This window comes from Pseudomonas sp. CFBP 13602, from assembly GCF_014842725.1.
In the GTDB taxonomy this organism is placed as follows: Bacteria; Pseudomonadota; Gammaproteobacteria; order Pseudomonadales; family Pseudomonadaceae; genus Aquipseudomonas; species Aquipseudomonas baltica.
Genome location: NZ_JACYVT010000006.1, coordinates 113,116 through 168,324 on the forward strand (window position 1 = coordinate 113,116; position 55,209 = coordinate 168,324).

Consider the following 55,209-nt stretch of genomic DNA (forward strand, 5'->3'; position numbering starts at 1 on the left):
GAAATGGGCGCCGATATGGGTATCAGGCGCGCCAGTGGCTAAACCAATACCCAAAATAAACGTTTGCCGGTGCACGGACAGCCGTCATCGCTGCGCAGGTCGCAGGCAAGGATGCAGGGCTGAAGGTGTTGTGCGACATTGATAGTCTCCGGTGGATGGCTGGAGCTTACTTCAGCCATGGCGAAGGATTCAAGCTCATTCTTGACGTGGGGAGGATGCAATGACTTTGTACCTGCGGGCGGCTGTCGATCAGGATCTGCGTTTCGCCCGAGACCTTACTCGGCGAGCGATGCTGCCTTACTACGGCCGTCACGATCTGTTGTGGCTGGACGAGGGTTTCGATCAGGCCTGGCATTGGCGCGACAACCGATTGATCTGTCGCGACGCCGTGCCGCTGGGCTACATCAGTCTGTCCAGGGATGCCCATGCACTGTTCATCCGCGAGGTGCATCTGTTGCCGGTGCATCGTGGTCAGGGCGTGGGCCACTGGGTGCTCGAGCAGGTGATGCAGCAAGCACGTAGTGAACGCTTGCCGCGGGTGCGTCTGATGGTGTTCAAGGACAACCCCGCGCAGCGGCTCTATGGCCGCCACGGTTTCGAGGTGGTGGGGGAGCAGGACAGTTTCCTGCGCATGGAGTACGTGCTGCCCAGCCCCGCCCGTTGACCATGTGCGGTCAGCGCTGGCCGTTCTCCAGTGCAGCGCTGATGGTGCCCAGTTTCATGCCCAGCAATACGGCGACCCGGTGCGCCTCGCCACGCCGCCCCTTCTTGCGTCCTGCCAACACCTGATAGGTGGTGGCAGGGTCCACGCCGTGCTCGCGCGCAAACTCTTGTACCGATTTCCCTTGCTGATCGAGCCAGGCTCTGGCTTGTGCGGCAGTCCGTATACCATGCATAGTTCAAGTCCGTTTTAGAGGGTTCAAAGTAGTTTTATTTCGCACCGTTTCGGGTGTTTCGATAAAGGATTATACATTCAAATGACTGGAATCGGTCCCCGACTAAGGGAAGAGCGCGAGCGTTTGGAGCTCACGCAACGAGAGTTTGGCCAGGTGGGTGGTGTCGAACCCAATGCGCAGGGCAAATACGAAAACGGCGAAAGATCACCACGGGCCGATTACTTGGCTGCCGTTTCGACGATAGGCGTCGACGTTCTCTACGTCGTGCTGGGCCGCCGGACGCCATTGGCCGAGCAGGCTCTCAGCGGCCGAGAAGAAAAAGTCCTAGAGACATATCGGACGCTTCCTACTTCCGGCCAAGCCGTCTTGAGCAATCTGGCCAGCAGCCTGGCCGAGATGGCGGCGAACTATTCAACGCGCAGTACGGTCCAGAAAAAAACACGGGCGAGAAATACCCCGGACTGATCTTCCGCACCGACGCCCCACGCCATATTCATGACGCTTTGAGCTAGGTCCGAGGCGGCAATGTTTGGTAATGTGGCAGCATTCCCCGAGACCACTATTACGAGGTGTCCGTTTGATTCGGGTTCTAGTAGTCGACGATCACGACCTGGTCCGTACCGGTATTACCCGCATGCTGGCCGATATCGACGACCTGCAGGTCGTGGGACAGGCAGAGTCGGGCGAGGGGGCGTTGCAGTATGCTCGCGATCTCAAGCCGGACGTGGTGCTGATGGACGTCAAGATGCCCGGTATCGGTGGTCTCGAGGCGACTCGCAAATTGCTGCGCAGCCATCCCGACATAAAGGTGGTGGCCGTCACTGTCTGCGAGGAAGACCCATTTCCGACGCGCCTGCTGCAAGCCGGTGCCGCCGGTTACCTGACCAAGGGGGCAGGGCTGGCCGAAATGGTCCAGGCGATTCGCCTGGTGTTCGCCGGCCAGCGTTACATCAGTCCGCAGATTGCCCAGCAATTGGCCCTCAAGTCGTTCCAGCCGCAGACCAGTAATTCGCCGTTCGATCTGCTGTCCGAACGGGAAATCCAGATTGCCCTGATGATCGTCGGCTGCCAGAAAGTCCAGATCATCTCAGACAAGCTGTGCCTGTCGCCAAAAACGGTCAACACCTACCGCTACCGGATCTTCGAGAAGCTCTCCGTGACCAGCGATGTGGAATTGACCCTGCTGGCGGTGCGGCATGGCATGGTAGACACCAACCTTTGACCATGACTGCTGCATTCGATCCCAGTGCCTTTCTTGCCACCTGCAGCGGACGTCCGGGCGTGTACCGGATGTTCGACGACGCCATGCGCCTGCTTTACGTGGGCAAGGCCAAGAACCTCAAGAAACGCCTGGCGAGCTATTTTCGAAAAACCGGCCAGGCGCCCAAGACCGCTGCCCTGGTGGGCAAGATCCAGCAGATCGAAACCACCATCACGGCCAACGAAACCGAGGCGTTGCTGCTCGAGCAGACCCTGATCAAGGAGTGGCGGCCGCCCTATAACATCCTGCTGCGCGATGACAAATCCTATCCGTACGTGTTTCTTTCCGACGGCGAGTTTCCGCGACTGAGCATCCATCGCGGCGCCAAGAAGGCCAAGGGTCGCTACTTTGGTCCCTATCCGAGCGCAGGCGCCATTCGCGAGAGCTTGAGCCTGTTGCAGAAGACCTTCTTCGTTCGCCAGTGCGAGGACAGCTACTTCAGAAACCGCACGCGCCCGTGCCTGCAACACCAGATCAAGCGCTGCAAGGCGCCGTGCGTGAGGCTCGTGGAGGCGCCTGAATATGCCGAGGACGTGCGCCATTCGGTGATGTTCCTGGAAGGGCGCAGCAACCAGTTGACCAACGAGCTTTCTGCCAGCATGGAGAAGGCGGCGATGGACCTGCAGTTCGAAGAGGCCGCGCAACTGCGCGACCAGATCGGCCTGCTGCGGCGCGTCCAGGACCAGCAGAGCATGGAAGGCGGCAGCGGCGACGTCGACGTCATCGCTGCCTTCGTCAACCCGGGCGGCGCGTGCGTACACCTGATCACCGTGCGCAGCGGCCGGGTGCTGGGCAGCAAGAATTTCTTCCCGCAGGTGGGTATCGAAGAAGAAGTCGCCGAAGTCATGTCGGCGTTTCTCTCGCAATACTACCTGGGCAGCTCCGAGCGCGACTTGCCGAGCGAGTTGATCGTCAACGTCATTCCCGAAGACCACGAAGCGTTGCTCGATGCCCTCGATACTTTGCGTGGCCGTGAATTGAGCCTCAGCCATCGCGTGCGCGGCACCCGCGCACGCTGGCAGCAGCTGGCCGTGACCAACGCCGAGCAGGCGCTGGGTGCACGGCTCGCCAATCGCCAGCACGTGGCCGCGCGGTTCGACGCGCTGGCCGAGGTGCTGAACCTGGACGAGCCACCGCAGCGGCTGGAATGCTACGACATCAGTCACTCCAGCGGCGAAGCCACCGTGGCGTCGTGCGTGGTGTTCGGGCCCGAAGGGCCGATCAAGTCGGATTACCGCCGCTACAACATCGAAGGCGTCACCGCAGGCGATGACTATGCGGCCATGCACCAGGCCCTGATGCGCCGCTTCAGCAAGATCAAGGCAGGCGAGGGCAAGCTGCCCGACGTGCTGCTGGTGGACGGCGGCAAGGGCCAGTTGAACATGGCCCGTGAAGTGCTGAACGAACTGGCCATCCCCGACCTCATCCTGCTCGGCGTGGCCAAGGGCACGACCCGCAAGGCCGGCTTCGAAACGCTGTACCTTAACGATGTAGCCCACGAATTCACCCTCAAGGGCGACTCGCCGGCGCTGCACCTGATCCAGCAGATTCGTGACGAAGCCCACCGTTTTGCGATTACCGGTCACCGCGCGCGACGTGGCAAGACACGTCGCACCTCGACCCTGGAAGGGGTTGCAGGCGTGGGCCCCAAGCGTCGCCGCGAGTTGCTCAAGCATTTCGGCGGGCTGCAGGAAATCGCCCGCGCCAGTGTCGAGGAAATCGCCAAGGCACCGGGAATCAGTAAAAAGCTGGCAGAGTCGATTTATGCAAACCTGCACAGCGAGTAGAATGCCATCTCACCTTGCAGCCAGTTGTGCCGATGAATATCCCTAACTTGCTTACCGTACTGCGCGTCCTGCTGATACCGTTCTTCATATTGCTGTTCTATCTGCCCTACCATTGGAGCTACATGGCAGCCAGCACCGTGTTCGCTATAGCGGCGGCAACCGACTGGCTGGACGGCTACCTGGCCCGCCGTTGGGAGCAGAGCACACCATTCGGTGCGTTCCTCGATCCGGTGGCCGACAAGCTCATGGTGGCGGTGGCCCTGGTGCTGCTGGTGCAGGAACATGCCAACTTCTGGCTGACCCTGCCGGCGGCGATCATCATCGGTCGCGAAATCGTCGTCTCCGCGCTGCGCGAATGGATGGCCGAGATCGGCGCACGTGCCCAGGTCGCAGTGTCCAACATGGGCAAATGGAAGACCGCCGCGCAGATGCTGGCTTTGGTCATCCTGCTGGCCAACCCCAAGGCGGCCACCTTCTGGGTCATCCTGGGCTACGCCCTTTTGCTGGTCGCCGCCGCACTGACCTTGTGGTCCATGCTGCAATACCTGCGCGCCGCCTGGCCGCACTTGCGCATCACAGCCGAGAAGAAATAAAACTATTTTTGAATCAAGGGCTTGACGGGTGTCGCCGATTAGATAGAATGGCGCCCGTCAACACGATGCGGGAATAGCTCAGTTGGTAGAGCACGACCTTGCCAAGGTCGGGGTCGCGAGTTCGAGTCTCGTTTCCCGCTCCAGTTTGTTTGCGTGCAGCAGTTTCTTGCTTCACGTTTGGGGCCGAGTAGCAAAGTGGTTATGCTGCGGATTGCAAATCCGCCTACGCCGGTTCGATTCCGACCTCGGCCTCCATCATCGAGAACCCCGCAGATTAACGTCTGCGGGGTTTTTCTTTGGGCGGTCGAAAAGGCATGTGTTCCAGAACTTCTGGGGATGTGTTCCAGAACCATTCTTCGACAGCTCCGCGATTGCGTTGACTCGTCGGTAGATCTTCTTGGCGATTTCGCGCCGCTGAGACATAGCCTCAAGCATCGAATTCAAATCATTGCTGGCGCTCAAGAATCTTTATCCGATCCAGCGGTCAGTTACTCCCGACGTACACTGTGTGTTGCCATTTACGGCAGCCCGACTGATAAAACTAATGGGGAGCTGCTGAGGCGTGAGTGAATTAAGTATCTGGCTGGAAGCCATTATTCTGGGGTTGGTCCAGGGACTGACCGAATTCTTGCCGGTATCCTCCAGCGCGCATTTGCGCATTATCGGACCATTGTTACCCTCTGGCGGCGACCCAGGCGCTGCGTTTACCGCCATCACCCAGCTGGGCACCGAAGCAGCAGTGCTGCTGTACTTTCGCAAGGACATCCTGCGCATTGCCATGGCTTGGATCAAGTCGCTGGCTGACGCCTCTTACCGCAGCCATCCGGACGCCAGAATGGGCTGGCTGATCATCATCGGCACCTTGCCGATCTCGATCCTTGGACTGCTGTTCAAGGACTATATCGAAGGAAGCCTGCGCAATCTTTACCTCACGGCAACCATGCTCATCGTGTTCGCGCTGATCTTGGCCGCAGCGGACAAGATGGGGCGCAAGGAGCGCAAGCTCGATCAACTGACCTGGACCCATGGCCTGGTTTTCGGCTTTGCCCAGGCGCTGGCCCTGATTCCGGGCGTATCACGCTCAGGCGGCACCATCACCGCCGGGCTGATAATGGGCTACACACGTGAGGCTGCAGCGCGTTATTCATTCCTGCTGGCGGTGCCGGCGGTGATCGCTTCGGGCTTCTACCAGCTGTACCGCAGTTGGGGTGAATCCAGCACTTTCTCCGGCGGCCCAACATTGCTGGCAACGATCATTGCGTTCGTCGTCGGCTACGGGGTGATCGTGGTCTTCCTCAAGCTGGTTTCGACCAAGAGCTACATGCCATTCGTGTACTACCGCATCGCGCTTGGCCTGGGCGTCATCGGGCTTCTGAGCATGGGCGCGCTCAGCGCTGTGTGACTTGTTGCGACGCGCAGGATGCGCCCTCGCTTCAAGCTGGCAAAGCTATGTGGTTCAATGGAAATAAATCAGGAGGATCCGTTATGGGCAAGAATGCCAACAAGCCTTTCTACATCGCCGCTGTCCCTTTGCTTGCAGTCGGTTGCGTCTTTGCCGCGCTTGGCGCATCGGGTCAGGAAGCGTTCGGATGGACAGCAATCGGGCTGCTCGTGCCCGGCATCGTCATGCTGATCACAGGCGCCATGCGTAGGCGTCGAGCTGCCTGACAGTTCATCGGACAGCCCGTGCAGTCAGAACGGCGTGGGCTGTCGTCAGAAGTCCCATCGGGTGGTGATCATCACGTTCCTGGGCTCGCCATAGACGGCCGAGTTATAGAAGCCGATGTTGGTGTAGTAGTACTTGTCGAACAGGTTGTTGAGGTTGACCGTGGTCGATAACGTCGGGGTGATCTGGTACTTGGCCATGAGGTCCACCACCCAGTATTGCTTCTGGGCGAAGGTTTCGTAGGTATCGCGTGGCGAATTCCAGATCTCTTGCCACGCCTTGCTCTGCCAGCGTCCACCGCCGCCCACTGTCCACTGGTCGAGCGTACCGGGCAGATTGTAGGTAGTGAACAAGGTGAACTGGTTTTCCGGCTCGAACGTCGAGATTTTCACGCCGCTGTCGTCGCGTACCACTTTGTGGGTAAAGCCGGCCTGCATTTGCCAGCCTTGCGCCAGCTCCCCGGAGACTTCGAGTTCAAAGCCCTTGGTTTGCGCATCGGTACCCTTGAACGCGTAGTTGGAAGGCGTGGGCGTAAGGTTGTTGTAGTCGTCATCGGGCACTGACCGATTGCTTTCCTTGACTTCAAAGTAGGCCAGGCTGGCATTCAGCCGGCCTTCGAAAAATTCGCCCTTGATCCCTACTTCGTAGTTCTCGCCTTCGTCGGGCTCGAGCAACTTGCGGTTTCGATCCAAGTTGTAGGAATCCTGTGCAATGAAGATGTCGGTGTAGCTGGCATACACCGACAACTGCTCGTTCAGGTCGTAGACCGTGCCGGCATAGGGGATCAGCCGACCGCTTTCACGATAGGTGTCGTTATTGCCTGTCACGGTGTAGTTGACCAGGCGCCCACCGAGGATGAAATGCAGATCGTCGGTCGCGTTCAAGCGCGTGGTCAGGTAGACGCCGGTCTGCCGAACGACATCGTCGCTAATCTGCTGCGCGGTACCCCAGGCCGGTTTGTCGACGTTGCCGTGCCAGTTGAAGAAGTCGAGCTGGTTGCCGTTGGGATAGGTCACATCCCAGAAGCCCTTGCCTTGCCAATGCGACTTGCTGATCGAACCGCCCAGAACCACCTCGTGTTCGCGGCCCAGGAACTGGAAAGGACCGCTGACATAGGCATCGGCTGAATCGCTGCTGGTTTCGCCACGGTAGCGCTGGCCATTGAGCCGGGCCGTGCCGTCGACGGCTGGGGTATCGCCCTGGATCGAGCCCAGTTGTGCGTCATAGCCGTTGATCTTGTGGTCCAGTTGCAACTTGGTTACCCAACCATCGCCGAACTGGTGCTCCAACGTCGCGAATACCGTGCGCGTGTATTGCTTCCAGCTGCTCCAGTCGGCGGCATTGCTGAAGGAGCGCTTGACGTCGTTGCGCTCGCCGGCGGCGTTGAGCAAAGGAAAACTGCCAGACCAGGTCGAGCCGCGCGGGTCATTGTTCTGGTAGTCGCCGCCCACGGTCAGCAAGGTATCCGGGGAAAGATCGAACTCGAGAATGCCGTAGTACACCTCGGCCTGGCTGCCGTAGCGGTCCATGAAGGAATTCTTGTCCTGATAGGCCGCCACGGCACGCCCGCGTACGTTGCCGGTCGGCGTCAGCGATCCGCTGACGTCGACTTCGCTGCGGTAGTTGTCCCACGAGCCCGCGCCCAGGCTCAGATGCCCCTGGAAATCGGTGGTGGGCTTCTTGCGGATCAAATTGATCGTGGCACCCAGCGAGCCTGCACCCACCAGCAGGCCGGGTGACCCCTTGAGCACTTCGATGCGGTCGTAGACCGCCATGTCGCTGAGCGAGTTACCGGCCGAATAGCCGACATTGCGTACCGCAGATGGAATGCCATCGTACTGAAAGTTGTTGATCGAGAAACCGCGAGCGTAGTAGTTGGAGCGATCACTGTCATAGGCCGAGACGGTAATGCCTGGGGTGTGCCGCATCACGTCGTCGACATTGTCCAGCGCGAAGTCATCCATGTGCTGACGGGTGACGACGGTGACCGACTGCGGTGTCTGCCTGGGGCTCAGTACCAGCCGGGTGGCCGTGGCGATCAGGCCGGGTGTGTAGGAGCCGGTGCCTTCGGTGATATTGCCCAGTTGGTTGCCGGTGATCTGGGTTGGCGCCAGGTCGAGCCCGACACCGGCGGTCGTCAGGGCAATCAGGACGAAACCATCGCCCTGTTTCACGGCGCCGATTCCGCTGGCGCCCAGCAGCTCATCCAAGGCCTGGTCGGTACTGAATCGACCGTGCAATCCTGGGCTGCGCTTGCTGTCCAGCAGTTGCGGATCGAACACGATGGTCACACCGGTGCTGCGGCTGAGCTCGGTCAGGGCGCTGTCCAGGCTGCCCGGCTGGATATCGATCTGTTGCAGGTCGGCTGCCTGCACCGCAGAGGCGGCGATACCGGCAAGGCTCCAGCAGATCACGGCAGGGAAGACGGTTCGACCTAACAGGTGAGGGTGGAGGCGAGGCGAGGGGCGCTGGGTCACTTTGAGGATCTCGAACGGATTGAGTGAGGCATTCACTGAGCTATGCCGTCCCAGACTCGAAATCCCATCACTGCACCACGTTTTTTCACGCAGCCGAGCCGACGCGGGACCAATAGCGAGTAATCGCTCGTACGTGCAGGCCATGGGCGCGGGCGATCAGCGCCACCGACTGATCGGGGTGCAAGGTACTGAAGTTACCGCTGACAGGCAGCGTGGCAATGCGTTGTTCCCAGTTCAGGTAACCGGCCCGGTAGCGTGACAGCTCGCCGAGCACCTGTGCCAATGGCAGGTTTCGAACGATCAGCATGCCGTTGCGCCAAGCACCGTGGTCGGGGGCAGGCCCGGGTGTGCGCCGCAGCGCTGAGTGACTGACGAGCCACTGCTCTCCTGGGTGCATCTCGAGCGCTGCGTGCCCGGCACTCGCCTCCAGCTTGACGGTGCCCTCGGCGATTGTCAGGCACGTGTGGTCCCCGAACAGCCTGGCTTCGAAGCGTGCATGAAGCGCATCCACCCGGCAGTGCGGCGTTGTCAGCTGCAGGGGCAAACCACTGCCGGCTGTTGTCACACCCATCTCGCCGCGCAACAGGGTGACGCGTTGCACGCCTTCGAGGTCGGCTTTCACCGCGCTGTCGGTGTTGAGTTCGAGCAAGGTGCCACTGGGAAGTGTCCAGCGACGGAATTCCCCCGTGCGGGTGCTGTAGTCGGCGAGCAGGCGTTGCCAGGGCGCGTACCGTTGGGTGCCACAGCCAATCGCGGCGGTGCCTGAACCCAGCACCAGCAGCTTAAGCAGTTGCCGCCGCTGCAGGCGTCCGGTGGGTAGTCGGTTCAGGGCGCTCATCGCGGCACTGGCGGGCAGCCGCGCAAAGGGCTCATTCAAGCCTTGCAGGCGTTGCCAGGCCAGGGCATGCCGGGCATCGGCCGCCAGCCAGTGCTGGAAGGCGTCGTGGGTCGCCGCGTCGGCTGTGTTGAAGCTGATCTTGAGCGACCAGTCGATGGCCGCATCGAGTATCTGCGGCGACACCAGGGTACATGGCGTGCTCACTGCGTTTCCTGCGCGAAGGTTGCGGTGTAGCAAGCGCGCAGTGCCTGGGCGAGGTAACGCTCAACGCTTGGCACGGATACCCCAAGCTCCCTGGCGATGGCGGGACACTTCAATCCTTCGAGCTGGGCGAGCAGGAAAGCCCGGCGCACGATGGGGCGCAGGCTGTCCAGCAGGCAGTCGATGGCCACCAGCGCCTCGATCACCAGAAGTCCCGTTTCAGGAGAGGGGGCCTGTTCGCAGGGCAGTTCCGCCAGCGTTTCCAGCCAGGCCCTTTCGATATCCCGACGCCGCCACAGGTCGATGACCAGACCCCGGGCCACCGTTCGCAGGTAGGCACGCGGCTGCTCCATGGTTTGCACGGTACGACGCTGCAGCAAGCGCACAAAGGTATCCTGCGCCAGGTCGGCGGCGTCGGCGGTATTGCGCAATCGGCCATACAACCACGCCCGGAGCCAAGAATGGTGATCCTGATAGAGTCTTTCCAAGCCTGGGCCGGTGTGCGAAAGGTGCATGCAGGATCTCGCGGAGCATCAGATGATAAAGTCTCGCATTATCATCTGACGACCCGCAGTTTGAAACCTGCGATTTGAATCTTCGGCTCTTCGCCGGCAGATCCAGGAAAACTGATCCCTGACCAGAACAGCGGACGCAGTGAAAGACCGCACGCGCCCGACCGCTGGTGCAACCCGACGACCGTTCATTCCATTGGCGCCAAACTAATGCCCCACAATAATGGCACTAAGATATCATGGGGCAGTCTAGTAAAATTCTGAATCATATTTTCCGGTGCCCCATGCAAGCCGTTCAAGCTCAACCGGCTCATTCCCCCGAACCGCACACCATGGCACTGGTCGAAGAGGCCATCGCAAGCGGCGTGGGTGGTCTGACGTTCGACCGTGAACTGGAGCGTCGCTACGAGGCCGATACCCAGCGCCAGCGCCTGCAGTTCCTGACGTCCACCGGTATCTGCGGTGCAGTGATCTACAACCTGTTCCTGATCAGCGACTGGTTGGCCCTCGAAGATGTGTTCGCCTATGTGGCTGTAGGGCGCCTGCTGCTGATCACCCCAATGATCATTGCCATCCTGCTGCTGGCCCAACGCCTGACCTCACGTCGAGCGCTGGAGACGGTGTCGGCGCTGGCCACGGTATTGTCCTCGTTGATGCCGCTGGTGGTGATGATCTACAGCGACAGTCCCTATCGCCTGCACTATCAGTTAGGCATGCTGTTGCTGATGGTGTATTGCACGATGATTCAACAGTTACCGTTTCGCTTCGCGGTGGCTGCCATGGCCAGCATGCTCGGCATCCAGTTGCTGACCACTCACATCGCGGGATTCATGGACCCGGTGACGTGGCGCGCCAATGCCTTCTTGTACGGCTCAACAGTGGTGCTGTTGCTGATGGCTTCGTATTTCCTCGAGCGTGCGAGCCGACTCAGCTATCTGTTTGCCTTGCGCGGGCGCCTGCTGGAAGTGCAACTGACCGAAATGGCCCGCACCGACCCACTGACTCAACTGTTCAACCGTCGGCACCAGGGCGATGTCACCGCCCAGCTGTGGCAGGCAGCAGGGACTGAAGCGACCTGCGTGACGGCGATCCTCATCGACATCGATCACTTCAAGCTCTACAACGACAGCTATGGCCACCTGCAAGGGGACAGCTGTCTCAAGCAGGTCAGTGCAACCATCAAGGAGTTGGCCCGGCAATCCAATGCCATGCCGTTCCGTTTCGGTGGCGAGGAGATGCTGGTGTTGCTGGTGGGGGCCGATAGCCAGCAGGCCAGGCAGTTGGGGCAGGACCTGTGCACGGCGGTCGCGGACCTGGGGCTTGCCCATCCCGCTCTGGGCGCCGGGGCACGCGTGACCATCAGCGTGGGAATAGCGATGGGCATCGCGCCCTACGTCACGGCGCACAACCTGATAGGTGCTGCCGACAAGGCCCTGTACGCCGCCAAGAACGCCGGGCGCAACTGCCTGCGGCAGGCTCCTTTCGAAGGCAGCGCGGCGGCTTGAACGGCAACCTGAACGGTCACTTCTGCAACGCCTGCAGGCGTGCCTCCTTGGCGTCGTCGAAAATCATGTACAGCGCCTCGATATCGGCCGGCTTGAGTTTGCGCGACTGTTCGAGTCCCAGGATCAGGGCAATTTCAAGCGCGCCTTCGCGCTCTACATCCGCTTTGGTGCTGGCGGCATTCAACGCGCGGACCAGGCCATTGACCGAGCCTCGTACGTCCTTGGGCAGTTTCAGTAGATCCAGTCGTTCCTGCGGCATGTGACGCTCTCCAGCAAAATAGGGGTGGTCGGTGGTCATTCCACCTGTGCTCAGCGCGTCAATTCGTGGCCGTACGGTACGCGGAAGCCCGACGCATTGCGATGACCGCCACCGCCGAACTGTTTGGCGACTTCCGACACGTCCATGCCTTCATCGGTGCTGCGCAACGAAAACGAGCGACCCTTGGGGCCATCCGAGTAGCACGCGGCAAACGGCTCGCCCTGGGTCATGATGTTGCCGGCATCGCTGGCGAACAATGAGGGTATGTTGGCCACCGGCACGTCGTGACCGCCGATCGACATTCGCCGCGCGGTGGCGCGCAGCAGATCGGCCACGGTTTTCTGTCGCTGCCGTTCGATCGCAATGCCGTCCGCCAACAGCGTCTCGACGGGCGCAGCCATCAGCGCATCCCACACGGCAAACTCCTGCGGATAACTGAACAGATTGGACAGCACTTCGCGCGTGCCCGGCAGGTTGAACCGCCACAGGTCGCGGTCCTCGATGTGATCGATCAGGGCAGGGCGCGGCTGGCCGGCGAAGAAGTAGTCCCAGGCCAGGCCGGCACCCGAGCGGCTCATGTCAAACAGGGCGTGCACGTTGCCGCCTTCTGCCTGTTCACCAAAGGCTGCGGCCGGCGGCACCTGGAGCAGGTCGGCCTGGGCGGTCTTGTGGTGATCGAGCACGAGGATCGAAAGGGCTTGGGCGGCCATCGCCATGAGCGTCTGGTAATCGTAGGCGAAGTCGACGATGAACACATGCCTGCCGGTGACATCGGGTGGCGGCTGGCCGTGTCCTGCGGCATGAAATTCGACATCGGGCCCGAGCGCCTTGCGCACTACCCAGGCTGCGCCGAAGCCGTCGGCACAGTTTCCGTGGTAGATGCAAACCGTGGTTGTAGGGGCTGCGATCATGTAAGGCTCCGGAAATCGACGGGTATTGCAGGCGGGCATTCTAAGCGATTGCGGGGCCCTGCGCGTGACTGCCAGCGCCGAACCGTTCAATGTCCGGCGACCGTCCATCGCCACAGCGAAGTATTTCGCCGGCCCCGGCAGTCATTGTCATTTCAAGCAGTGCATTTCACACAGGCACTTTATCGTGGAAAAAAATATGTCGATTTCAACGTCCAGCCCGGATCAGCGTCACCATGCGATGCAGGCGTTGCTCGAGGAATTTTCGTTGCGCGGGGTCGACATGCAAGCGGTTGCCGAAGCGGCGAAGCTCAGGCTCCTGGGCAGCCCGCAGTTGTGCCTGCTGCCTGCCGACTATCGCGTCCAGTGCGCCAAGGCGGTTGACGAGCTGATGGACCAGGCTACCCCCTCGCAATCCTGAACCTGCGCTTTTGCTCGGCCGTGTGGCCTCCCGCTAACTCGAGGTAATTGCAGCCATGGTCGAACTCGCCGATGACCTTTACCAGCAGATGGCGCAGGCCCCTTATCTGGTACTGACCGGGGCAGGCATCAGTACCGCGTCCGGCATTCCCGATTATCGCGATAGCGACGGGGTCAGGCGGGGCAGCGCACCGATCATGCATCAGGATTTCATTGCCAGCCCCGCCACGCGCAAGCGCTACTGGGCCCGGGCGATGGTGGGCTGGCGTGGTGTGCACCAGGCCACGCCCAACCCGGCTCACCAGGCGCTGGCAGCACTGCAGGGGCAGGGCCTGATCAGCGGGGTGATCACCCAGAATGTCGACGGGCTGCACGATGTGGCTGGCAGCCGCAACGTCGTCGAACTCCATGGCAACCTGCACCGAGTGGTCTGTCTGGATTGCGGCATGCGACTGCGGCGCGACGATGTGCAGTTGCTGCTCGAAGAGCAGAATCCTTACCTGCAGGACGTGCATGCGGTACTCGCGCCTGATGGTGATGCACAACTGGCAGCGCGCTTTCTCGAGGCATTCCGCATGCCCCATTGTCCTTGCTGTGGCAGCGATCTGCTCAAGCCTGACGTGGTGTTCTTTGGCGGAGGCGTCGAACCGGAGCAGGCTCGGGCCGCGTGGAAGGCAGTGGAAGCGGCGCCTGGCATGCTGATCGTCGGCACATCACTGATGGCCTATTCGAGCTTTCGCCTGTGTCAGGAGATGTCTCGCCAAGGCAAACGCCTGCTGGCGATCAACATGGGCCGCACTCGCGCCGATGGACTGCTCAGCATCAAGGTCACGCAGCCGTGCGAGCAGGTTCTGCCCCAGATAGCGCAAAGGCTGGTCCAGGGCAGCCAGTCGTCAACCTAACGCGGTATCCATGAACATCATTACCGCGAACCCCAGCATCAGGCCCAGCGTTGCCGGGGTCTGGTGACCATTGCGGTGGGTTTCAGGAATCACTTCGTGAGACACCACGAAAATCATGGCACCAGCGGCCAGTCCCATGCTGATCGGGTAAGACAGCGCGAACCCGCTCGACAGCCCAAGGCCCACCATCGCACCCAGCGGTTCCATCAGGCCAGAGCCCATCGCCACCAAGGCAGCCTTGCCCGCGCTGAGCCCCGTCGCCCGCAATGACATGGCCACGGCCAGGCCTTCGGGAATGTCTTGCAACAGGATTGCGCTGGTCAGAGGGATGCCGACCGCAAGGTTGCCGTCGGACAGGCTCACGCCGATGGCCATGCCTTCAGGCAGGTTGTGCAAGGTAATGGCCAGAACGAACAGCCACACCCGGTGAATTCGTTCGGAGTTCGGGCCGTGTCTGCCCGCGTTTTCATGCTCGTGGGGAATGACCTTGTCCAGCGCCAGCATCAAGCCCACGCCAAGCCCCAGGCCGAGGATCACCACCAAGGCGGCGACGGCGGGGCTGTCTGTATGGGTATTGGCGGCTGCCAGGCCTGGCAGCAACAGCGAGAAGGTACTGGCCGCCAGCATCATGCCGCCGGCGAAGCCAAGCATCACGTCCTGTACCTTGGAGGATATTTCCCTCAGTGCCAGGGCGATCAATGCGCCCAGGGCAGTCGCTGCAAAGCCACCGGTGCCACCCAGCAGTGCATACCAGGCATGTTGACGGTCGGCGTGCAGCAGGGCATTGACGATGCTCCATACCACCACCACCGCACTGACGGCCAGAAGCAGGCCGGTGAGGGTCCATAACCAGGGTTTGTCGCGAAAACGCTGTGGCCAGCTGTCGTTGGTGGCGGTGTTGGAAGGCATAGGTCTCTCTGGAAATTGCTGCGGGCTTAAGCATGGACCCGAATAAGCGACAGGGGTTGCGCTGCATGTGAATGGGCATTGTAGGAAAAATCTTTTTTTAACTGCATCCAAATGCCCCGCTGATGAGTAGTACCTACAGCAGCTACACAAGGCGCTGCCGGTTCGATCACTCTTATGGAGCTTACGACATGAACAGCACACACCGTTTCTGCCTGGCCAACGTCCTCTTTGCCGCCACCTTCGCCCTGGCCACCACTGCCCACGCGCAGATGGATCTGCCTGCTCCGGTTCAGGTTCCGGCTGGCAACAAGGTCGCGATGGAAACCGTCGGCATGGGCGAAATCACTTATGAATGCCGTGACAAGGCCAATGCCGCTGGCCAGACAGAGTGGACGTTCGTTGGTCCCAAGGCCGTTCTCAATGATCGCTCCGGCAAGCAAGTAGGCACCTATTTCGGCCCGCCCGCCACCTGGCAGTCGGCAGACGGCTCCAAGGTGACCGGCACTCAGGTTGCTGTCGCACCGGCCGGTGACGGCAATCTGCCTTACCAGTTGGTCAAAGCCAATCCGGTCGAAGGCAAGGGCGCCATGCAGGGCGTGACCTACATCCAGCGCACCGCACTCAAGGGCGGCGTTGCCCCGACCAGCGCGTGTACCACCGCGCAGAAGGGTCAGAAAGAAATCGTCAAATACCAGGCCGACTACATTTTCTGGTCCGCCAAGTAAAAGTCGTATAGACACAGCGCGCGGAACGGCAAGTCCGCGCGCCTGGTCTACACTGCCGAGCGAGCTTCATTCTCCCACTTGCCATGGCGGTCTTTCTTGTCCTTGCCGGAAAATCCATTCGATTACGAAGTTGCCCTGCAGAACTGTGCCCGTGGCGATCGCCAGGCACTGCACGGCTTGTATCAGCGCGAAGGCGGGCGCCTGTTGGCCGTGGCTCTGCGCATTGTCGGCGATCGAGCGTTGGCCGAAGATATCGTCCACGATGCGTTCCTGCGGATCTGGACGCAAGCCGCCAGTTTCGACGCGCAGCGAGGTTCGGCGCGGGGGTGGATGTTCACCATTACCCGGCACCTTGCGCTCAACCACATTCGCAGCAACGCGCGGTTGCGCGGGCTGAACGAGGACGATCTGCAGTCGTTGTTCACCGACGAAGCCGCAGATGCGGCACTGGGCAGTGCGCGGATCGACGGGTGCCTGGAGCAACTGGAGCCGCAGCGACGCCAGTGCCTGTACCACGCTTATCTGGATGGCTACACCCATGCCGAGATCGCCCAGCGGCTGGAAACGCCGCTGGGCACGGTCAAGGCGTGGATCAAGCGCAGCCTGGCATCACTGCGTGAGTGCATGGGATGAGCGAACGAAGCGAGACGGTAGAGCCCATGAATACTGAAGAACTGGCCAGCGAGTATGTGCTGGGAACGCTCGATGCAGCGCGGCGGGCAGAAGTCGAACGGCGACTGCCCACTGACCTAGAACTGCGCGCGGCCGTCGATGCATGGGAAGCGCGCCTGTTGCCACTGGCTGAACGCGTCACGCCTGTGCAGACGCCGGCGACGCTGTGGCCACGGATCCAGCGCAGCCTCGACGGCGCAGGCGCGCAGCCGATCCCGATTTGGTGGAATCGCCTGGGTGTCTGGCGCGGGTTGGCGGGCGCCGGGCTGGCGGCGACGCTGGTGCTGGGCGCGTTGTTGTTCAACGTTCGCGCGCCGGTGCCGGGTCCAGCCTATGTCGTCGTGCTCATCGCGCCGCAGGACAAGGCGCCAGGTTGGGTGGTGCAGGCCAGTGACTCGAGGGAGGTCCAGCTGATTCCGTTGAACGATACGGCGGTGCCGGCTGACCGCGCCCTGCAGTTCTGGACCAAGGCCGACAGCTGGCAAGGTCCTGTCTCGCTGGGTCTGGTGGAACCGGGGCAGAGCGTACACGTAGCCCTGGACAAGCTTCCGCCGCTGGAGAACAACCAGTTGTTCGAGCTGACCCTGGAGCCCAAGTCAGGCTCGACGACAGGCAGGCCAACCGGCCCAATCCAGTTCATCGGTCGTGCGGTCAAGGTGATATGACCCGTAACCGGGCTGCTTAAGGGCGCATGCGCTCTTCTTGGCAGTCCGGCCCGCCCATGTCGAACTCGCGACAGATCAACGGGCGATTCAGGTAGATACTGCAGCTCATGGAGCGTCGGTCCAATGCGGCACACCACCCATCGTCCAGGCGCGACATGGTTTCCGAACCCCATTCGTCCACTTCAATGAAGCGCTCCGGTACGCCGGTGTCGGTGATCAGCATGACTTCCAGGCGACAGCACTTGGCGGCGCAGCGGTCACAGCTGATGGAGGGGTCGATGTCGCTGGTCACAGCGATGTCATGCAGCGCAATCAAGGGCAGTGCCTGGCAGGAAATGATCGGCGCAGCGTACCGGTAGTTGCGCCATTTCACAAAGCAAGCCGTGCACCTTCAGGCTCAAGGCGACGGATTGCAGGTCAGGCTGCCTTTGAAGACTTGCGCTTGCGCTTGTTTTTCCACGGCGTCGCGCCTTTTGGCGCAGGACCGCTGATGACCATGCGCAACCCGGCGCAACGCTCCACCAGCTTGCTCATCCAGGCCGATTGTTTGGCGACGAAGGTTTCCAGCGACATCTCACCGCTCTGCACCATGTCCAGCGCCTGCTCCCAGATGGCAGTGGTGCCCGGGTCGGCGATGGCTCGAGGTACCGCGTCGATCAGACTGAAGGCGGCGGGTGCCGCCGCCAGTGCCTTGCCCTGCTTGGTCAGGTAGCCGCGATCCAGCAGGCCCTGGATGATGCCGGCGCGGGTGGCCTCGGTGCCGATCCCGGTGGTGTCCTTGAGTTTCTGCTTCAGGCGCGGGTCTTCGACCAGCTTGGCGACGTTTTTCATCGCCTTGATCAAATCACCTTCCGTGAAGGGTTTCGGGGGTTGGGTCCACAGGTCCTTGAGCTTCACGTCACGTACCACGCAGCGCTGGCCCTCGATCAGCCGCGGCAATGGCTGTGGAGCCGGCGCTTCGCGACCCTTGGCAGCGCCGAGCGCCTGCGGTATGGCGCGCTTCCAGCCGGGTTCGACCACCTGCTTGCCGACCGCGCGCAACGCCTGACCGCTGCAGTCGAAGTCGGCCTGGGTGCGGTCGTATTCGTGATTGGGCAGAAACTGCGCCAGGTAGCGGGCGCGGATCAGGGTATACACCGCGCGGTACTTGCCCTGCAGCTTGTCGGGCGTTGCCGCGACCGCGGTTGGAATGATGCCGTGGTGGGCGCCGACCTTGGCGTCGTTCCAGGCGCGTGAGCGCCGCTGCGCATCGAGGTGGGGGAGCAACGCTGCCAGCTCGGGGTCGGCGCGGCCCAGGGCTGCAATGATCGCTCTGGCATCACCGTGCTGGCTGACCGGCAGGTAGCCGCAGTCGCTGCGTGGATAGGTGATGACCTTGTGGGTTTCATACAGTGCCTGCGACACGTCCAGGGTTTCCTGTGCCCCCAGCCCGAGCTTCTTCGAGCAGACCTCCTGCAAGGTGCCCAGGTCGAAGGGCAGGGGGGCGGCCTCCTTGACGCGCTCGGTACGCAGTTTGCGCAGCGTTGCGTGGCTTGCCTGGCTGAGCGCTGCAGCGGCCTGCTGCGCCAGCGCCTGGTTGAGGCAGCGTCCTTGATCGTCGCAACGGTCTGCTGGCGGTATCCACTGCGCCGTGAACTCGGTCTGTTCGCCGAGCAGTTGCACATCGATGGCCCAATAGGCGGCGGGGACGAAATCGGCGATGCTTCGGTCGCGGTCCACCACCAGGCGCAGGGTCGGGGTTTGTACCCGCCCCACGGGCAACACGCCCTGGTACCCCGCCTGACGGCCGAGCAGGGTGAACAGCCGGCTCATGTTCATGCCGATCAACCAGTCGGCCCGCGAGCGCCCCAGGGCGCTGTGATACAGGGAGAACGTCTCGGCGCCCGGCTTGAGAGCCGCCAGCGCCTTGCGAATCGAGGCGTCGTCCAGGGCCGACAGCCACAGCCGCTGCACCGGCCCGCGGTAGCGACAGTGATCGACGAGCTCGCGGGCGATCATTTCGCCTTCGCGGTCCGCGTCCGTTGCGATCACCAGCGCCTGGGCTTCACTCAACAAGCGCTTGACCGCCTTGAACTGGCTGGCCGTCTTGCGTTTCACCTGCATTTTCCATTGCTGCGGGATGATCGGCAGATCGGCCAGCACCCAGCGCTTGTAGCGCGCGTCGTAGGCGTCGGGCGGCGCGGTTTCCAGCAGGTGCCCGATGCACCAGGTCACCGTGACGGCATTGCCGATCCAACAGCCATCACCGCGGCGCGTGGCGCCCAGCACCTTGGCGATGTCTTTAGCCTGGGAAGGTTTTTCGCAGAGAAACAGCCGCATAGGTACCTTGATGAAGAAGCCGTGCAGAGCCGTAGCATGCCAGACGTATCAAGACAGGCAAGCTTTATGTGTATGGATGTACAGTTTATGATGTTGCTTCATATGAGCTCGGCCTGCAGCCGCCGCGCCTACTTTCCTCGTTAAAGGCCCGCCGCCGTGACCCCACAACAGGGTTTCATCCTGACGCGACATTGGCGCGACACCGCCGAAGGCACCCAGGTCGAACTGTGGCTGGCGACCGATGCCGGGCCGCGGCTGGTACGCCTGCCGCTCCAGCCTTCGGTCGCCTTCCTGCCGAGACTGCAGCAGGAACACGCGCGGCGTCTGCTCGAAGGCGAGGTCGGTGTGGAGCTCAAACCGCTGGCGCTGCGCGATTTCGACCAGCAACCTGTCTCAGGCCTGTATTGCCGGCAGTACGGCCAGTTGCAACGTCTGGAAACCATGCTCAGGCAAGCCGGCATAGCAGTGTACGAGGCTGACATTCGTCCACCGGAGCGTTACCTGATGGAGCGCTTCATTACGGCGGCCGTGGGCTTCGATGGACAACTGCAAGCCGACGGCCAATACCACGAGGCCAGGCTCAAGCCGGCGTCGGCCTACCGTCCACAGCTACGGCTGGCGTCGCTGGACATAGAAACCACCGCCCAGGGTGAGTTGTACTGCATCGGCATCGAAGGCTGTGGCCAACGTGATGTGTTCATGTTGGGACCGCCCAACGGCGATGCGCGCACGCTGGATTTTGCCCTGCATTACCGGCAGAGCCGGGTGGAACTGCTGCAAAGCCTGAATGCCTGGTTCGCCGAACACGACCCGGACGTGATCATCGGCTGGAACGTCGTGCAGTTCGACTTGCGCGTCCTGCACGAACACGCCAGACGCCTCAACGTACCCTTGTTGCTGGGCCGCGGTGGCGCGGAGATGACCTGGCGCGAACACGGCAGCGGCAGCGACCACTATTTCGCTGGCGCGCCGGGCCGGCTGATCATCGACGGGGTCGAAGCGCTGCGTTCGGCGACCTGGACCTTTCCCTCGTTCAGTCTCGAAAACGTGTCGCGGACTCTGTTGGGCGAGGGCAAGGACATTTCCACGCCGTACCAGCGCATGGACGAAATAAACCGCATGTTCGCCGAGGACAAACCGGCCCTGGCGCGCTACAACATCAAGGATTGCGTGCTGGTCACGCGGATCTTCGCCAAGACGCAACTGCTCACCTTCCTGCTCGAACGCGCCAGCGTCACCGGCTTGCCAGCGGACCGCAGCGGTGGCTCGATCGCCGCCTTCACCCATCTGTATCTGCCGGCGATGCATCGCCAGGGGTTCGTAGCGCCCAATATCGGCCAACGCCCACCCGAGGCCAGCCCAGGCGGTTTCGTCATGGAGTCACGGCCCGGCCTGTACGAGTCGGTGCTGGTGCTGGACTACAAGAGCCTGTATCCATCGATCATTCGCACGTTCCTGATCGACCCGGTAGGTCTGGCGGAAGGTCTGGCCAACCCAGACGATCAACACTCGGTTCCAGGCTTTCGCGGCGCGCGCTTTTCACGTACGCGGCATTGCCTGCCCGCCATTGTCGCCAGCGTCTGGAAGGGGCGCGAGACGGCCAAGGCGCAGGGCAACGCGCCGCTGTCGCAGGCGCTGAAGATCATCATGAACGCGTTCTACGGTGTTCTGGGGTCCAGTGGCTGTCGCTTTTTCGACACACGCCTGGCGTCGTCGATCACCCTGCGCGGCCACGAGATCATGCGCCGTACCCGCGAGCTGATCGAGGCACGCGGTTACCAGGTGATCTACGGCGACACCGACTCCACGTTCGTCTGGCTCAACAGCGCCCACGACGAAGTCGAGGCCAGCCGCGTCGGCAAGGAGCTGGTGGCCGAGGTCAACCTTTGGTGGGGGCAGCATCTTCAGCGTGAATATGGATTGAACAGCGCTTTGGAACTGCAGTTCGAAACCCATTTTCGGCGGTTCCTGATGCCGACCATCCGGGGTGCGGAAGAAGGCAGCAAGAAGCGCTATGCAGGATTGGTCAGACGCGCCGACGGCCAGGACGAGATGGTCTACAAAGGACTGGAAAGCGTTCGCACCGATTGGTCGCCGCTGGCCCGTGAGTTCCAGAAGTCGCTGTACTCGAGAATTTTCCACTATCAGGGTTATCAGTCGTATGTTCGCGATTACGTGAAACGAACCCTGGCAGGTGAGCTGGACGATTTGCTGGTCTACCGCAAGCGACTGCGCAGGCCCTTGCACGACTATCAGCGTAACGTGCCGCCTCACGTTCGAGCGGCGCGCATCGCCGATGAACACAACCGCTCTACGGGGCGGCCCCTGCAGTATCAGCGCGGCGGCTGGATCAGCTACGTCATGACGGTGGCGGGGCCCGAACCTCTGGAAGTACGAGATTCAGCCATTGACTACGACCATTACCTGACCCGGCAGCTGCAACCCATTGCCGATGCGATCCTGCCGTTCGTCGACGACGACTTCAACACGCTGATCGGTGGCCAGCTGGGTCTGTTTCAGTAGGCTCAGAGGCTCTGGCTGATGAGCTCCATGGCCAGCGCCAGGGCCAGGCCTGCTGTCACCCAGCCCCGCAGCCCCAGCCCCTGGCGTGCCTTGTGGTGCCAGCGGTCGTGGCCCAGCAGCGTGGCTGGCGCGAGCAGCTGGCGCCATTGCAGCTCGGTGGCATGGAAAGCGGACGGATGAGCGCCGTCGCTGTCCAGCCAGCGCCGGAAGTCGATGCGCTCGCTGGCGGTGGTCAATGGGCTTTGCAGCTTGACGTACCAGTGGATGGCCATGTTCTGGCCGGCAAGGAGAGGTGTACAGCAGGCACGCAGCGCGGCCTGCATCCTGGCTTCGACGTCGCCGACTGTCGTATGCAAGCGCTGGGCGATGTCCAGGTAGGGAAGTTCGTCGAGGCGGCTGTAGAGCAGGACTTGTCGAGTCCGCCTTGGCAGATCCAGCAATTGTCGATGAAGACGGTCCGGGTGTGGCTGGTCGTGAATGAGGTCTGACAGATCGTGCGAGGGCGTGAGCAGCGGGGTCATCGGTGACACCTCCATTTGCGCGAAACCTGGTCATCTGTAGAGAGAAAGCGAGTTCGGACTTCCGTTTTCCGATGTTCTTTTGATATCATCCGCGCCATCTTTGCAGTGGCGCCTTCAAGTCGGTGAAGTTCGAAACCGACGGCGTGCAACGCTCTTCATTAGCCTGAAGATCCAAAAAAAAGACCCGGCAAAAAGCCGGGTCAAAAACCGTGATTAGCCTGATGAGGAGATAATCTGAAGGTCCGACCTAAGGCCCTTCGGATTATCCAACCGATCTCTCGACCGGTTGAGCTCAATAATAATCGTTATCATTTGCATGTCAAATGATTTGTCTGTGGTTTCCTGTTTTTCTTGTGCGCCCATCCCTCACTCCAGCGGCAGCTCGGTGGTCCGCTTGACTTCGCTCATGGCGATATTCGAGTAGGCTTCCTGCACATGCGGCTTCTGCAGCAGATGGTCGCGTAAAAACCGCTCGTAACTGGCAATGTCCTTGGCCACCACCTTGAGCATGAAATCCATGCCGCCCGCCATCGTGTAGCACTCGAGCACCTGCGGGTAGCCGATGATGGCTTCCTCGAATTCGGTCAGGTGCCGCCGGCCGTGCCCGGACAGCTTGATGCTGACGAAGATGGTCATGCTCAGGCCGAGTTTTTTCGGGTTGAGCAGGGCAACCTTGCGCTCGATCAGCCCTTCTTCCTGCATGCGGTGGATGCGTCGCCAGCAGGGTGACTGGGACAGCTCCACACGTTCGGCGACCTGGGCCGCCGAGAGGTCCGCGTCGTGTTGGAGCAGGCGCAGGATGCGCCGATCGATCGGGCTGAGGCTGGTTTGCATGAATGAGTCCGGTTCTTGTGGTTATCGGGTCGACTTCATGCAGAGTATTACTCGTTTCTGACGTTTTGCTCCAGTCACCAGCGCTGATTGGCCAAGGCAACGCGGCACGCTCAGTCTGCGATATGACCGAACTTGCCCGCCTGATAATCGGCAAACGCCTGCTGGATTTCCTCGCGAGTATTCATCACGAACGGACCGTAGCTGGCCACTGGTTCGCCCAGTGGCGCGCCATGGCCATAGAGCAGCGTGGCTGGGCCAGTGGCATCGACCGTTACCGTGTCGTGCGTGTCACTGAGTTTGACCAGATGATGGCATTGCAGCGAGGCCCCGGCGATCTCGGCCTCGCCGTCGACCACGTAGAGAAAGACGTTTTCGCCCAACGGTGCCGGCAGCGAGAGGCGGGCGCCGGGTTGCAGGTGTACGGTCATCAGGCACAGGCCGGTCAACGACTCGATCGGTCCGCGCCTGGCGCCATGCTCGGCGGAAACATAGTCCCCGGAAATCAGGCGGACCTCGGCCAGAGGCTCGGTGATCGTGGCGATGTCCGCGCCTTGCAGGCCGACATAGGCCGGGGGTGTCATTTTCAAACGCCCTGGCAGGTTGACCCACAGCTGGAGGATCTCCAGCGGGCCGCCTTCGCGCTTGAACGACTGCGGCGACAACTCGGCATGCACCAGCCCGGAACCCGCCGTCATCCACTGCACGCCGCCGGCACCGATGATGCTTTCATGGCCGCCGCTGTCCAGGTGCGACAGCTCGCCCTTGAGGATGAACGTGACCGTCTCGAAGCCACGATGGGGATGCGGCCCGAACGGCAGCCCCTGGTTGTTGGGGGGGTAGGTCTGCGGACCGTGGTGATTGAGAAACAGGAACGGATCGAGCTGCTCGATGCCGGGGCCAGGCAGCGGGCGACGGGTGATCAGGTCACCGATGTCGTCACGCTGCGCGGGAAACTGCTGGAGGACGGTTCGGGTCATGGGGCCTCGGGGTGCGGAGAGTCAATGCGGTGCATGACTATGCCGTACAAGCCCGTTGCCTGAACAGCTCAGCGGCGATCCAGCCAGACCGTCTGCGCGTTGCAGAACTCGCGCAAACCGAAGTGCGACAGCTCGCGTCCGAAGCCGCTTTTCTTGATGCCACCGAAGCCCACGCGGGCATCCGAGGCACCGTAGCCGTTGATGAAGATCGCACCGGTTTCCAGGCGCTCGGTGAAATATTCGATCATCTCCACATCCCCGGTCCACACCGTTGCCGACAGCCCGAAATCACTGTCGTTGGCCAGTGCCAGCGCGTGGTGCGCATCGCGCGCCTCGACGATGGAGGCCACGGGGCCGAACAGCTCCTGATCGAAGGCGGTCATGCCCGGCTGCACGTTGGCAAGCACGGTGGGCGCGTAATAATTGCCGTCGCCGACCAGCTTGTGTCCGCCCAGCAGCAACTGGGCGCCTTGCTCGATGGAAGCCTGTACCTGGCCATCCAGCTCGTCGCGCAGATCGAAGCGAGCCATGGGGCCGATATAGGTGTCGTCGAGCTGCGGGTCGCCGACCTTGAGGGCGCGCGTTGCGGCCACGAAGCGTTCGGTGAAGTCCGGCAGGATGCTCGACTCGACGATCAGGCGCTTGGCGGCGGCGCAGACCTGGCCGGTGTTCTGGAAGCGGCCGAGCAGGGCAGCGTTGACCGCTTCGTCCAGGTCGGCATCGGCCAGAACGATGAACGGGTCGCAGCCGCCCAGTTCCAGTACGCACTTCTTCAGCGCCGCACCGGCTTGTGCGGCAATCGCCGAGCCTGCACCGACGCTGCCGGTCACGGTCACGGCAGCGACCCGTGGGTCGGCAATGGCCCGCGATACACCAGCGGGCTCGACATTGAGCACACCGAACAGGTCGTGGGGCAGGCCCGCCTGGTCGAACGCCTCACGCAGCAGCGTGGCGCTGCCCATCACGTTCGGCGCGTGCTTGAGCAGATAGCCATTGCCAGCCAGGATCACCGGTACGGCGCCGCGCAAGACTTGCCAGAGCGGGAAATTCCACGGCATCACCGCCAGCACCGGGCCTAGCGGGCGGTATTCGATGCGCGCTTTCTGGCCTGGCACCTGGGTCGCTTCGGCGGCGAGCATCGCCGGGCCGTGTTCGGCGTACCACTGGCACAGTCCGGCGCACTTCTCGACTTCGGCGCGCGCCTGGGTGATGGGCTTGCCCATTTCCAGGGTGATCATCTGCGCCAGCGGCTCACTCATTTCGCGCAGCACGTCTGCCATGCGTGCAATGGCTGCAGCGCGCTCACCGAGCGCAACGTAGCGCCATTGTTCGAAGGCGGCAAAACTGCCGGCGAGGGTGTCCTCGAGTTGCGCCTCGCTGTCGAAGGGGTAGCGTCGCAGCTCGGCGCCGGTGGCCGGGTTCATGGAGATGGCATGCGTCATGGCGTTCACCTGTCGAAGGAAGATGTCAGCCACGATACGGGCATGGTTAAATCATGAAAACTGAATAATAATAACCAAAACCATCTCGTTTGGAGAATGTATGGACCTGACCCAATTGGAGCTGTTTCGCGCCGTGGCCGAGGAAGGCAGTATTGCCGCCGCCGCTCAGCGCGTGCATAGGGTGCCTTCCAACCTCACGACGCGGATCAAGCAACTGGAAAGCGAACTGGGGGTCGATCTGTTCATCCGCGAAAAACTGCGCTTGCGCCTGTCGCCCAATGGCTGGAGTTTTCTTGACTACACGCGCCGCATCCTCGATCTGGTCGAGGAGGCGCGTCAGGCGGTCTCCGGCACCGAACCGCAGGGCTCGTTCGCACTGGGCTCGCTGGAAAGCACGGCAGCCGTGCGCATTCCCCCGTTGCTGGCGGCGTACCATCATCGTTATCCCAAGGTCGAGCTGGACCTGTCCACCGGGCCGTCGGGCGACATGCTCGACAGCGTACTCGGCGGGCGCCTGGCCGCCGCTTTCGTCGACGGCCCGTTGCGTCATCCACTGCTCGACGGCCGGGTGGTGTACGACGAGGAAATGGTTCTGGTCAGTGCGCGCAGTCATGCGCCGGTGTCCCGAGCCCAGGACGTCAATGGCGAAACCATTTATGCCTTTCGCGCCAACTGTTCCTACCGGCGGCATTTCGAGAACTGGTTCGTCGCCGACGGCGCCGCGCCTGGCAAGATCTTCGAAATGGAGTCCTATCACGGCATGCTCGCCTGCGTCAGTGCCGGCGCCGGCCTGGCCTTGATGCCGCGCAGCATGCTGGAAAGCATGCCCGGCAGCAGCAACGTCAGTGTCTGGACCCTGGCCGAAGAGTTTCGCTGGCTGCACACCTGGCTGATCTGGCGCCGTGGCGCAGGTTCGCCCAACCTGGCGGCGATGCTCGAACTGCTCGACGACAGCGTCCCTCAGACCTCTGCGGCCTCCAGGGCTTCGGCATCTGGCACTGCGCTGACCTAGTCATTCACAGGGGCGGGGATTTTCGACGGTCGCAGGGTGGCGAAATGTCGCAGGCAAACGTTGACGTTGCCGGCCACGGAAAATAGGCTACGCGCCGACCCAGGGTAAATGTTCGCGGTGCCTGCGCTTGCTATAGAATGCACCGCAAGTTTTTCGATGCCTGATGAGGGCACGCCAGCCGCTGGCGCCGTCGTGGCGCCCGGCCAGATTTGAAGGAGTACGCATGGCTGTCTACAACTACGACGTAGTGGTGCTGGGTTCCGGCCCCGCCGGAGAAGGGGCGGCGATGAACGCCGCCAAGGCCGGGCGCAAGGTGGCCATGGTCGACAGTCGGCGCCAGGTCGGCGGCAACTGCACCCATCTGGGTACCATTCCTTCCAAGGCGCTGCGCCATTCGGTCAAGCAGATCATCCAGTTCAACACCAACCCGATGTTTCGTGCCATTGGCGAGCCACGCTGGTTCTCGTTCCCGGACGTGCTCAAGAGCGCCGAGCGGGTGATCGCCAAACAGGTGGCCTCGCGCACCAGCTACTACGCGCGCAACCGCGTCGACGTGTTCTTCGGCACCGGCAGTTTCTCCGACGAGCAAACCGTCGAAGTGATCTGCGCCAATGGTGCGCAAGAAAAACTCATCGCCAAGAGCGTCATCATTGCCACCGGTTCGCGGCCTTACCGGCCCGCCGACATCGACTTCAGCCATTCGCGCATCTACGACAGCGATACCGTGCTGAGCATCACCCATACTCCACGCAAACTGATCATCTACGGCGCCGGCGTCATCGGTTGCGAGTACGCGTCGATTTTCAGCGGCCTGGGCGTGCTGGTCGAGCTGATCGACAACCGCGAGCAGTTGCTCAGCTTCCTCGACGCGGAAATTTCCCAGGGCTTGAGCTATCACTTCAGCAACAACAACGTGATGGTCAGGCACAATGAGGAATACGAGAAAGTCGAAGGCCTCGAGAACGGGGTCGTGCTGCACCTCAAGTCTGGCAAGAAGATCAAGGCCGATGCCTTGCTCTGGTGCAACGGCCGTACCGGCAACACCGATCGCCTGGGCCTGGAAAACATTGGCATCAAAGTCAATGGCCGGGGCCAGATCAGCGTCGACGAGGCCTACCGCACCTCGGTGCCGACGATCTATGGGGCAGGCGATGTGATCGGCTGGCCGAGCCTGGCCAGTGCTGCCCACGACCAGGGCCGCTCCGCAGCCGGCAGTGTGGTCGACAACGGCAGCTGGCGCTTCGTCAACGACGTGCCGACCGGGATCTACACCATTCCCGAGATCAGCTCGATCGGCAAGAACGAGCACGAACTGACCCAGGCCAAGGTGCCATACGAGGTGGGCAAGGCGTTCTTCAAGGGCATGGCCCGCGCGCAGATTTCCGGCGAGCCGGTGGGCATGCTGAAGATCCTCTTCCATCGCGAAACCCTGCAGGTACTCGGCGTGCATTGCTTCGGCGACCAGGCCTCGGAGATCGTGCACATCGGCCAGGCGATCATGAACCAGCCCGGCGAACTCAATACCCTGAAGTACTTCGTCAACACTACCTTCAACTACCCGACCATGGCCGAAGCCTATCGGGTTGCAGCCTACGACGGCCTCAACCGGCTTTTTTGAGCGGCTCCGGCCGGTGGCCTGAGCCGGCCGGGGAGACCGATTTCAGCGATTCTCGAGGGTGGCGCTGGCCAAACCGGGAAAGTCTGTAATCAGGCTGTCCACGCCGAAGTCGGCGAGCCTGCGCATCAGTGCAGGCTCGTTGACGGTCCATACCGACACATGCAGACCCTGGCGCTGGGCCTTGAGCAGGCGCTCCGGTGTGCACAGCGTCCAGTTCAAGGCGAGCATCTCGCAGCCGTAGCCCTGGGCAACCTTGATCGGGTCCAGCCAGGCGTATTCGGCCACCAGACCGCGGGCGACGTCCGGGGTTAACTCCAAAGCGGCGCGCAGCACTTCCCGTGAACTGGAGGTGATGGTGATCTTGTCCAGCAGATTCATGCGCTGTGCCAGTTCGCGGATTGCCAGCACAGTGCTGGCAGCGCGCGTGCGCGATGCGCTCTTCACTTCCAGTTGCCAGTGCTCGAAGGCGCATTGCTCGAACAGTTCCTCGAGGCGTGGAATGGGGCAGGGCGACACCCATCCCGGCCCACCCTTGCGCGCGTCGTAGCGGGTCAGCGCCTGGGCGTCGTGCTCGACGACCTTGCCGCCACGGCCAGTGGTGCGCTTGAGGGTGGGGTCATGGATGACCATCAGTTCGCCGTCCCTGGACAGATGCAGGTCCAGCTCGCATCGGCGCACACCTTGTTCCAGGCATTGCTTGAAGCTTGCGAGGGTATTTTCCGGGGCTTCGCCCTTGGCACCGCGATGGCCATAGATAAGCGTCACGTTCGCTCCTTGAGTGAGAAGAGTGGGTGTCAGTCGGTGGTCGCGTCTTGCCGCTCGCGCGCCTGACGTCGTTGAACCTGCTGCTTGTGCAGAATGTAACGGGCGAGCAGCTGACGCTGGGCATCGCTGATGTCGACGAACTGGGTGCCGATCTCGAACTGGTCGTTACCCACTGCGATGCAGTTGGTGACGCTTGCTTTGAGCGATAGCCCTAGCGCCTGGGGCATCAGCGCGATCCGCAACGCCAGGCGCGTATTTTCCTCCATCGGCTGTTGCTGGAAGAACGCCAGGCCGCCCTCGGACAGCACCACTGGCCGAGCCTCGCCGATACGCTCGACTAGCGTCTGCGCAACCACTTGGCCAAGCAGGTCGATACGCTTGTTCTGGGCCTTGAGCACGGCTTCCACGGCACGGTCGGCTTCGCCGAGCTGGCGCAGCAGATGCTGGGTTTCGAACTCGGCCAGGTGCATTTCGCCAAGCAGGTCGAACAGCGGCGACGCATCCTGCAACATGTCTTCGCCCGCCGTCTCGCTGGCCGGGAGTATGGTGATTTCCAGTGCGATGCGGTCATCGATGCGATAGTATTCGCGGCGATCTTCTTCATCTGATGTCGACATGACGAACCCAGGGTAGAGGCGATGGTCCGAGTGTAAAGCTGCTCGTCACGCCCTGCCAGCAGGACGTCTCCTCTTTCACCCGAACAAGCCCCGACATGTTCAGACCTCTTTTCGTTTTCATTGGCGCGCGTTACACCCGTGCCAAGCGGCGCAATCATTTCGTGTCGTTCATCTCGCTCACCTCGATGATCGGCCTCGCCCTGGGCGTGGTCGTGATGATCGTGGTGCTGTCGGTGATGAACGGCTTCGATCACGAGATGCGCACCCGCGTGCTGGGAATGGTGCCCCACGCCACCGTCGAATCCGGCCAGCCCATCGCCGACTGGCCGGCGCTGGCAGCTCAGGTCCGGCAGAACCCGCAGGTGGCGGCAGTCGCGCCGTTCACCCAGATGCAGGGTTTGCTGACCCACGCCGGCCAGGTGCAGAAAATCCTGCTCAATGGCATCGATCCTGCGCAGGAACACAACGTCTCGATCATCGACGCCTTCGTCAAGCAGGGCAGGGTCGATGACCTCAAGGCCGGCGAGTTCGGCCTGATGATCGGCGACAAGGCCGCGACCAAGCTGGGTGTGGGTGTGGGCGATAAGGTCACCTTCGTCGCACCTGAAGTCACGGTCACCCCGGCCGGCATGTTCCCGCGCATGAAGCGCTTCACCGTGACCGGCATCTTTCACGTCGGCGCCGGCGAGCTCGACGGCTACCTGGGCCTTGCCAACCTCGAAGACCTGGGCAAGCTTCACCGCTGGAAAGCGGGCGAAGTTCAGGGGCTGCGCTTGAAGTTCGAAGATCTGTTCCAGGCTCCGCGAGTGTCCTGGCAGATCGCCAAGCAGTTGGGGGACCAGACCTACTATGCGCGCGACTGGACCCGTACCCACGGCAATCTCTACCAGGCCATCGGCATGGAGAAAGCCATGATCGGCCTGCTGTTGCTGCTGATCGTGGCCGTGGCCGCGTTCAACATCATTTCCACGCTGGTGATGGTGGTCAACGACAAGAAGGGCGATATCGCCATTCTGCGCACCCTGGGCTCGACGCCCGGGCAGATCATGCGCATTTTCATGGTGCAGGGCACGGTGATCGGCGTGGTCGGCACCTTGATCGGCGCCGTGGTCGGCATTCTGGCGGCCTTGAACGTCAGCGCTGCCATTGCCCTGCTGGAAAAAGCCATCGGCCACAAGTTTCTCAATGCCGATGTCTACTTCATCGACTACCTGCCTTCGCAGCTCATGGCCAACGATGTGTTCATGGTCTGCGGCGCGGCATTGGTTCTGAGTTTCCTCGCCACCCTGTATCCGGCCTGGCGTGCTGCGCGTACCCAGCCGGCGGAGGCGTTACGTTATGAGTGAGTCGGGCATGAGTGAACAAGCAGTACTGAGTTGTCGCAACCTGGGTAAATCCTACGAGGAAGGCCCTGAATCCGTGGTCGTGCTGGACAACCTGCAACTGGAGCTGCACGCCGGTGAGCGCGTGGCTATCGTTGGTAGCTCCGGTTCGGGCAAGAGCACCTTGCTCAACATGCTTGGCGGGCTCGATACGCCCAGCCGCGGCAGCGTGTGGCTGGCGGGTGAAGAGCTTTCGGCGCTGAACGAGCGGGCGCGCGGGCTGCTGCGCAATCGTGCCCTGGGCTTCGTCTACCAGTTTCATCACCTGTTGCCCGAATTCACTGCGCTGGAAAACGTCTGCATGCCGCTGCTGATCGGCAAGACCGCCATCCCCGAGGCGAAACAGCGCGCCACTGCATTGCTGGAGCGCGTGGGCCTGGGCCATCGACTGCAGCACAAGCCGGCGGAGCTGTCGGGCGGTGAGCGTCAGCGCGTGGCCATTGCCCGGGCCTTGGTAAACACGCCGGGGCTGGTGATGCTCGACGAGCCCACAGGCAACCTCGACAACCACACCGCGCAAGGCATTCAGGACTTGATGCTCGAGCTCAGCGTTTCGCTGCGCACCGCGTTTCTGGTGGTCACCCATGATCTGAGCCTGGCCCGACAGATGGACCGCGTACTGCGTCTGGAAGACGGGCGTCTGGTGCCGATCTAGCTTCTTCTTTTCTAACGGGTTACCTCTGCATGTTCAGACCCTTGTCAATTTTCATCGGCTTGCGCTACACCCGCGCCAAGCGGCGCAAGAACTTCATTTCGTTCATCTCCATGACCTCGATGATCGGCCTTGCCTTGGGCGTGCTGGCGATGATCGTGGTGCTGTCGGTGATGAACGGCTTCCAGCGCGAAATGAGCTCGCGCATCCTGGGCATGGTGCCCCACGCCATGATCCAGGGCGTGAAGCCGCTGGACGATTGGCGCCCCGTCGCTGCCGCCGCCATGAAAAACCCCGAAGTGCTGGCGGCCGTGCCGTTCACCGAGCTCGACGGCATGCTCTCGTACAAGGGCATGATGCAGCCGATCCAGATCAGCGGTGTCGATCCGGCCCGCGAGGGCGAGGTGTCGATCGTCGCCGACCACATCGTCCAGGGACGCCTGGAGGATCTCAAGCCAGGTGAATTCGGCGTTGTCGTCGGTGAAATCACCGCCAGGCGCTTCCGCTTGAACGTGGGCGACAAGATCACCCTTATCGTTCCGGAAGTCAGCACTGCGCCGGGTGGCATCACCCCGCGCATGCAGCGTCTCAACGTGGTCGGCGTGTTCAAGGTCGGCGCCGAACTCGATGGCTCCATGGGCCTGATCAACGCGGCGGATGCGGCGGAAATGCAGCGTTGGCAGCCGGGGCAGGTGCAAAGCGTACGGCTCAAGCTGAAGGATTTGTACACGGCGCCCGAGGTCAGTGCCGCCATCGTCAAGGACCTCGGCACGGCCTACAAGGCCGACGACTGGACCCATACCCAGGGCAGCCTGTTCAGTGCCATGAAAATGGAAAAGACCATGATTGGCCTGTTGCTGCTGATGATCGTTGCGGTAGCGGCGTTCAACATCATTGCCACCCTGATCATGGTGGTGAACGACAAAGGCGCGGATATCGCCATCCTGCGTACCATCGGCGTTACGCCGAGGCAGATCATGGGGATCTTCATGGTCCAGGGTACGGTCATCGGCGTGGCCGGCACCGTGATCGGGGGTGTGCTGGGCGTAATCGCGGCAATCAACGTCAGCGCCATCGTCGGCTGGGTGGAGCGCATCAGCGGCCAGCACATCTTCACTTCGGACGTGTATTTCATCAGCAATCTGCCCTCCGAGCTGCAGGGTGGGGATGTCATGCTGATCTGCGGGGCAGGGCTGGTGCTGAGCTTCCTTGCGACTATCTACCCTGCCTATCGGGCTTCACAGATCGAACCGGCGCACGCCCTGCGCTACGAGTGATCCATGACGACTGCGGTGCGGCCTTGCAGCCGCGCCGTCGTCGCCATGCAGCAACGCGGCAAATTCGCTAAACTGCCGTCGTTCATTCAGTCAGGTTTATTTCATGCATCCCGCAGCCGAACATTCTCCCCTGGGCAAGTCCAGCGAGTACGTTTCCACCTACACCCCCTCGTTGCTGTTTCCCATTCCCCGCGCAGCAAAGTGGGCCGAGTTGGGCTTGAGCGCGGAAACCCTGCCCTATACCGGCGTGGACGTGTGGAATTGCTTCGAGCTTTCCTGGTTGCTGCCTTCGGGAAAGCCGGTCGTAGCCATTGGTGAATTCACCATTCCTGCGGATTCACCGAACATCATCGAATCCAAGTCGTTCAAGCTGTACCTGAACTCGCTCAACCAGACGGCGTTTGCGTCGATCGATGACCTGCAGGCCGTGCTGGTGGCGGACCTTTCCGGGGCTGCCGGCAAGACGGTGGGCGTCAAGGTGCGCCGCTTGGAAGATGTGCAGGCGGAGGGCGTCGTTCAACTGCCTGGGGTGTGCATCGACAAGTTGGACATCACGGTCAGCAGCTACGACCACCCACAGCCGGAGCTGCTGCGTTGCGACCCGAGCTCACTCGTGGAAGAAACCATCCATAGCCATCTGCTGCGGTCCAATTGCCCAGTCACCAACCAGCCGGACTGGGGCAGTGTGTGTATTGCCTACAGCGGTCCGGCGCTGGACCACGCCAGCGTGCTGGCCTACCTGGTCAGCTTCCGTCAGCATTCGGATTTTCACGAGCAATGTGTCGAGCGGATTTTTACCGATCTGCAGCGACTTCTGCAGCCAGAAAGACTGACCGTGTTCGCCCGCTACGTACGCCGCGGCGGCCTGGACATCAACCCCTACCGCAGCACTGACGCGCTGCCCGCGGCCAATGGCCGGCTGGTTCGCCAGTAAGGGTGCATCCAGCAGCCGCTTGGGCAGGCGGCTGCAGTTGTACCGTCTTCAGATACCGATGTTGCCGAGCGTCTGCACGATATTGCGCAGTGCGCCAGCCACACCAGGGTGGTCGACTTCGAAGCGCTCGACGGCCAGGTTCACGCTGTCGGCGACGGAAGGGTCCGCCGTGGCATTTTCCAGCTCCATGCGCGCCTTGATCTGCTCCATCAGGACGCGCATGTCTTCACGCTCCTCGAGCGACAGCGTCTGGTTCTTTTCCAGTTGCTCGCGCAGTTCATCGAGTTGTTCCTGCAATTCGCGGGCTGGCATGACGTTCTCCTTGAGTGATAGGCACTTACATGGACCGCGCCCCGTGCGCAAAGGTCCGTGTCGGCTCACATCATTGGGACTCCATGCCGTTCCAGACGGCCGCGCGAATGAACTTGAGGGCGGGCCTGAAGTCTGGCATGGGTACGTTCAGATTGATCGGCAGCGCTGCGTTCGCCAGCGCACTGCCTAATCCGGCCTGGACACTTTATACTGGGCCACATTTTGTTGGCGGTCGCATGCGACCCAATCGTATCTCAAGGAGTAACACGTATGCGTCTGACCGGTTCAGCTGTCATCGACCGAGTGGCTGGAGCCTGTCTGCTCCTGGGGCTTGCCGTGGCGCCCGTGGTAGCACAGGCCGCCGAAGAGGATCCATGGGAGCCGGTCAACCGTGCGATTTTCCGGGTCAACGATACCTTGGATACCTATGCGCTCAAGCCTATCGCCCAAGGCTACCAGTGGATCACGCCGCAGTTCCTGGAAGACGGCATTCATAACGTGTTCAGCAACATCGGCGACGTCGGCAACCTGGCCAACAACGTCATGCAGCTCAAGCCTGCGGCTGCCGGTACCGACACTGCACGGCTGATCTTCAACACCACCTTCGGCCTGTTCGGCTTCTTCGATGTGGGCACCAAGATGGGCCTGCAGCGCAGCGACGAGGATTTCGGCCAGACCCTGGGCTACTGGGGTGTAAGCAGTGGGCCTTATGTAGTCCTGCCGCTGATGGGGCCAAGTACCGTGCGCGATGCGTTCGCCAAGTATCCCGATACCTATACCTCACCGTATCGCTACATCGACCACGTGCCGACCCGCAATACCACGCTGGGGGTGAACCTGGTGGATACGCGCGCGAGCTTGCTGTCTGCTGAAAAGCTGATCAACGGCGACAAGTACATCTTCTTGCGTAACGCTTACTTGCAGAACCGTGAATTCCGGGTCAAAGATGGCCAAGTGGAAGACGATTTTTAATTGTAACCAGGCATTAAAAAGGCGACCCGAGGGTCGCCTTTTTAATGCGCGGCGTTCAGTCCATGCTCAGCGTGTGCAGGCCTATGATCTGCATACCATCCTGCTTCGAGCTTTCCACGCGTATCACTTCTGCCTGGATGTCCAGATCGCTGAGCGTGGGATGGTTGGAAGGCAGATGGACGCCAACCTGATCTCCTACGCTTAATTGAGTCTGGGCTTCCAGCTGCATACCGGTGCTCGAAAGATCCTTGCATACGGCGGGAACGACAACGTCGCCGACCCTGAGGTCGACCTTTGCATCCACAGTCATGCGGATGAAATCACGTTTCTCACTGTAGTCACGATCACTGTGGCTCATGGTTTGTCCTTCGATCTGGTTGCTATTGTTAACGTTCTTATAACCCAAGGTAATAGGCCAATCGGCCCGCCCTGGCCCGTGTCGCAACACCCTTGAAACGCTTGCCGGATGGGAGTACCGTCTGCGCCTTACAAGGCACCTCTGCATCCGAATGCTCAGGGCACCCAGCGCTTGTATTCGCCTCTGCGAGAGGCTAGAAGTAAAGGTAGGCGACCCATTGCTTGCATCGCCAGTTTTTACCTTGCTGACCTACTTACGACAACCAATTTCTGGCGCCGTTTGCCCACATGCAGAAAACCAGTGCAACGCTGCTGATCATCGATGACGACGATGTGGTGCGCGCAAGCCTTGCGGCCTACCTCGAAGACAGCAGCTTCAGCGTGCTGCAGGCGAACAATGGCCTGCAGGGCCTCCAGGTCTTCGAGCAACAACAGCCCGATCTCGTCATCTGCGACCTGCGCATGCCGCAGGTGGGCGGCCTTGAATTGATTCGCCAGGTGACCGAGCGTTCTCCCGATATTCCAGTGATCGTGCTGTCCGGTGCCGGGGTGATGAACGACGCAGTCGAAGCGTTGCGCCTGGGCGCCGCCGATTACCTGATAAAGCCTCTCGAAGATCTGGCCGTGCTTGAGCACTCGGTTCGCCGGGCCCTGGATCGCTCGCGGCTGCTGCTGGAGAATCGTCGCTACCGTGAGAAGCTGGAAACGGCCAATCGTGAACTGGAAGCCAGCCTGCATCTGCTGCAGGAAGACCAGACTGCCGGCCGGCAAGTGCAGATGAACATGCTGCCGCAGAGTCCCTGGAGCACCGACGGATTCCGTTTCGAACACCAGATCATCCCGTCGCTGTACCTGTCGGGTGATTTCGTCGACTATTTCCGGGTCGACGAGCACCGCGTGGCGTTCTATCTGGCCGACGTATCCGGTCACGGCGCTTCATCGGCATTCGTCACGGTGCTGTTGAAATTCATGACCACCCGCCTCATGTTCGAATCAAGGCGCGGTGGTGCGATGCCCGAATTCAAACCGTCCGACGTGTTGGGCCATATCAACCGGGGTTTGATCAACACGCGTTTGGGCAAGCATGTCACCATGGTCGGCGGGGTGATCGACGAGCACACCGGGCTGTTGACCTACAGCATCGGCGGGCATTTGCCACTTCCAGTGCTGTACACCCCCGAGCAAACGCAGTACCTGCAGGGACGCGGCCTGCCGGTGGGTCTGTTCAACGAAGCCACGTATACCGATCACGTCATGGCGTTGCCGGAGCAGTTCAGCCTTACCCTGCTTTCCGATGGGATACTGGACTTGCTGCCAGGCGAAACGCTGAAGGAAAAAGAGGCTGCATTGCCTGAGATCGTCAGTGCAGCGGGCGGCAGCCTGGATGGCTTGCGGCAAAAGTTTGGACTGGCCACACTCGGGGAGATGCCGGATGATATCGCCCTGATGGTGCTGAGCAGGAACCTTGCATGAGTACTGGTAGAATCCAGTTTGCTGAACAAAGCGGCACGTTCGTGTTGAAATTCGTGGGTGAGGTGCGCCTGACGCTCTGCTCGGCGCTGGATGCGACGATCGAGCGGATCTTCACCGCCCTCGATTTTTCAGCCATCGTGATCGACTTGACCGAAACCCGCAGCATCGACAGCACCACCTTGGGCTTGCTGGCCAAGTTGTCGATCATGTCTCGTCAAAAAGTCGGATTGCTGCCAACGGTGGTGACGACTCACGAGGACATCACGCGCCTGCTGCAGTCCATGGGTTTCGATCAGGTGTTCAACATCGTCGGTCGCCCGATTCCTTGCCCCGACTGCCTGACCGACCTGCCTTCGCAGGATCTGTCCGAGGATGTGGTCAGGGCCAAGGTGCTGGAAGCGCACAAGATTCTCATGGGCCTGAACGAGTCCAACCGCGAAGCCTTCCACGATCTGGTGAACGCGCTGGAACGCAGCTGAGTACCTTCGGGTGACTCGCTCGGCTATAAAAAAAGGCGACCTTGCGGTCGCCTTTTTCGTGTGCGGCAAACTGGAATCAGGAAACCTTGGCAGTCAGCAGGGTTTCGAGTTTTTCCTGATCGCGAGCGAATTGACGAATGCCTTCAGCCAGTTTTTCCGTGGCCATCGCGTCTTCGTTCGACGCCCAGCGGAACTGCGCCTCGGTCAAAATCTGCTTGGGTTCACCGGCATTGCCTGGCTTGAGCTTCTGCTCCAGCGTGCCTTCATCTTCGGCCAGCTTGTGCAGCAGTTCCGGGCTGATGGTCAGGCGATCACAACCGGCCAACTGCTCGATCTGGTTGATGTTGCGGAAGCTGGCGCCCATGACCACGGTCTTGTAGTCGTTGGCTTTGTAGTAGTTGTAGATGCGCGTTACCGACTGCACGCCTGGATCGTCGGAACCGGTGTATTCCTGGCCGGTGGATTTCTTGTACCAGTCGTAGATGCGACCCACGAACGGCGAGATCAGGAACACACCAGCATCGGCGCACGCCTGTGCCTGGGCGAAGGAGAACAGCAAGGTCAGGTTGCACTGAATGCCTGCCTTTTCCAGCTTCTCGGCGGCGCGGATACCTTCCCAGGTGGAGGCCAGCTTGATCAGCACACGCTCGCGACCGACACCGGCCTTTTCGTACAGATCGATGATCTGGCTGGCCTTGGCCAGCAGGGCTTGCTCGTCGAAAGAGAGGCGCGCGTCGACTTCGGTGGAGATGCGGCCGGGGATGGCCTTGAGGATCCCGGTACCCACGGCGACCGCGAAAGTGTCCGACGCCAGACCGACATCACCGTTGCTGTCGCTGATGGTCTTGCGCAGCATGTCCTTGTAGGCTTCCAGCGAGGCAGCCTTGAGCAGCAGCGACGGGTTGGTGGTGGCGTCGACCGGCTTGAGCTTGGAGATGGCGTCGAAGTCGCCGGTATCGGCGACCACGGTGGTCATTTGCTTGAGTTGTTCCAGCTTGGAAGTCATGAGCGTGCTCTGTCCTGTGCGAATGAATGACGTTACCCGAGCGCTGCGTCCGGCTCAAGGGCCAAGGGCGTGCAGCAGGGGGAGGGCGGCGGAAAGACCTACGTTCGAGTGTCGCGCCGCGCGACGGTTCAATGGATCGAGTATGCGCTTGAATCCGGCCAATCTTGAATTTGGCCAATGATGCGTCGTTGGGCGATCAGCGCCCTTCGAGCAATGCCCCGGCCTGATCGAGCAGCGCCAGTGGGTCATCGGCCTTGTGGATGTCCACCGACAGCAGCTGGCGGAACTTGCGCGCGCCGGGAAAGCCCGTACCCAAACCGAGCATGTGCCGGGTAACGTGGTGCATGGCACCGCCTGACGCGATATGCGCGGCTATGTAAGGCCGCATCTGCCGCAGCGCGTCGAAACGGCTGATCACCGGCGCGTCGCTGCCGAACAACTGCTGGTCGACCTGCGCCAACAGGTATGGGTTGTGATAGGCCTCGCGTCCCAGCATCACACCATCGAAGGTCTGCAGATGCTCGGCGCAGGCTTCCAGCGTCTTGATGCCACCGTTGAGTATCACTTCCAGGTCCGGAAAATCCGCCTTCAAGCGCTCGGCAATGTCATAGCGCAGCGGGGGGATGTCGCGGTTTTCCTTGGGCGACAGGCCCTCAAGGATGGCGATCCGTGCGTGCACGGTAAAACTGCGGCAGCCTGCCTCGCGCACCTGTCCGACGAAATCGCACAGCGCCTCATAGCTGTCGCGGCCATTGATGCCGATGCGGTGCTTGACCGTGACCGGAATCGACACCGCATCGCGCATGGCCTTGACGCAGTCGGCCACCAGCGCAGGGTGCGCCATGAGGCAGGCGCCGATCATGTTGTTCTGCACACGATCGCTGGGACAACCCACATTGAGATTGACCTCGTCGTAACCGTGCGCCTGCGCCATGCGCGCGCAAGCGGCCAGATCCGCCGGCGTGCTTCCACCCAACTGCAGCGCGATGGGATGCTCGGCATCGTCGTAGCGCAGAAAGCGCTCGTGATCGCCATTGAGCAAAGCGCCGGTGGTGACCATTTCGGTGTAGAGCAGGGTGTGCCGCGAGAGCAGGCGCAGGAAGTAGCGACAGTGGCGGTCGGTCCAATCCATCATGGGTGCCACGCTAAAGCGGCGGAAGGGCTCCAGGCTAGGCGTGGCGGGCGTTTCAGCTACATTCTGTACCATTTTACTCTGCGCGTTTTGTACCAGTTTTCGGGCGTTTTCGGACGTTTTCGTGGGGTGAGTGGTAAGTTTTACCACTGTGAGAATGACCTTAACCACTTTCGCCGGGGCCACTATTCGAGGACGAAAAAGGGCTGGCGAGGTGTTTGCTATGCGGGTCGGTTCCGTACGAAACGTGACGGGAGACAAGTCTACCAAGACACTAGGTCGTTCGTGCGAAAACAGGTCGCTTATCAAGCGCTGCAGGATGACCTTGAGGATCTGCGTTCTGAACGCCTGGCCATCGAACGTCTGTCTGGCATAGACACTGACTTGACCTTGAGCCTGGAAGAAATGAACGCCCGGTTCAAATAGGCATGTGTGCCGTACACCTGTGTTCTTCGTTTCCAGTGCGTGACAGATACAAAGCCCAATCTACCAGGCGAACCTGATACTAACCAAAGAGGCTGGTCGACGTGTCAATGATCAGCCCTTACCAGCGATAGTTGACCGAACCGATCAGCGCTCGCTCGTCGCCGTAGCGGCACGAGACGTTGCAGAACAGGTACTTCTCGTTGGCGACGTTTTGCGCCTTCATGGCCACGGTCCAGTTCTTGTCGACTTCATAGGTGACTTTCGCGTCGAACAGGGTGTAGGCGGAGACCTTCTCGTTGGCGTCCGAGCTGGACGTACGGCTGGTGCCCAGGTAGCGGGCGCCGCCGCCGACCACGACCTGAGGCAGGCCCAAGGCAGTCAAGCGGTAGTCGGCCCACAGGTTGGCCATGTGATACGGCACGCCGTCGATGCGCGTACCTACGCGGGTGGACACCGCATCGTCGGTGATCTTCGCGTCGGTGTAGGTGTACGACGCAGTGGCGCTCAGGTTCGCGGTAATCTCCGCTTTCGCCTCAAGCTCCACACCGCGTGAGCGGGTTTCACCGAACTGCACGGTGTTGCCGGTGAGGTCGGTGCTCAGGGAGTTTTTCTGCTTGAGGTCGTAGACCGCGGCGCTCAGCAGCGCTGTGGTACCGGGCGGCGTGTAGCGCACGCCGATCTCGTACTGCTCGCCCTCGGTCGGATCGAACGAGGTGTTGGCGTTGGCGTTGAAGACGTTGGCCGGCAGGAACGACTGGCTCCAGCTGACATAAGGCGCCAGCCCGTTGTCCGCCTGGTAGACCAGGCCGATACGACCGGTGGCTTTCTTGTCATCGCGCGGCGTGCGAGCGCCAGTGGCGAAGCTGTAGGTTCGGCTTTCGGCCCAATCCTGACGACCGCCCAGCAGTAGAATCCACTTGTCGTCGAACTTGATCTGGTCTTGCAGGTAGACGCCGGTCTGAGCGCTGTGCAGGTCCGAGCCGGTGTTGGCGGTTGTGACGTTGGTCGCAGCGCCGTACACCGGATTGGCCGGGCTGAACATGGAGTTGGCGTCAGCGAAGCGATGAGAGTCGTAGGTCTTGTGGTAGTAGTCCACGCCCGCCAGCAGGGTGTGCTGCCAGCGGCCGCTGTCGAGGGTCCATTGCATGTTGTTGTCGCTGGTCCAGCCTTCTGAGCGCTCGCGGCGGATGCTAGCTCGGCGCGCCAGCTGGCCTCGGTTGCGCAGGGCGGCGCTGCCGGTATCAGCGATCTGCATGTAGTCCCAGCTCAGGTCCGCCTCGAAGTGGCGTAGCGAATGGCGGATTTTCAAGTCGGGTGTGAAATCGTGTTCGAACAGGTAGCCCAGACTGGTCGAGTAGTTGTTGTAGTGATCGAAGCCGCGCTCGCCGGTGAACAGGTCGCGGTCGACCTTGGGGTAGCGAGTGCTGGACGAGGTGGTCAGGTCGAAATCCAGCGGTGGTGCAAAGCCGGTACGGGTTTCCTGGTAGTTGGCCAGGACCGTCAGCGAGGTGCTCTCGTTCGGGCGCCAGGTGAAGGCGGGTGCGATGTAGCGGCGGTCGTCGTCGGTATCGGTGGTCTGGGTGCCACTGTCGCGCCAAAGGCCGGTCAGGCGATAGGAGAACTGTCCGGCGTCGTCGATCGGGCCGCCTAGGTCGAAGCTGTACTGTTTGCGCGCATGGCTGCCGTATTCGACATTGACTTCATGCAGGGGCGTGTCGGTCGGGCGCTTGGTGATGGTGTTGAGCAGACCGCCTGGCGACAGTTGGCCGTACAACACAGAAGAAGCACCCTTGACCACTTCCACGCGCTCCAGGCCGTAGGGCTCGATGCCTCCGTCATACACGCTGCCTTGCAGTTTCATCCCGTCGCGCAGGATGCCGCCGGTGCCTGAGCCGACGTTGAAGCCACGGATCACGAAGTCGTCGGCTACACGGCTGAACCCGCCTGGCTGCGCGATCACGCCTGGCGTGTAGCTCAAGGCCTCGGCCAAGGTGTCGGTCTTGCGGTTGTCCATCTCGTCGCGGGTGATGACCGAAATCGACTGAGGAATATCCTTGATCGCCGAGTCGGTCTTGCTTGCGCTGGTGCTGCGAGTCGCCACAGGTCCACGGATCTGGCCATTCGGGTTTTCCAGGGCCTGGGCATCGATGGTGGTTTCCTGCAGCTCCAGGGTGGCGTTGGATATGGCAGCGCTGGCGCTGTCGGCGGCGTAGGCCGTGCTCAGTGGCGGGCCACTGAGTAGCATCGCCAGTGTCAGCGGGTGATAGGCAAAGATTTTTTTTGCCGGCATGGGGACTCCTGTTCGTTAAACGTTGTTTGCCTGAGGGACGAAATCAGGCCGCGCCTCCGTCTCGACGATCAGCACAAGCAGAACTGTAACAAATAGGAATGGTTATTATTCATATTTTGTTGCGAATATCTGTTGGAAAGCTACACCCCTTAGATGCTCGACCCGAGGGCAGGGCGCCTCGCATTGCCCTCTTTCACTGTCACTACAAGCGCTAGTGGCGATCATGACCGTCAAGTCCGCCACGCAAGAGGGGCCTGACGATCACTGTCTAAGCTTATGTTTATTCAGTATTAATTGGATTGAAAACGGTCGATTACACTCAGCGACCGCAAGCCAGACGCAGGCGCTTTCCGATGTTCGCTTTATCTATTTCAACACGTCTGGAGGTCAACCGATGACCTTCGACTACGCGTTCGCGTTGTCCACGCTTCCCGCTTTTGCGCGCGCCGTGGGGGTCACTTTGCAAGTCGGCTTGATCGCAATCCTGAGCTCACTTGCCGTCGCGGTGCTCAACGCGGCCATCGCCACGTTTCGGGTCCCGGTGCTGCATCGGCTCGTGCCGCTATACGTCGAGCTTGCGCGGAATACGCCGCTGCTGATTCAGCTGTTCTTCATCTACTTCGCCTTACCCGCTCTGGGCGTGCGGATTTCCGGTTTCGCAGCGGCGGTCATTGCCATGACGTTCATGGGAGGTGCGTACCTGACCGAAATACTGCGCGCGGGCATCGAAGCGGTGCCCAAGTCGCAGATCGAGTCTGGCCTGTCCATCGGTCTGTCGCGCTGGCAGCTGTTGCGCCATGTAGTGCTGCCCCAGGCAGGCATTCTCAGCTTGCCTGCGCTGTTCGCCAACTTCGTGTTCCTGCTCAAGGAGACCACGGTGGTGTCGGCCGTTGCCGTGCCGGAAATTCTCTACACCACCAAGAGTTACATCGCTCTGTATTACAAGACCTACGAGATGCTGGCAGTGATGACCGGGTTGTGCGTGCTGTTGTTCTTGCCGCTGTCGTTGCTGCTGGGCCTGCTGGAAAGGAGGCTCCAACATGGCCAGTTCGGGTCTTGAGCTGCTCTGGGTATCGGCACCTCAACTGCTGACCGGGGCCGGTCGCACCTTGGGTATTTCCGCGCTTGCGATCGTGTTCAGCAGTGTCGGCGGCCTGTTCTATGGCGTGCTGCGCAGCCTGGGCAAGCGCTGGCTGGACGTGCCGCTGAGGGTCTACCTGGAGCTGTTTCGCGCCATTCCGGTACTGGTCTGGTTGTACCTGTTCTTCTTTGGCCTGCCAATCTTCTTCGGCGTCAGCCTGCCTGCGTTCTGGTGCGCGGTGCTGGTGTTGTCGCTGTGGGGCGCCAGCGAGATTGGCGAAGTCGTGCGTGGCGCGCTGCGCTCTATACCCCGCGGGCAGCGCGAGGCAGGACTGGCCATCGGCCTGGGCCTGGGCCAGTTGTACGGTCGGGTATTGCTGCCCCAGGCGCTCAAGCGACTCACGCCGCCGGTCATCAACGTCTGCACCCGTTTGCTCAAAACCAGTTCGCTGGCGGTGCTGATCGGCGTTGTCGACATCACCAAGGTGGGCCAGCAGATCATCGAGCGCACCTACGAGTCGGTGCTGATCTACGGCTTCCTGTTTGTCTTCTTTTTTATCGTCTGCTATCCGCTGTCGGCCGCTTCCCGCGTGCTTGAACGGCGCTGGAATCACGCATGAGCGCATTGATCGAACTCGCAAGCTTCAGCAAGAAATTCGCCGATACACCGGTGCTGACTGACATCGATCTGCGGGTGACCGAAGGCGAGGTGGTGGTGATCCTGGGCCCCAGCGGCTGCGGCAAGAGCACATTGCTGCGCTGCCTGAACGGCCTGGAACTGGGCCACAGCGGTACCTTCACTTTCGATGGGCAGTTGCTGCCTGCCAATGCCGACTGGCGCCGCGTGCGTCAGCAGATCGGCATGGTGTTTCAGAGCTATCACCTGTTTCCTCACATGACCGTGCTGCAGAACGTGCTGCTGGGGCCGCTGCAAGTGCAGAAGCGCGATGCCCAGGAAGCGCGGCAGCAGGCCGAGGCGCTGCTGGCTCGGGTTGGCCTGGCCGAACGCGCCAACGCCTACCCCCGCGAGCTGTCGGGCGGCCAGCAGCAACGGATCGCCATTGTGCGGGCACTGTGCATGAACCCCAAGGTCATGCTGTTCGACGAAGTCACCGCTGCGCTGGATCCGGAAATGGTCAAGGAAGTCCTCGAGGTGATCCTCGACCTGGCGCAGGGCGGCATGACCATGCTCATCGTTACCCACGAAATGGCCTTCGCCCGCGCGGTGGCCGACCGCATTTTGTTCATGGACCGCGGCCGTATCGCGGAACAGAACGATCCCGAAACCTTCTTCAGCGCCCCGCAGACCGCACGCGCGCAGCAGTTCCTGGAAAGGTTTTCCTACGTAGAAAACATGCCGAAAAGGAAAGCATCGTGAACTTCAAAACTGCCCTGGTTCTACCCGTACTCGCTCTTGGATTGCTGGCCGGTTGCGATAAACCGGCCGAACCCAAGGCCGCCACCCCAGCCGCGACGGCGAAACCTACCACCAGCTACCTGGAAACCATCAAGGCCCGCGACAAGCTGATCGTCGGGGTGTTCAGCGACAAACCGCCCTTTGGTTTCGTCAATGAGCAGGGCGAATACGTCGGGTTCGACACCGACCTGGGCAAGCGCTTCGCCAAGGACCTGCTGGGTGACGAGAAGAAAATCGAGTTCGTCAGCGTCGAGCCGGCCAGCCGCATCCCGTTTCTGCAGAGCGACAAGGTCGACCTGATCCTGGCCAACATGACCGTGACACCCGAGCGTAGCCAGGCGGTGGACTTCACCAACCCGAACCTGCGTGTCGCCGTGCAGGCGTTGGTGGCGGACGGCAGCAGCGTACAGAAGCTCGATGACCTGGCCGACAAGACCACCATCGTCACCACCGGCACCACGGCCGATCTGTGGTTGACCAAGAATCACCCTGACTGGAAGCTGCTCAAGTTCGAAAAGAACTCCGAATCACTGCAAGCCCTGGCCAGCGGCCGCGGCGACGCCTATGCCCAGGACAACCTCGTGCTGTTCAACTGGGCCAAACAGAACCCCGGTTACCGCGTACTCGCCCAGAAGCTGGGCGATGAGGCGCCTATCGCACCGGCCGTGAAGAAAGGCAACACCGAGCTGCGCGATTGGGTGAACGACGAATTGGCCAAGCTGGGTGAAGAGAAAGCCCTGCTCAAGCTTTATGACCAGTACGTGCGCAAGGACTTGCCAGCGGACACCGACCCTAATCTGGTCATCGTGGAGGGAGGTCGCTTGAAGCCGTGAAGGCGGCCGATCTTGCGGATCAGTTCTGCCCAAGCTTGAGATGGAAATTCTTCATGAAATTCCACGAATAGGAGGGCGGCGGAGAATAGCAGCCAGGTTGATTGGCGGGCGTGGCGTCACAGCGCACCGTGTAGCCCTTGCTGCCGATCTCGCGACCGCCTTCGCCGGTGCCTTGGTCGCTGTAGGAGGCACAGCCGCTCAGTACGCCCAAGATCAATAGTGCAGACAGTGTTTTCATTCCAGACTCCTTCCGTAGAGCGCGCAGCTTAGCCTCGATCCGTTTTCAAAAGCTATCCACCTGCGAACATGCCTCCACCGCCGCGCGCCTGATGTGATCAGGCGCGCGGTAGCTTTCAGGTATCGTTGCGCGCTGCCATCAGCTGCTTCATTTCCTCGCCGCGCAGCGGTGGGCTGAGCAGGTAACCCTGGACGAACGGGCAGCCCAATGCCTGCAGCCGGTCCAGCTGGTCCTGGGTTTCCACGCCTTCGGCGACGATGTCGACATCCAAGGCGCTGCCCAGCGACAGGATGCTGGTGACGATGGCGATGGTGCGTCTGTGGGTCATCATGCGCGTGACGAACGAGCGGTCGATCTTGATCGAGTCGATCGGGTAGCGGTCGATGTAGCCCAGCGAGCTGTAGCCGGTACCGAAGTCATCCAACGCGATGTGTACGCCCAGCTCGCGCAGGTCGGCGAGGGCGATCGCCACGGTTTCCGGTTCGTTGAGGAAGACCGATTCAGTGATTTCGATCTGCAGGTTGTGGGCGCTGAAGGAGGTGTCCTTCAGTATTTCCGCGACCTTTGCCACGAACCCGACATGGTTGAGCTCGGCACCCGAGACGTTGACGTTGAGCTTCAGTGTGCAGGCCGCATTGGCGTTCCAGCGCTTGAGCTCGGCACAGGCGGTCTGCATGACCCAGCGGCCCATTTCATGAATGATGCCGATGTCTTCCGCCACTGCGATGAACACGTCGGGCGGCACGTTGCCGAGCACGGGGTGCTGCCAGCGGACCAGCGCTTCCACGCCTTCGATGCGGCGCGAGCGGGCGGCAAAAATTGGCTGGTAGACCAGGTAGAACTCTTCTCGCGCCAAGGCGTGCTTGAGCGCGTTGCGCATCAGCAGCAAATCGACCGCCGCCTGGCGCATGGACAGGTCGAACAAGGTCCATTTGCCTTGGCCTTGTTTCTTTGCCGCGTACATGGCGACGTCGGCATCGCGGACGAGGTCTTCGGCGCTGGTGTGAGCGGCGTCGAGTGTGACGATGCCGACGCTGCAGGAGGTGAAGATCGCCTGGCCCTCGACGTCGACGGCAACTCCAAGCGCCTGGATGACCCGTTGCGCGGTCTCTATCGCAGCGTGCTTGGAGTCATTGCCGGTGTGGAGGATGGCGAACTCGTCACCGCCGATGCGCGCCAGCACGGCGTTGCCGTTCAGGCAGGACTCCAGCCGCTGCGCCACGATCTGCAAGAGGATGTCACCGGCACGGTGGCCCATGCCGTCGTTGATGTATTTGAAGCGATCCAGGTCCATGTACAGCACTGCCGCTTCGCGCTCGGCATGGTCAAGGTTGAACACTTCCTGAATCTTGGCCATGAAGTAGGCGCGGTTCTTCAGCCGGGTCAGGTCGTCGTGGAAGGCGGCGTAGGTCAGCTCTTCCTGGATTCGTTCACGCTCCACCAGGCGCGAGCGCAGCGCTACCTGTTCCTCGCGGTCGATCTGCGCCTGCTTGAGGCTTTCTTCGGCTTCCTTGCGCTCGGTGATGTCACGCTGCACGGACACCCAATGGGTGAACCAGCCTTTTTCGTTGGCCACCGGCACGATGCTCAGCTGCACCCAGAAGCGGGTACCGTCACGGCGCGTGTTGATCAGTTCGACTTCGATCGGCTGCCACGTGGACAGGGCGCTGCGGATCTGATCCAGGGTGCCGCGATCGGTTTCCTCGCACTGCAGGATACGCGGCGTCTTGCCGACGATTTCTTTCAGGCTGAACCCGGTGGTGGCCAGGAAGGCCGGGTTGCAGTAGACGATCCGCGGGCCGGGCTGGTCGATCGGCTCGGCCTCGGTGATCAGGATCGCATCTTTGGCATGAACGACCACCGATTCGAGCAGGCGCAGACGCTCGATCACTCCGGCAGGACCGGTACTGGCGGCCACCGGCAGGGACGGCGCCGAGTGGTAGAGAGCAACGGAGTGAGTCTTGAGTGCGTAGATCTGGGCGGCGCTGAGCAACTTGAACGGTGGCGTCAGCGCCAGCAGAACGATGCCGACGAGCGCGTCGCTGTGGTCTTTGACGGCGATGCACACGCGGTAGGTGTCCGCCAGCGAACCGAGAAAATCCGGGATCGAATGGATGAAAGGCGAGCCGTCGCCGATGTCGACCACGTCGCCGTAGGACATCAGCATGCGCAGCCAGGACTCGGTGGCGGCATCGACCGGCACTTCGCGCGTCGTGCCGCAGGCGGCAGTCACGTGCCAGGCGCCGGGTGCGCCTTCGATGAGCAGGGCGCCGCAACAGTGTGTGATGGCCGCTGCCGCCTGAACCAGACCTTGAAGAGCGGTGTGCTTTGAATCTTTTTCAGGGACAGCTGCGAGCATGTGAAGGACCCAGACAAGGACGAGAAACGGCGACCTCCTGTCACTCGATGTCATTTTGACATCATTGTGATAGTGATACCACGCCTTCCCGTCGGACTGCTCCAGAGTCGTTAAAGTGCATCCATGCGTTCAAATATCGGCGCAAGAGAGCAGGGTGGCGATCAGCGGTCGTCTACCCGGTTCAAGCGGTAACGCAGGCGCGACTCGAACGCGCTCAGAAGTACTTCAGCCAGCCGATGTCGCGCCGACGCTGTTTGAGCTGCGCGAACCAACGAGTGGGAAAGTACAGGGCAATGGCCAGCACCGCAGTCCACAGCCAGATTCCGCCCAGGCTGTCGAAACCGTAGTACTTGCCCTGGTTCAAACCCCAGATCTGCACGGCGAGCAGGTACATCGCCTTGAGCACCAGCAGGTGCAGTACGTAGAAAAACATTGGTGCGCCACCGTAGCGCGACGGCACCTTGAGCACTTGTCGGCCTTCGAGGCGCTGGAACAATGCAAGCAGCAGCAAGCCTGCGCCCATGGTGGGCATCAGGTACAGCAGCGACGGCGGGTATTTGGTCAGCGACATGAAGCTCATGAAGGTACGCACGTTGTCGTCCAGCACGCTCCAGGGTTTTTCGCCGTAGCCGTTGAGATAGCGAATGGCGATGAAGCCCAGGATCAGGCCAATCCCCCAATTGAGCAGCAGGCGCTGGCGTCGTGCCGGGTCGGCGCCGCGGGCGAACCAAGGGCCGGCGCAGTAGCCCAGGGCGATCAGGCCGATCCACGGAAGGATGGGGTAGGTGGTGCGGGCGCGGGTGTATTCGGTGATTTCCAGGAACGCGCGCTGGTGCAGGATCGACCAGATCTCGAAGAACGGCGAGTCGGCGGTCAGGACGATGCCGTCCAGCAGATTGTGTCCGGCGACGATGACCGCGCCCACGATCGCCAGGGCGGTGCGCGGCATGTGAATGAGTGCCGCCAGTGCGATCATGCTCAGGCCGATGGCCCAGATCACTTGCAGCCACAGGGTGGTCGGAACCAGTGTCGCGTTCCATGCAAAGTTGACCAGGGTGAGTTCGAGGAAAACCAGGAACAGGCCGCGTTTCAACAGGAAAATCGACACTTCCCGAGGGCTGTGAGACTGCCCGTACAGCCAGGCAGAGAGGCCGGTGAGGAAGACGAACACAGGCGCGCAGACCATGCTGCTGATACGGGTGAAGAACAACTCGGGCGGGGTATTCAGCGGATCCATGGGGTCGCTGACTTGCACGTGGAGGAAGAAGGTTTCCCGGACATGGTCGACGAGCATGAAAAGCATGACCAGTCCACGCAATGCGTCGATCGCGAGCATGCGGGTGCGTGACACCGCCTGGGTCGAGGCAGTGGAAAGCGAGCCGGGGAAGGGTGGTGAAGCGGCGGCATCGGCCATGGGCATGCATCCAAAAATAAATCGGGATGCTAATGTTACGATATAACGTGAGGATTGGAAATCGTTATGGCATGACGCGTCTAACCGCCCCAGCTGCAAGTAAGGCGCAGCGGTGCGTTAGATAGACCGTATAAAGCTTCGCGGGCAGAGCCCGCTCCCACAGGGGATGAGCCCATGTGTGGGAGCGGGCTCTGCCCGCGAAAAGAACAACGCTGGGTATCGAGAATGCTCCAATCAGGCGCTTTCTTCCTGTTGCAGGCGCTTGATCAGCGCCTGGGCGGCGGCTTCGGAAGACGCAGGGTTCTGGCCAGTGATCAGGTGACCGTCTTCGACCACATAGCTGCCCCAGTCCGGACCTTTGGAGTACTCGCCGCCATTGGCCTTGAGCATATCTTCGACCAGAAACGGCACCACATCCGTCAGCCCGACCGCCTCTTCCTCGGAGTTGGTGAAGCCGGTGACCTTCTTGCCCTTGACGATGGAATCGCCGTCCGGCGACTTGACGTTCTTGAACACCCCAGGCGCATGGCACACAGCTGCAACGGGTTTGTTGGCGGCGTAGAAGGCTTCGATGATGGTTTTCGAATCGGTGTCTTCGGCCAGGTCCCACAGTGGCCCGTGGCCGCCTGGGTAGAACACGGCATCGAAGTCGTAAGGGTCGGCCTCGCCAAGGGGAAAGGTATCAGCCAACATCTTTTGAGCCTGCGTATCCTGGGCGAAGCGGCGGGTGGCGTCGGTCTGCGCATCCGGCTCGTCGCTCTTGGGGTCCAGCGGTGGCTGGCCACCCTTGGGCGAGACCAGGGTCACTTCGGCACCTGCATCGACGAAGGCATAGTAGGGTGCGGCGAATTCTTCCAGCCAGAAGCCGGTTTTCTTGCCGGTATCGCCCAGTTGATCGTGGGACGTCAGAACCATCAAGATCTTCATGCAAACTTCTCCAGCAGGTATAGGGACGCAACGCATCGCATTGCCCGGTTCTGTTTTCTGAAAGCACTTGGCCGCAGACGTTCAAGACAATCCGCGTCTGGTACGCTTTGGGTCGGATGGAACGCTGGCGCATCACCCCAGTCATTTCCTTCAGGACCGACCCTTTGCGGCCTTCCAGAACGGGCTCGCGTCCACCATCGAGAGGATTTGGCCAATGGCAACTGCAACCGTGCGATACCTGTTCAACGGCGCCCCGCGCAGCTGGACCCCACCGGCCGAGGTCGAACAGAGTCTTCACAGTATCGTGATGCATCTGCTCCAATTGCATTTCGGCGACGGCGAAAACAGCTTGGTGATGCCCACTGCAGAGGACACCGACGAGCAGGTTCTCGAGCAGGCGGCGCGCATGGGGCTGACCGACATCGAAGTGACCGAAGGCGTCGTGCGCTAGGCCCTCACGGCCCGATACAGAGCGCGGATCAGATCGGATTGGGTGATGATGCCGACCAGATGGCGTTCGGTGTCGATGATGGGGATGTGCCGATGGCCATTTTCCGAGAACACCGGCACCAGCTCGGTCAGCAGGCGGTCCGCGCTGGCTACGCGTACTGAACGCGTCATGATCTGCCCGACGAGGTTCGTCGTCGGCTGGTTCCGGCGGGGCCGCAGGAGGGCACGCAGGTGCCAGGCCACTCCGTCATGGGCATCCAGATCCAGTTGTTGCATGAAATCGGCCACTGTGACAATGCCCAGCAGATGACGCTGTCGGTCGATGACCGGCAGTGCCTTGATCTTGTGTTTGCGCATCAGCGCCCAGGCATCGCGCAGCGGCATTTCCTGGCGTGCGGTGATCGGTTCGCGACTCATGACTTCGGCGCAGCGCAGCTCACCCATGTTGCGCTGGTACGCTGATGCCTCGGCGTGCTCGAGCAGTGCCTGCAGATCTTTGCGATCAACGTCCAGCACCTGGTTGTAGTGCACCAGTGCGGCGTCGAGGTCGGCATGGCTGAAACGGCTAGGGTTGGACGGCGTGCTGGTGGCGGGTACATGGGGCCATGGCCGACGTGTCAGGTTGTTGTAGATCAGCCCGGCGGCGACCAGCAGAAGCGAATCGATCAGCACCGGATTCACCGCGTAGGTGAACTGCTCGCAGCCCATCACCACCATGAGCAGCGCCGCCGCGCCGCCGGGTGGATGCAGGCAGCGGGCCGCGAGCATCAGTGCGATCGCCAGGCCGACTGCAAGGGCCGCAGCGAACGTGGGATCGGGGATCCACTTGACGCAAGCAACGCCCACCAGCGCGCTCAGGGTGTTGCCGCCCGCCACCGACCAAGGCTGTGCCAGCGGGCTTGCGGGAAGGGCAAACACCAGCACCGCGCTGGCGCCGATGGGCGCCACGATGGCCAGTCCCAGTGCGCCGTGTTCGGCAGCCCAGTGTCCTTGCAGGCCCAGCGCCGCTAAGGTGCAGACCACCAGCACGCCCAGTGCCGCGCCAATGCAGGCGCGCCATTTTTCTCGAGCGTTGATCGGTTGGCGGCTGGGCCAGAGTGCGCGCAGTCGAAGCACTGTCAATGCGGGGCGCGGCGGATGGTCTTCATCAAGTCCTGCGGGCTGATCTGACCGACCACGTGGACTCCGCTACCCGGCAACGGCAGGTCGAGGATATGCCCCTTCATCTTGCCGATCACGTGCATCTCGCACGGCTTGCAGTCGAACTTGAGCGTCAACACTTCGTCGCCGTGAATCAGCTGCATGGGCGCGACCTTGGTTTTCACGCCTGTCACCCCCTTGGCCTGTTTGGGGCACAGGTTGAAGGAGAAGCGCAGGCAGTGCTTGGTGATCATCACCGGCACTTCGCCCAGCTCTTCATGGGCCTCGTACGCGGCATCGATCAGCTCGACCCCGTGCCGAAGGTAAAAGTCGCGGGCCTTCTGGTTGTACACGTTGGCCAGGAACGACAGGTGCGATTCCGGATAAACCGGCGGCGGCGTCGTTTCGGCCTTGCGGCTGCCACGTGGATGGGCCTGGACACGCGCGGCCGTCAGCGCCTCGATGGCCTCGCGGCGCACCGCCTTGAGCTGCGAGTTGGGAATGAAGAACGCCTGCGGCGCATCCAGTTCGATGGCCGTCGCATGGTACTGGGTGGTGCCCAGTTGACCCAGCAGGTCATGCAACTGCTCCAGGGCCTGCTCAGGTTTGTTGGCCGGGCCGAACGGGCCTTCCAGCGTGACGTCCACGCGCACGCCTTCCTCGCTGGTAGCGGTTAGTTGCAGGCGCTGCTCGGTCAGCTGAGCGAGCCAGGCCAGGCCTACGCGCCGCTCGGCGGACGTCTTCTGCAGTGCCTGCTGCCAGTTGTGGTCCAGGTTGCGGTTGAGCGGGTGGTTGGGCCTTAGCTGGAACAACCCTGCAGGCATCTCATTGGGCTCGACCCGATAGCGGTAGCGCTTGTGGCCGTCCTCTTCGAACTCACCCTTGAGCTCGGCGATGTTGGCGCGAAAACCCACGACTTCGCGCTTGACCAGCACGTTCAGACCGTCGCCGTTGGACAGTGGCTGCTCGCTGACCACCAGCATGTCGCGCTTGCCGACTTTCTCCACCAGCCCCACCGGCAGGCCGGTGAAGGTCGGCGAGTCGAACGCGCCGATGTCGATCTTGCGCTCGCTGACGAAATAATCGGTGCTGCCGCGGTGAAAAGTCTTGTCCGGGTCTGGTACGAAAAAGTGCGCAGTGCGGCCGCTGGAGGCGCGGGCCAGGTCCGGTCGGTCTTCCAATACGTCGTCGAGGCGCTGGCGGTAGTAGGCAGTGATGTTCTTCACATAGCCCATGTCCTTGTAGCGGCCCTCGATCTTGAACGAACGCACGCCGGCTTCGACCAGCGCACGAATGTTGGCGCTCTGGTTGTTGTCTTTCATCGACAGCAGGTGTTTTTCATAAGCCACCACGCGACCCTGGTCATCCTTGAGGGTGTAGGGCAGGCGGCAGGCCTGGGAGCAGTCGCCACGGTTGGCGCTGCGCCCGGTGTGCGCATGGGAGATGTTGCATTGACCAGAGAAGGCCACGCACAGGGCACCGTGGATGAAGAACTCGATAGCCGCGTCGGTTTCTGCGGCGATCGCGCGGATTTCGCTCAGGTCCAGTTCGCGCGCCAGCACCAGTTGGGAGAACCCGGCCTGGTCGAGAAACCTGGCCCGAGCCAGGGTACGGATGTCGGTCTGGGTGCTGGCGTGCAGCTCGATTGGCGGGATGTCCAGTTCCATGACGCCCAGGTCCTGCACGATCAAGGCGTCCACCCCGGCGTCGTACAGCTGGTGGATCAGCTTGCGGGCCGGCTCCAGTTCGTTGTCGTGCAGGATGGTGTTGAGCGTGGTGAACACTCGCGCGTGATAGCGGCGAGCGAAGGTCACCAACTCGGCGATGTCGCTCAGCTCGTTGCTGGCGTTGTGACGCGCGCCGAAGCTGGGGCCGCCTATGTAGATGGCATCGGCGCCGTGCAGGATGGCTTCGCGGGCGATGGCGACGTCGCGTGCAGGGCTGAGCAGTTCGAGGTGGTGCTTGGGCAGGGACATGTTTTTCTGGTCTGAGTCATCACGGTCAAGGCCGCCATTGTAGCGGCGAATGAGCGGGACGGCACGGTCCGCGCGTCGCGGCGCCGTTCGCGGGCGCTGGCTGGGGTCGACTGGCATGCAGGCGGATCGAACCTGTCGGCCGTGGCCAGCGTCTACCTAACCTTACCTGCATGACGCCGATGGGGGACCCTGCCGATGAGCAAGCACGTTACCGCCCATGAACTGGGTATCGACATCAACGAGCAACACGGCCTGTTCAAATGGTTGTTGGCCAGCTTTCTGATGGGCAAGCGGATCCAGGCGGACATTGCCGTGGAGGCCTATCGGGTGCTGGTCGACAAACATAACCGCGACACGCCCCGCAAGCTGAGCAATTGCACGCACCGCGAATTGGTGGCCATGCTGGGCGAGGCGCATTACGTGCGCTATGACGAAAGTACCGCAACGCGCTTGAGCGCCTTGGCGAAAAAACTGCAAGCCGAGTATGACGGTACGATCGGTGGGATGCGCGCGGCAAGCACGGATCGCCGTGACTTCGAACGCAAGCTGGAAGCGTTCGAGGGTGTCGGGCCCAAAACCGTCGAGATTTTCATGCGCGAGGCGGGCGGGGTGCTGTTTTGAACAGTCACTCCATACGGGTAGGCTGCGCCGGCTGGAGCCTGTCACGCGAACATGCCGAGCGCTTCGCGGCTGACGGTACCCATCTGCAGCGCTACGCGTCGAAGTTGAGCTGTGTCGAGATCAACAGCTCGTTCTACCGTCCGCACCGGCCGCAGACTTATGCGCGATGGGCGGCTTCGGTGCCCGATGATTTCCGCTTCTCGGTCAAGGTACCGAAACAGATCACTCATTTGCAGCG

At 61.5% G+C, this 55,209-nt stretch carries 56 protein-coding genes and 2 tRNA genes (1 of these 58 only partly in view); 32 read left to right on the forward strand and 26 right to left on the reverse strand.

The annotated features are described in order from the left end of the window. The first annotated feature begins 220 nt into the window (after window positions 1-220). Entirely contained in the window at window positions 221-664 is a 444-nt protein-coding gene (locus tag IFU31_RS13875; RefSeq protein WP_192055543.1) for a GNAT family N-acetyltransferase, read from the forward strand. A 10-nt stretch (window positions 665-674) separates the two neighbouring features. Here the strand turns inward: IFU31_RS13875 and IFU31_RS13880 are convergent, their stop codons facing one another. Further along, window positions 675-896, reverse strand: a complete 222-nt coding sequence (locus tag IFU31_RS13880) for a DNA-binding protein (RefSeq protein WP_122477415.1) — start codon at window positions 894-896, stop codon at window positions 675-677. 81 nt (window positions 897-977) lie between these two features. Between IFU31_RS13880 and IFU31_RS13885 the strand changes: the two genes are divergently transcribed. The 8 genes from IFU31_RS13885 (at window position 978) to IFU31_RS13920 (ending at window position 6,205) form a co-directional block, all read left to right on the forward strand. Next, on the forward strand, window positions 978-1,361 hold the full coding sequence (locus tag IFU31_RS13885; protein ID WP_192055541.1) for a helix-turn-helix domain-containing protein: 384 nt from the start codon (window positions 978-980) through the stop codon (window positions 1,359-1,361). A 112-nt stretch (window positions 1,362-1,473) separates the two neighbouring features. Continuing rightward, a complete protein-coding gene (gene gacA, locus IFU31_RS13890) occupies window positions 1,474-2,118 on the forward strand; it encodes a response regulator transcription factor GacA (RefSeq protein ID WP_122477418.1) in 645 nt (214 codons plus the stop codon). A gap of 2 nt (window positions 2,119-2,120) precedes the next feature. After that, window positions 2,121-3,944, forward strand: a complete 1,824-nt coding sequence (uvrC, locus tag IFU31_RS13895; protein ID WP_122477420.1) for an excinuclease ABC subunit UvrC — start codon at window positions 2,121-2,123, stop codon at window positions 3,942-3,944. Between the two features lie 32 nt (window positions 3,945-3,976). Beyond that, window positions 3,977-4,537 carry a CDP-diacylglycerol--glycerol-3-phosphate 3-phosphatidyltransferase gene (gene pgsA, locus IFU31_RS13900; protein ID WP_122477422.1) on the forward strand — a complete coding sequence of 187 codons (561 nt, stop codon included), beginning with the start codon at window positions 3,977-3,979 and terminating at the stop codon, window positions 4,535-4,537. A gap of 67 nt (window positions 4,538-4,604) precedes the next feature. After that, a tRNA-Gly gene (locus IFU31_RS13905) sits at window positions 4,605-4,680 on the forward strand. A gap of 38 nt (window positions 4,681-4,718) precedes the next feature. After that, window positions 4,719-4,792 (forward strand) — tRNA-Cys (locus IFU31_RS13910). A gap of 307 nt (window positions 4,793-5,099) precedes the next feature. Further along, window positions 5,100-5,939 carry an undecaprenyl-diphosphate phosphatase gene (locus IFU31_RS13915; RefSeq protein ID WP_264381358.1) on the forward strand — a complete coding sequence of 280 codons (840 nt, stop codon included), beginning with the start codon at window positions 5,100-5,102 and terminating at the stop codon, window positions 5,937-5,939. Window positions 5,940-6,022: 83 nt separating this feature from the next. Next, entirely contained in the window at window positions 6,023-6,205 is a 183-nt protein-coding gene (locus IFU31_RS13920; protein WP_122477426.1) for a hypothetical protein, read from the forward strand. 45 nt (window positions 6,206-6,250) lie between these two features. On the opposite strand, the gene IFU31_RS13925 is transcribed toward IFU31_RS13920, so the two are convergent. From IFU31_RS13925 to IFU31_RS13935, 3 genes are read right to left on the reverse strand one after another with little or no spacing between them, the layout of a single operon-like run. Further along, the gene (locus IFU31_RS13925) at window positions 6,251-8,716 is read right to left on the reverse strand and encodes a TonB-dependent siderophore receptor (RefSeq protein ID WP_446731037.1); all 2,466 of its coding nucleotides are present in this window, start codon (window positions 8,714-8,716) and stop codon (window positions 6,251-6,253) included. 49 nt (window positions 8,717-8,765) lie between these two features. Continuing rightward, complete coding sequence (locus tag IFU31_RS13930) at window positions 8,766-9,722, reverse strand: FecR domain-containing protein (protein ID WP_192103306.1); 957 nt, start codon at window positions 9,720-9,722, stop codon at window positions 8,766-8,768. Continuing rightward, window positions 9,719-10,234 (reverse strand): sigma-70 family RNA polymerase sigma factor, encoded by a 516-nt coding sequence (locus IFU31_RS13935; protein WP_122477431.1) that lies wholly within the window; start codon window positions 10,232-10,234, stop codon window positions 9,719-9,721. The genes IFU31_RS13930 and IFU31_RS13935 overlap by 4 nt, the downstream gene beginning before the upstream one ends. Window positions 10,235-10,515: 281 nt before the next feature. On the opposite strand from IFU31_RS13935, the gene IFU31_RS13940 reads away from it, so the two are divergent. Continuing rightward, a complete protein-coding gene (locus IFU31_RS13940) occupies window positions 10,516-11,736 on the forward strand; it encodes a GGDEF domain-containing protein (RefSeq protein ID WP_192103308.1) in 1,221 nt (406 codons plus the stop codon). 16 nt (window positions 11,737-11,752) lie between these two features. On the opposite strand, the gene IFU31_RS13945 is transcribed toward IFU31_RS13940, so the two are convergent. Next, entirely contained in the window at window positions 11,753-11,995 is a 243-nt protein-coding gene (locus IFU31_RS13945; protein WP_122477434.1) for a hypothetical protein, read from the reverse strand. Window positions 11,996-12,045: 50 nt separating this feature from the next. Beyond that, window positions 12,046-12,906: a DHH family phosphoesterase gene (locus tag IFU31_RS13950; protein ID WP_192103309.1), complete on the reverse strand. Its 861-nt coding sequence runs from the start codon at window positions 12,904-12,906 to the stop codon at window positions 12,046-12,048. 196 nt (window positions 12,907-13,102) lie between these two features. Here IFU31_RS13950 and IFU31_RS13955 point away from each other — a divergent pair, with 196 nt between their 5' ends. Both IFU31_RS13955 and IFU31_RS13960 read left to right on the forward strand, forming a co-directional pair. Continuing rightward, window positions 13,103-13,324, forward strand: a complete 222-nt coding sequence (locus IFU31_RS13955) for a hypothetical protein (RefSeq protein WP_122477437.1) — start codon at window positions 13,103-13,105, stop codon at window positions 13,322-13,324. 55 nt (window positions 13,325-13,379) lie between these two features. Beyond that, window positions 13,380-14,225 (forward strand): NAD-dependent protein deacetylase, encoded by an 846-nt coding sequence (locus IFU31_RS13960; protein ID WP_192055532.1) that lies wholly within the window; start codon window positions 13,380-13,382, stop codon window positions 14,223-14,225. Here IFU31_RS13960 and IFU31_RS13965 read toward each other — a convergent pair. Next, a complete protein-coding gene (locus IFU31_RS13965) occupies window positions 14,217-15,134 on the reverse strand; it encodes a ZIP family metal transporter (RefSeq protein WP_192103311.1) in 918 nt (305 codons plus the stop codon). The genes IFU31_RS13960 and IFU31_RS13965 overlap by 9 nt on opposite strands. 188 nt (window positions 15,135-15,322) lie before the next feature. Here IFU31_RS13965 and IFU31_RS13970 point away from each other — a divergent pair, with 188 nt between their 5' ends. From IFU31_RS13970 to IFU31_RS13980, 3 genes are all read left to right on the forward strand, one after another. After that, on the forward strand, window positions 15,323-15,859 hold the full coding sequence (locus tag IFU31_RS13970; protein WP_185793126.1) for a DUF3455 domain-containing protein: 537 nt from the start codon (window positions 15,323-15,325) through the stop codon (window positions 15,857-15,859). A 96-nt stretch (window positions 15,860-15,955) separates the two neighbouring features. Further along, window positions 15,956-16,492, forward strand: a complete 537-nt coding sequence (locus IFU31_RS13975; protein ID WP_192103313.1) for a sigma-70 family RNA polymerase sigma factor — start codon at window positions 15,956-15,958, stop codon at window positions 16,490-16,492. 26 nt (window positions 16,493-16,518) lie between these two features. Beyond that, window positions 16,519-17,196, forward strand: a complete 678-nt coding sequence (locus IFU31_RS13980) for an anti-sigma factor (RefSeq protein ID WP_192103315.1) — start codon at window positions 16,519-16,521, stop codon at window positions 17,194-17,196. 16 nt (window positions 17,197-17,212) lie between these two features. On the opposite strand, the gene IFU31_RS13985 is transcribed toward IFU31_RS13980, so the two are convergent. Together IFU31_RS13985 and IFU31_RS13990 are read right to left on the reverse strand one after the other, a co-directional pair. Further along, window positions 17,213-17,503 carry a YkgJ family cysteine cluster protein gene (locus IFU31_RS13985; RefSeq protein ID WP_192103543.1) on the reverse strand — a complete coding sequence of 97 codons (291 nt, stop codon included), beginning with the start codon at window positions 17,501-17,503 and terminating at the stop codon, window positions 17,213-17,215. Between the two features lie 110 nt (window positions 17,504-17,613). Next, window positions 17,614-19,515 carry a DNA topoisomerase III gene (locus IFU31_RS13990; protein WP_192103317.1) on the reverse strand — a complete coding sequence of 634 codons (1,902 nt, stop codon included), beginning with the start codon at window positions 19,513-19,515 and terminating at the stop codon, window positions 17,614-17,616. 156 nt (window positions 19,516-19,671) lie between these two features. Between IFU31_RS13990 and IFU31_RS13995 the strand changes: the two genes are divergently transcribed. Then, the gene (locus IFU31_RS13995; RefSeq protein WP_192103319.1) at window positions 19,672-22,038 is read left to right on the forward strand and encodes a DNA polymerase II; all 2,367 of its coding nucleotides are present in this window, start codon (window positions 19,672-19,674) and stop codon (window positions 22,036-22,038) included. A 2-nt stretch (window positions 22,039-22,040) separates the two neighbouring features. Here the strand turns inward: IFU31_RS13995 and IFU31_RS14000 are convergent, their stop codons facing one another. From IFU31_RS14000 to IFU31_RS14015, 4 genes are all read right to left on the reverse strand, one after another. Continuing rightward, entirely contained in the window at window positions 22,041-22,559 is a 519-nt protein-coding gene (locus tag IFU31_RS14000; RefSeq protein WP_192103321.1) for a sigma factor-like helix-turn-helix DNA-binding protein, read from the reverse strand. 366 nt (window positions 22,560-22,925) lie between these two features. Beyond that, complete coding sequence (locus IFU31_RS14005; protein ID WP_122477453.1) at window positions 22,926-23,393, reverse strand: Lrp/AsnC family transcriptional regulator; 468 nt, start codon at window positions 23,391-23,393, stop codon at window positions 22,926-22,928. 110 nt (window positions 23,394-23,503) lie between these two features. Further along, entirely contained in the window at window positions 23,504-24,370 is an 867-nt protein-coding gene (locus IFU31_RS14010; protein WP_192103323.1) for a pirin family protein, read from the reverse strand. Window positions 24,371-24,438: 68 nt separating this feature from the next. Continuing rightward, on the reverse strand, window positions 24,439-25,812 hold the full coding sequence (locus IFU31_RS14015; protein WP_192103325.1) for an aldehyde dehydrogenase family protein: 1,374 nt from the start codon (window positions 25,810-25,812) through the stop codon (window positions 24,439-24,441). 100 nt (window positions 25,813-25,912) lie between these two features. Here IFU31_RS14015 and ptrR point away from each other — a divergent pair, with 100 nt between their 5' ends. After that, window positions 25,913-26,824 carry a putrescine utilization regulator PtrR gene (gene ptrR, locus IFU31_RS14020; protein ID WP_192055512.1) on the forward strand — a complete coding sequence of 304 codons (912 nt, stop codon included), beginning with the start codon at window positions 25,913-25,915 and terminating at the stop codon, window positions 26,822-26,824. 223 nt (window positions 26,825-27,047) lie between these two features. Continuing rightward, window positions 27,048-28,442, forward strand: coding sequence for a Si-specific NAD(P)(+) transhydrogenase (gene sthA, locus IFU31_RS14025; protein ID WP_049859964.1), 1,395 nt, complete (start codon window positions 27,048-27,050; stop codon window positions 28,440-28,442). Window positions 28,443-28,484: 42 nt separating this feature from the next. Here the strand turns inward: sthA and IFU31_RS14030 are convergent, their stop codons facing one another. Together IFU31_RS14030 and IFU31_RS14035 are read right to left on the reverse strand one after the other, a co-directional pair. After that, complete coding sequence (locus IFU31_RS14030) at window positions 28,485-29,207, reverse strand: glycerophosphodiester phosphodiesterase (protein WP_192103327.1); 723 nt, start codon at window positions 29,205-29,207, stop codon at window positions 28,485-28,487. 29 nt (window positions 29,208-29,236) lie between these two features. After that, entirely contained in the window at window positions 29,237-29,824 is a 588-nt protein-coding gene (locus IFU31_RS14035; RefSeq protein WP_122477463.1) for a PilZ domain-containing protein, read from the reverse strand. A 95-nt stretch (window positions 29,825-29,919) separates the two neighbouring features. On the opposite strand from IFU31_RS14035, the gene IFU31_RS14040 reads away from it, so the two are divergent. The 4 genes from IFU31_RS14040 (at window position 29,920) to queF (ending at window position 34,069) form a co-directional block, all read left to right on the forward strand. Further along, complete coding sequence (locus IFU31_RS14040) at window positions 29,920-31,170, forward strand: lipoprotein-releasing ABC transporter permease subunit (protein WP_122477464.1); 1,251 nt, start codon at window positions 29,920-29,922, stop codon at window positions 31,168-31,170. Window positions 31,171-31,177: 7 nt separating this feature from the next. Beyond that, on the forward strand, window positions 31,178-31,861 hold the full coding sequence (lolD, locus tag IFU31_RS14045; protein WP_192049034.1) for a lipoprotein-releasing ABC transporter ATP-binding protein LolD: 684 nt from the start codon (window positions 31,178-31,180) through the stop codon (window positions 31,859-31,861). A 29-nt stretch (window positions 31,862-31,890) separates the two neighbouring features. Then, a complete protein-coding gene (locus IFU31_RS14050; RefSeq protein ID WP_192103329.1) occupies window positions 31,891-33,135 on the forward strand; it encodes a lipoprotein-releasing ABC transporter permease subunit in 1,245 nt (414 codons plus the stop codon). A gap of 103 nt (window positions 33,136-33,238) precedes the next feature. Then, window positions 33,239-34,069 carry an NADPH-dependent 7-cyano-7-deazaguanine reductase QueF gene (gene queF / locus IFU31_RS14055; RefSeq protein ID WP_192103331.1) on the forward strand — a complete coding sequence of 277 codons (831 nt, stop codon included), beginning with the start codon at window positions 33,239-33,241 and terminating at the stop codon, window positions 34,067-34,069. A gap of 48 nt (window positions 34,070-34,117) precedes the next feature. Here the strand turns inward: queF and IFU31_RS14060 are convergent, their stop codons facing one another. Continuing rightward, a complete protein-coding gene (locus IFU31_RS14060) occupies window positions 34,118-34,381 on the reverse strand; it encodes a DUF4404 family protein (protein ID WP_122477471.1) in 264 nt (87 codons plus the stop codon). Between the two features lie 270 nt (window positions 34,382-34,651). Here IFU31_RS14060 and IFU31_RS14065 point away from each other — a divergent pair, with 270 nt between their 5' ends. Next, window positions 34,652-35,353: an MlaA family lipoprotein gene (locus IFU31_RS14065; RefSeq protein WP_122477473.1), complete on the forward strand. Its 702-nt coding sequence runs from the start codon at window positions 34,652-34,654 to the stop codon at window positions 35,351-35,353. A gap of 55 nt (window positions 35,354-35,408) precedes the next feature. Here the strand turns inward: IFU31_RS14065 and IFU31_RS14070 are convergent, their stop codons facing one another. Then, window positions 35,409-35,711 carry a PilZ domain-containing protein gene (locus IFU31_RS14070; RefSeq protein ID WP_122477474.1) on the reverse strand — a complete coding sequence of 101 codons (303 nt, stop codon included), beginning with the start codon at window positions 35,709-35,711 and terminating at the stop codon, window positions 35,409-35,411. A gap of 287 nt (window positions 35,712-35,998) precedes the next feature. Here IFU31_RS14070 and rssB point away from each other — a divergent pair, with 287 nt between their 5' ends. Together rssB and rssC are read left to right on the forward strand one after the other, a co-directional pair. Then, on the forward strand, window positions 35,999-37,183 hold the full coding sequence (rssB, locus tag IFU31_RS14075; RefSeq protein WP_192103333.1) for a two-component system response regulator RssB: 1,185 nt from the start codon (window positions 35,999-36,001) through the stop codon (window positions 37,181-37,183). Further along, window positions 37,180-37,662 (forward strand): anti-sigma factor antagonist RssC, encoded by a 483-nt coding sequence (gene rssC, locus IFU31_RS14080; RefSeq protein WP_122477478.1) that lies wholly within the window; start codon window positions 37,180-37,182, stop codon window positions 37,660-37,662. The genes rssB and rssC overlap by 4 nt, the downstream gene beginning before the upstream one ends. 76 nt (window positions 37,663-37,738) lie before the next feature. On the opposite strand, the gene tal is transcribed toward rssC, so the two are convergent. From tal to IFU31_RS14095, 3 genes are all read right to left on the reverse strand, one after another. Further along, window positions 37,739-38,668: a transaldolase gene (tal, locus tag IFU31_RS14085; protein WP_122477480.1), complete on the reverse strand. Its 930-nt coding sequence runs from the start codon at window positions 38,666-38,668 to the stop codon at window positions 37,739-37,741. Between the two features lie 196 nt (window positions 38,669-38,864). Beyond that, entirely contained in the window at window positions 38,865-39,875 is a 1,011-nt protein-coding gene (gene dusA, locus IFU31_RS14090) for a tRNA dihydrouridine(20/20a) synthase DusA (protein ID WP_192103334.1), read from the reverse strand. 469 nt (window positions 39,876-40,344) lie between these two features. Then, the gene (locus IFU31_RS14095; protein ID WP_192103336.1) at window positions 40,345-42,516 is read right to left on the reverse strand and encodes a TonB-dependent siderophore receptor; all 2,172 of its coding nucleotides are present in this window, start codon (window positions 42,514-42,516) and stop codon (window positions 40,345-40,347) included. A 394-nt stretch (window positions 42,517-42,910) separates the two neighbouring features. Between IFU31_RS14095 and IFU31_RS14100 the strand changes: the two genes are divergently transcribed. Genes IFU31_RS14100 through IFU31_RS14115 form a run of 4 tightly spaced genes read left to right on the forward strand, consistent with a single transcriptional unit; the run spans window position 42,911 to window position 45,846 of the window. Continuing rightward, entirely contained in the window at window positions 42,911-43,576 is a 666-nt protein-coding gene (locus tag IFU31_RS14100; protein WP_122477583.1) for an amino acid ABC transporter permease, read from the forward strand. After that, window positions 43,557-44,216, forward strand: a complete 660-nt coding sequence (locus tag IFU31_RS14105; RefSeq protein ID WP_122477585.1) for an amino acid ABC transporter permease — start codon at window positions 43,557-43,559, stop codon at window positions 44,214-44,216. The genes IFU31_RS14100 and IFU31_RS14105 overlap by 20 nt, the downstream gene beginning before the upstream one ends. Continuing rightward, window positions 44,213-44,974, forward strand: a complete 762-nt coding sequence (locus IFU31_RS14110) for an amino acid ABC transporter ATP-binding protein (protein ID WP_122477586.1) — start codon at window positions 44,213-44,215, stop codon at window positions 44,972-44,974. Before IFU31_RS14105 ends, IFU31_RS14110 begins: the two co-directional genes overlap by 4 nt. Next, entirely contained in the window at window positions 44,971-45,846 is an 876-nt protein-coding gene (locus IFU31_RS14115; RefSeq protein WP_192103338.1) for a transporter substrate-binding domain-containing protein, read from the forward strand. Before IFU31_RS14110 ends, IFU31_RS14115 begins: the two co-directional genes overlap by 4 nt. A 19-nt stretch (window positions 45,847-45,865) precedes the next feature. Here the strand turns inward: IFU31_RS14115 and IFU31_RS14120 are convergent, their stop codons facing one another. From IFU31_RS14120 to IFU31_RS14135, 4 genes are all read right to left on the reverse strand, one after another. Beyond that, window positions 45,866-46,084 (reverse strand): hypothetical protein, encoded by a 219-nt coding sequence (locus tag IFU31_RS14120; protein WP_192103341.1) that lies wholly within the window; start codon window positions 46,082-46,084, stop codon window positions 45,866-45,868. A gap of 115 nt (window positions 46,085-46,199) precedes the next feature. Further along, window positions 46,200-48,443 (reverse strand): putative bifunctional diguanylate cyclase/phosphodiesterase, encoded by a 2,244-nt coding sequence (locus IFU31_RS14125; protein WP_122477592.1) that lies wholly within the window; start codon window positions 48,441-48,443, stop codon window positions 46,200-46,202. A 214-nt stretch (window positions 48,444-48,657) separates the two neighbouring features. Beyond that, window positions 48,658-49,863 carry a DUF1624 domain-containing protein gene (locus IFU31_RS14130; protein WP_446731038.1) on the reverse strand — a complete coding sequence of 402 codons (1,206 nt, stop codon included), beginning with the start codon at window positions 49,861-49,863 and terminating at the stop codon, window positions 48,658-48,660. A 228-nt stretch (window positions 49,864-50,091) separates the two neighbouring features. After that, on the reverse strand, window positions 50,092-50,784 hold the full coding sequence (locus IFU31_RS14135; protein ID WP_192103345.1) for a type 1 glutamine amidotransferase domain-containing protein: 693 nt from the start codon (window positions 50,782-50,784) through the stop codon (window positions 50,092-50,094). Between the two features lie 214 nt (window positions 50,785-50,998). On the opposite strand from IFU31_RS14135, the gene IFU31_RS14140 reads away from it, so the two are divergent. After that, window positions 50,999-51,235, forward strand: coding sequence for a hypothetical protein (locus IFU31_RS14140; protein WP_192103346.1), 237 nt, complete (start codon window positions 50,999-51,001; stop codon window positions 51,233-51,235). Here the strand turns inward: IFU31_RS14140 and IFU31_RS14145 are convergent. Further along, window positions 51,232-52,350 (reverse strand): HPP family protein, encoded by a 1,119-nt coding sequence (locus IFU31_RS14145; protein WP_342214257.1) that lies wholly within the window; start codon window positions 52,348-52,350, stop codon window positions 51,232-51,234. The two genes, IFU31_RS14140 and IFU31_RS14145, sit on opposite strands and share 4 nt — an antisense overlap. Window positions 52,351-52,352: 2 nt before the next feature. Continuing rightward, window positions 52,353-54,350: a peptidase U32 family protein gene (locus tag IFU31_RS14150; RefSeq protein WP_192103350.1), complete on the reverse strand. Its 1,998-nt coding sequence runs from the start codon at window positions 54,348-54,350 to the stop codon at window positions 52,353-52,355. A 195-nt stretch (window positions 54,351-54,545) separates the two neighbouring features. On the opposite strand from IFU31_RS14150, the gene IFU31_RS14155 reads away from it, so the two are divergent. Both IFU31_RS14155 and IFU31_RS14160 read left to right on the forward strand, forming a co-directional pair. Beyond that, window positions 54,546-54,971, forward strand: coding sequence for a DNA methylase (locus IFU31_RS14155; RefSeq protein ID WP_122477603.1), 426 nt, complete (start codon window positions 54,546-54,548; stop codon window positions 54,969-54,971). Window positions 54,972-54,982: 11 nt separating this feature from the next. After that, window positions 54,983-55,209, forward strand: partial view of a DUF72 domain-containing protein gene (locus IFU31_RS14160; RefSeq protein ID WP_446731039.1) — the 5' end (the start) only. It continues 502 nt past the right edge of the window; the window shows 227 of its 729 coding nt (coding positions 1-227); the start codon lies at window positions 54,983-54,985; its stop codon lies beyond the right edge, outside the window.

Excerpts from the sequence above, each read along its gene's own strand:
- uvrC (WP_122477420.1), top strand. The coding sequence starts at position 2,121 with ATGACTGCTGCATTCGATCCCAGTGCCTTTCTTGCCACCTGCAGCGGA.
- IFU31_RS14150 (WP_192103350.1), bottom strand. The coding sequence starts at position 54,350 with ATGTCCCTGCCCAAGCACCACCTCGAACTGCTCAGCCCTGCACGCGAC.
- IFU31_RS14050 (WP_192103329.1), top strand. The coding sequence starts at position 31,891 with ATGTTCAGACCCTTGTCAATTTTCATCGGCTTGCGCTACACCCGCGCC.
- IFU31_RS13880 (WP_122477415.1), bottom strand. The coding sequence starts at position 896 with ATGCATGGTATACGGACTGCCGCACAAGCCAGAGCCTGGCTCGATCAG.
- IFU31_RS13875 (WP_192055543.1), top strand. The coding sequence starts at position 221 with ATGACTTTGTACCTGCGGGCGGCTGTCGATCAGGATCTGCGTTTCGCC.
- IFU31_RS14155 (WP_122477603.1), top strand. The coding sequence starts at position 54,546 with ATGAGCAAGCACGTTACCGCCCATGAACTGGGTATCGACATCAACGAG.
- IFU31_RS14015 (WP_192103325.1), bottom strand. The coding sequence starts at position 25,812 with ATGACGCATGCCATCTCCATGAACCCGGCCACCGGCGCCGAGCTGCGA.
- IFU31_RS14100 (WP_122477583.1), top strand. The coding sequence starts at position 42,911 with ATGACCTTCGACTACGCGTTCGCGTTGTCCACGCTTCCCGCTTTTGCG.
- IFU31_RS14095 (WP_192103336.1), bottom strand. The coding sequence starts at position 42,516 with ATGCCGGCAAAAAAAATCTTTGCCTATCACCCGCTGACACTGGCGATG.
- IFU31_RS14010 (WP_192103323.1), bottom strand. The coding sequence starts at position 24,370 with ATGACCCGAACCGTCCTCCAGCAGTTTCCCGCGCAGCGTGACGACATC.
- queF (WP_192103331.1), top strand. The coding sequence starts at position 33,239 with ATGCATCCCGCAGCCGAACATTCTCCCCTGGGCAAGTCCAGCGAGTAC.
- IFU31_RS13965 (WP_192103311.1), bottom strand. The coding sequence starts at position 15,134 with ATGCCTTCCAACACCGCCACCAACGACAGCTGGCCACAGCGTTTTCGC.
- IFU31_RS14060 (WP_122477471.1), bottom strand. The coding sequence starts at position 34,381 with ATGCCAGCCCGCGAATTGCAGGAACAACTCGATGAACTGCGCGAGCAA.
- IFU31_RS13970 (WP_185793126.1), top strand. The coding sequence starts at position 15,323 with ATGAACAGCACACACCGTTTCTGCCTGGCCAACGTCCTCTTTGCCGCC.
- IFU31_RS14125 (WP_122477592.1), bottom strand. The coding sequence starts at position 48,443 with ATGCTCGCAGCTGTCCCTGAAAAAGATTCAAAGCACACCGCTCTTCAA.
- IFU31_RS13950 (WP_192103309.1), bottom strand. The coding sequence starts at position 12,906 with ATGATCGCAGCCCCTACAACCACGGTTTGCATCTACCACGGAAACTGT.
- IFU31_RS14120 (WP_192103341.1), bottom strand. The coding sequence starts at position 46,084 with ATGAAAACACTGTCTGCACTATTGATCTTGGGCGTACTGAGCGGCTGT.
- IFU31_RS13960 (WP_192055532.1), top strand. The coding sequence starts at position 13,380 with ATGGTCGAACTCGCCGATGACCTTTACCAGCAGATGGCGCAGGCCCCT.
- IFU31_RS13955 (WP_122477437.1), top strand. The coding sequence starts at position 13,103 with ATGTCGATTTCAACGTCCAGCCCGGATCAGCGTCACCATGCGATGCAG.
- IFU31_RS14105 (WP_122477585.1), top strand. The coding sequence starts at position 43,557 with ATGGCCAGTTCGGGTCTTGAGCTGCTCTGGGTATCGGCACCTCAACTG.
- IFU31_RS13920 (WP_122477426.1), top strand. The coding sequence starts at position 6,023 with ATGGGCAAGAATGCCAACAAGCCTTTCTACATCGCCGCTGTCCCTTTG.
- IFU31_RS13885 (WP_192055541.1), top strand. The coding sequence starts at position 978 with ATGACTGGAATCGGTCCCCGACTAAGGGAAGAGCGCGAGCGTTTGGAG.
- lolD (WP_192049034.1), top strand. The coding sequence starts at position 31,178 with ATGAGTGAACAAGCAGTACTGAGTTGTCGCAACCTGGGTAAATCCTAC.
- sthA (WP_049859964.1), top strand. The coding sequence starts at position 27,048 with ATGGCTGTCTACAACTACGACGTAGTGGTGCTGGGTTCCGGCCCCGCC.
- IFU31_RS14140 (WP_192103346.1), top strand. The coding sequence starts at position 50,999 with ATGGCAACTGCAACCGTGCGATACCTGTTCAACGGCGCCCCGCGCAGC.
- rssC (WP_122477478.1), top strand. The coding sequence starts at position 37,180 with ATGAGTACTGGTAGAATCCAGTTTGCTGAACAAAGCGGCACGTTCGTG.
- IFU31_RS13945 (WP_122477434.1), bottom strand. The coding sequence starts at position 11,995 with ATGCCGCAGGAACGACTGGATCTACTGAAACTGCCCAAGGACGTACGA.
- pgsA (WP_122477422.1), top strand. The coding sequence starts at position 3,977 with ATGAATATCCCTAACTTGCTTACCGTACTGCGCGTCCTGCTGATACCG.
- IFU31_RS14070 (WP_122477474.1), bottom strand. The coding sequence starts at position 35,711 with ATGAGCCACAGTGATCGTGACTACAGTGAGAAACGTGATTTCATCCGC.
- IFU31_RS13940 (WP_192103308.1), top strand. The coding sequence starts at position 10,516 with ATGCAAGCCGTTCAAGCTCAACCGGCTCATTCCCCCGAACCGCACACC.
- IFU31_RS14000 (WP_192103321.1), bottom strand. The coding sequence starts at position 22,559 with ATGACCCCGCTGCTCACGCCCTCGCACGATCTGTCAGACCTCATTCAC.
- IFU31_RS13990 (WP_192103317.1), bottom strand. The coding sequence starts at position 19,515 with ATGCGGCTGTTTCTCTGCGAAAAACCTTCCCAGGCTAAAGACATCGCC.
- IFU31_RS13935 (WP_122477431.1), bottom strand. The coding sequence starts at position 10,234 with ATGCACCTTTCGCACACCGGCCCAGGCTTGGAAAGACTCTATCAGGAT.
- IFU31_RS14065 (WP_122477473.1), top strand. The coding sequence starts at position 34,652 with ATGCGTCTGACCGGTTCAGCTGTCATCGACCGAGTGGCTGGAGCCTGT.
- rssB (WP_192103333.1), top strand. The coding sequence starts at position 35,999 with ATGCAGAAAACCAGTGCAACGCTGCTGATCATCGATGACGACGATGTG.
- IFU31_RS14135 (WP_192103345.1), bottom strand. The coding sequence starts at position 50,784 with ATGAAGATCTTGATGGTTCTGACGTCCCACGATCAACTGGGCGATACC.
- IFU31_RS13980 (WP_192103315.1), top strand. The coding sequence starts at position 16,519 with ATGAATACTGAAGAACTGGCCAGCGAGTATGTGCTGGGAACGCTCGAT.
- IFU31_RS14110 (WP_122477586.1), top strand. The coding sequence starts at position 44,213 with ATGAGCGCATTGATCGAACTCGCAAGCTTCAGCAAGAAATTCGCCGAT.
- IFU31_RS14130 (WP_446731038.1), bottom strand. The coding sequence starts at position 49,863 with ATGCCCATGGCCGATGCCGCCGCTTCACCACCCTTCCCCGGCTCGCTT.
- IFU31_RS14035 (WP_122477463.1), bottom strand. The coding sequence starts at position 29,824 with ATGTCGACATCAGATGAAGAAGATCGCCGCGAATACTATCGCATCGAT.
- IFU31_RS14040 (WP_122477464.1), top strand. The coding sequence starts at position 29,920 with ATGTTCAGACCTCTTTTCGTTTTCATTGGCGCGCGTTACACCCGTGCC.
- tal (WP_122477480.1), bottom strand. The coding sequence starts at position 38,668 with ATGACTTCCAAGCTGGAACAACTCAAGCAAATGACCACCGTGGTCGCC.
- dusA (WP_192103334.1), bottom strand. The coding sequence starts at position 39,875 with ATGGTACAGAATGTAGCTGAAACGCCCGCCACGCCTAGCCTGGAGCCC.
- IFU31_RS14005 (WP_122477453.1), bottom strand. The coding sequence starts at position 23,393 with ATGCAAACCAGCCTCAGCCCGATCGATCGGCGCATCCTGCGCCTGCTC.
- ptrR (WP_192055512.1), top strand. The coding sequence starts at position 25,913 with ATGGACCTGACCCAATTGGAGCTGTTTCGCGCCGTGGCCGAGGAAGGC.